The following is a 53,929-nucleotide window of genomic DNA, read 5'->3' as shown; positions in this document are numbered from 1 at the left end:
CCGTGGCCGGCAAAGACAGCAAGATCACCGGTGCGGTGAGCGGCACCGGCCGCTCCATCACCAAGCAGGGTCTGAAGATCGGCCTGGTGGTGGCCGATAAAACCTCCGGCGCCGTGAAGGGGATCAGCCGTGGCCTGGCCGAAGTGGGCGAAAGCTTCACCGACGTTCTGGCCGAAGCCAAGGCCGACCTGGCTCAATCCCGCACCAGCACGAAGTGAGCTCAATCCGGACCGATGGGGTGCTGACCATTCGCCATCAGCTGCCCCACCGGCTCCGGTTTGATTCTGCGGCTCCCCTGAGCGCCGAGCGGCTGCTGCTGATCCAAACCGCCCTGCAGGAGCTGGAACCCAGCGGGTTGGTCAGGGCTTCCGCCCATCGGCACGGCTTGGTGGTCACCTGCCACGAGGAGCAACGTCTCTGTCCGGCCTTGGTGGCCGGCCTGGTTCATGCGGCCGTAGTGGCACCGGATCTGCATGGACCGGCCCTCCCGCTCACAGCGATGGATCGCTGGTTGGGACAAACCCGCCAGGGGTCGATCAAGGTGTTGATGGCTCTGGCTGTAGCCGGTTGGGCCTTGCCCATCCTTCCCGGCACGCCGTTTTTTCTGTTGGCCTGGTGGCTGGGTTGGCGTCCTGCCCCCAAGCCTGAACAAGGCGACTCAGCCGAAGCGGAGCTCCAGCCATCCCTGCTCCAACCGAGCACCTGAGCACTGCTGCCCCTTGAAGCTCTCCGGAAGGCTGATCACACAACGTTGCCCAGCGCTCATCAGCACCATCTCGGTGCCGATTTGCTGAACGTCGAGCTGATCTTTCTCGACCCCTGGCATCGGCACCAGCCAACGGCCGCCCTCCGGATCGAGGTGTGCACGCGCTTCACAGGGACGCTGCTTGAGGAAACCCTCCAACGCCGACGCCTCTGGTGCTGCCGGCACAACCATGGCCTGCAGATCCTGAAGCCACCAGCTGGGGGGATGGTCCACGACGGCTGCAGCCGCCATGCCATGCAATCCGACCCGACTGGGCAGCAAACCTCGCAGGCTGATGCTGCAGAAGCGTTGGCGCAACATCCGAGCTTGGGGATCGCTGCACTCCAGCACCAGGCTGAGCTGCCAGGGCGCCTGGGGTGCCAGCAACTCCGCCATCCGCTCGAGGCGCTGACGCCAGCGCGGATCGAGCCGCAGGCTCTCTGAAGACGGCAACTTCAAACGCAACACCAGCTCGAGGCTGGCAAGGCTCTGGCGGGTTTGATCCCACCAGGTCAGCAGGGGTTCCAGCAACGACTCCACCAGAGCGGGACCGGTGCGGGCCAGCTCCAGCAACGCCAGAGCTTCTCCGGGGGCGGGGAGCAGCACGGTGAGCGGGCGCTCCTGGCTGAGGGCCTCATCCAGCGCCTCCGCCAAGGCCAAACAGCGCAAGAGCATGTCGACCCCAGGTAGGGGAGGAACCAGCAGCGGCTCCAGTTGCTGCAGCTGCAGCAACTGCAACCAAGCATCCAGGCGCGGCTGTAGGTCCTGCCAGAGATTCAGGGCGTAAGGAACCGCCGCATACGCCCGCAGTGAGCCAGCTGGGATAGCCGGATCCAACCACTGTTCGCCACTTAAATCCAGAACATGCAGCGGCCCCCGCAACTGCTGATCGGCCGCGATCAACCCACAGGCCAACGAGGGCAAATCAGCGCTGACGCAATGGAGATCGAACTGATGTAAAGCCATTGACAATTCTGGACGCCCTGATCATGGGCGCCGAGCAGCAGTTCCACTGCAAAACAGCTTTACAGTTGCCCGCAAACCGGAAACGCCATAGCGCGTTGTCCTGCCGAAGCCTCCCAGGAGCATGTTTGAGTTCGAGACCGTTCTGGCCTTCGGTGTTGGAGCCAGCCTCGTGGCCCTGGCGCCCATGGTGAAGCGCATGGGCAACCACCAGCTCAGCGACTCGATGAGCAGCGTGGGCAAGTCGATGGCCAAGGGCGGCATCAAGGTGGGCGTGACCGTGGCCGGTGTGGCTGGCACAGCAGCGCGCAATGTGGCGCGCAGCGCAGCCGAAGCCGCGGAATCGTTGGTGGACCTGGTGGCTGAAGCCAAGTCGGAAATGGAAGAGACAGCCTCCACCGACAACAGCACGGCCAGCGCCGATAAAGCGATTACCAAGGTGAAGGTCGACTGATCGCCGACCACCAGCTCCCCATCCACCACACCCTCATCGCTCGGCCCGTGCTCGCTGAACCCCCGCGTCTGCCCCAGCTCACCTTGGTGCCCGTGGCACGCCAAGCCAGTTCAGCCGGCTACAGCGTGGAAGAGGTGCTCCACCACAGCTCGAGACGAGTGCGCTTCCGAGTGGGCGGCGCCACCAGCAGCTGGCCCCAGCTCGAACAGGCCCTAAACCAGGCCGCCGAGGTGAAGCACGTGCGCCTCAACAGCCTGGCTGGCTGCTGCGTTGTGGAATTTGATCGCGACGCAGCTGTCGATCCTCTCCAGTGGCTTCAACAACTTCCTGGAGCGCTTCCGAGCCTGCAGCGCTCAGCTGAATCGCCAACGGCGACGAAGAACGCCACCAAAGCCCAAAACCCCGAGGGCGAAGACGACGAGAGCTTTGTGCCCAGCCGGATCATCCTGCCGGTGAGCTCCCTGGCGCTGGCTCTGCTGGCTGGTCCCCTGGCCCTACCGCCCATCGCGGTTGCAGGGTTCATTTTGGTGTCGGCCCATCTGAGCTTCAAGCGCGCCTGGCAGGGGCTGAAGGAAGAGCGCAAGATCAACGTCGACTTCCTCGACGCCCTGGCCGTGACCCTTCACAGCCTGGAGGGCTTCCTGGTGGGCCCGGCGATGATGATCACCATGATTGAGGGCGGCGAAGCGGTGCGCGACGCCACCCAACGCATCGCCCATTCCGCCAACACCGATCTGTTGGCCAGCCTGCAGACCGATGTGCGCCTACTCGTGGACGGCGCCGAAGTGATCGTGCCGAGCACCAGCCTGCAGGCCGGCGATCGCATCGCTCTCTTCCCTGGCGATCAAATCCCAGTGGATGGCCGCATTGAAAGCGGTGAAGGCTCCCTCGATGTGGTGAAGCTCACCGGCGAATCGGTGCCCCGCCATGCCGGCCCCGGCGATGAAGTGTTGGCTGGCTTCCTGCTGCTGGAGGGCAACCTCATCGTGGAAACCCAGGCCGTGGGTGAAGCCACCCGGGTGGGCCAGATCACCGCGATGATCGAATCGGCGCCGGTGTACGACACCCGCGTCGGCAACGTGGCCGGCAAGGTGGCCAACCGGTTTGTATTGCCCACCCTCGCCCTGGCCGGTCTCTCACTGCTGCTGAGCGGCGGCAACATCGCCCAGGCGGCGTCGCTGCTGATGTTCGACCTTGGCACCGGTCTGCGCGTGTCGGTGCCGACGGCGATCATGGCCGCTCTCACCCGCGCCGGCAGCCAGGGCCTGCTGATCCGCAGCGGCCGCTCACTGGAGCAGCTCGTGGATATCGATGTAGTGGTGTTCGACAAGACCGGCACCCTTACCCAGGGCCATCCCTCGTTGGTGCATGTGGAAGTGGTGGAGGGCGCCCACTCGATCAAGAAGTTGGTGCAGCTGGCCGCCTCAGCGGAGCAGGGCTTGAACCACCCCGTGGCCGAGGCGATCGTGAAGCACGCCGAGGAACTCGGTGTGAGCGCCCAAGAGTGCGAGGCATGGGATTACCGCATCGGCCGCGGCGTCGCCGCGACCATTGCCGGTCACCAGGTGCTGGTGGGCAACGCCAAGCTGCTGCGTGAGGAAAACCTGGAGCCGGCCACGCCCAGCGTCGATCCTGAGCTGGAAACCGCCACGCCTGTTTACCTGTCCGTGGACGGCAAGGTGGTGGCGGTGATCTACGCCGCCGATGCCCTACGCCCCGATAGCCAGGCGATGGTGGCGGAACTGCACCGCCGCGGCATCCAGGCCCACATGCTCACCGGTGATGTGAGCAGCGTGGCCCATGCCGTGGCCAAGCGCCTGGGGCTGCGCCCCGAAGAGGTGCACGCCGATGCCCTGCCCGATGAGAAGGCCCGGCTGGTGCAGCAGCTCAGCCAGGAGGGCCACAAAGTGGCCTTCGTGGGCGATGGCATCAACGACTCGGCGGCTCTGGCCTACGCCGATGTGTCGATTTCGTTTGCCTCCGGCAGCGACCTCGCCCGCGAAACCGCCGACATCGTGCTCACGAACGACAAGGTGTCGGATCTGATCGTGGCTCAGGACCTGGCCCGCGAAACCTTCGCTCTGGTGAAGCAAAACATCGGCATCGTGGGTGTGCCGAACCTGTCGGCCCTGCTGCTCGGCACTTTCCTGCCCGTGAGCCCGATCGCTGCCGTGGTGCTGAACAACGGCTCAGCGCTTGTGGCCGCCGCTAACGCCATGCGCGTGCTCGGCTTCAAAGGCAAGCAACTCGCCCCCGCAGCCCCCCCTGCACCGACAACAACGGCAACAGCCCCCCCGCCAAAACGGAAGAGCCCGCTGTTGTGGAGCAGCACCCCAAAGCGATGAGCTTGGCGGCCCTCTCGAAGCGGCTGGGCGTCGCCCACCAAAGCATCACGGCGCGGCGCAAGCGCGGCGATTTCGGCAGCTGGATCCAGTCGCTCGATCCGGCCGGCTATGTCTGGTCGTATTGCGATCGCTCCAACAGCTACCTCCGGGCAACGGCCTAAACCATGGTGTCGAGCTGCGCTGAGCTGGTGCATGCCTTGCCGAATCGGTGGCGGTACCGCCTGCGCAGCACAACACCGATCCAGTGGAGTCGCTTGGAGCAAGAACTGCAGGCCGCCTTGCCCTCCAGCCAATGGCATTGGCGCCTGAATCGCCACTGCAGCACCCTCCTCCTGGAAGCCAAATCTTCAGAGCCCAAGCAACAACAACAGGGTTGGCAGAGCCTTGTTGCCGCCCTCGAGCGCAGCGGTGCCACCCCACCCCAGCCCGACGTGGTTCAGGTGCGGGTGGAGGTGGTGCGCGATCGGCCTTCTCGCCTCTGGCGCTGTGTGTTGGCACCGGCAAACCTGGTCAGCTTTCTTGCCGCCAGTGGCCTGCTCGGCTTAGCGGCTTTGCTGCTGCTGGGCGGGATCGTGGGGTTGATCTTGCCGTTGGCGCCTGGGTTGCCACTGCTGTTGCTGGCCTTTGTGCTGGTGGAAACCGCCTTCAAGCTGCGGCGCCCCTTCACCGCAGCCCCTGCCTTCTGAAATGGTGGTAACGGAGGTTTCGGCAGCGGCGCCGCCGTGGCAGATCCGCAGCGAGCTGCCCGGCCGCGTGAGGCTGCACTGCCTTGGGCTCGCCGAATCAGAAGCGCTGCGGCGCCACTGCCGCACCGTGCTCACGGGCTGCCACTGGCTCGAGGGGTTCCGAATCAACCCCGTGGCTGGATGCCTGAGCCTTCGCTTCCCGATCCAGCGCCGTGAGGGGCTCGACGCCTTGATGGAGCTGGCCCTCACCCTGCCCCATGGCTTCACCGCGCTTCAAAACATCACGCGGCCGCGCGCACGCAGCCAGCGCAGCATCCGCCACGCTGCTCTCTGCGCCGGGCTGCTTGGCGTGGACTGGCTCGTCGGCGTGCCTGTGCTGGCGCTGCAGGGAGCCACAGCCCTATTGATGGTGCCTGTGGTGTTGGAGTTGATTCGGATCGTGCGCCATCGGCGCGTGTTGCCGGTGGAGGCGCTGGATCTGGGCTTCAGCGCTGTGTTGCTCCAGCAGGGGCTTCCCCGGGAAGCCTTGATGGATCTGGCCCTGGATGACGGCAGCACGATCCTCCAGGAGGTGAGCCACCACGAGCTGAGCCGAGGGGATTACCGGGATCTGATCACCCGCCTGGCCGAACAGGAGCGTGTGCGAACGGCCGGCCCCGATGCCGTCGACAAACCCATTGGCGAGCTGTGCCGAGCCGAACGCATTCAGCTGCAAGGGGGCGATCCCGTGTTTGTGCCCTGCCAGATCGTGAGCGGTGAGCTGGTGGCCATCAACCGCCAACTCACCGGCGACTGGCACCCGCGCCAATACCGGCCCGGCGATGCGCTGGAGCCGGGCTGCTTGGTGCTCACCGGCACTGCTGAGCTTGAGGTTCTCCAGGCATTTGCCGATTGCCCCCAGTTCAAACTGCCTCCACCATTGCAAGAGCGCAGCAACTCCCTGGTCAAGCAAGCCGGCCAGCGTTTCATCAATCCTCTGCTCTTTACCCTCGGCAGCGTGTTGGCCCTGCGCGGTGCCAGCGAGCAAGCGCTGGCCGCCTTTCAGTTCAACCCCATCAACGACTGGGAAACCAGCCGCAATGCCAACCGCCTGGCAGCCGCGGCGGAACTGCGCCTGCACGGGATCAACATCGCCAACCCGGATGTGTTCTCCAATTTGGGGAGGATCCAGCGTCTTTTAGTGAGCCACAGCTGTGAGCAGCGGCTGCATCAAGTTGAGCTCAAGGAAGAGGGCGCACCGAAGAGCGGCCTCCGCTCCGGCGAACTGATTCGCATCCTGGCTGGGGTGCAGCAATGGCTGGCAACCAACAGCACCTTGCCGCTCTGGAACATGCAGCTGGAGAACGTCAGCAATCCGATCCCGGTTCAACATCTCGAGCTGCACGACCTCAGCCAGAAGGGCTGGACCGTGGATCTGCAGGACGGGCGCAGGCTGCTGGTGTCACGAAGCAGCAGGCCGGAAGCCTCACCCCTGAGCCGAGGGGTGATGGTTGAACCGCTGGAATTCCGGGAAGGGGAACGCTGCCTGGGTTGGGTCACGCTGCAACGCAAACCCAACGAAAACTGGAAGCATGTGCGTCAGCAACTGGAGGAGCTGGGCATTGCCGTGGAAGTCGTTGGCCAGTCGGTGGATGATCCAGCCGAGGCCAGCGCACGCTTGCAGCGCGTGGAGGCCTGCCAGGCCAGAGGAGAGCAGGTGGGCTACCTGGGCGATGTCATCCAAGACATCCCCGCGCTCGCCCGAGCCGATGTAGCCATTGGCCTGGATTTTGATGAGGCTGGGATGCTCACCAGCAAGTTGTGCGATCTGGCACTCAGCCGCGATCCTCAATGGCTGCCAAGGCTGGTGGTGCTGAGCCGCAGCCTGAAACACACCGCTGATGGCAATGCTGTGATGATCGGCCTCACCCACGTGTTGTCGTCTGTGGCGACAGCCGGCCTGGCGATCAGCCCGCTGCAGACGGTGCTTCTGGCTGATATTCCCCTGCTACTGGCCGAACTGCGCAACATCAACAGCTTCCGCAGCCACACACGCGGCGCCGTTAGCTCACCATCAAATTGGTGACCATGCTGAAGATCGTGGAATAAAACAGAAAACTCACGATGGCCTGAAGCAGCACAATGCGGCGAGCAAGGCCATCCTCGAGATCCACATCACTCATCGCAAATGTAAGCGCCACCGAATAGGCCACATACAGAAAGTCCGTAAACAAAGGCTCATCGGTACCAGGGAAGATAAAAACCTGCGCCTGATCACCATCGGCTGCGGGCTCCGGGTTCCTCGAGAAATACACCTTCGCGTAGTAAACAGCGAAACTCAGGTGCAGCTCCAGCCAAGTGGTAAAGAGTGCCGCAAAAAATAAACTGATCCGCAGAGGCGCGGGCAAAATCCCCTGCACTGCTTTCACATCATGCACACAGAAGCTGAGCACCAACACACTCAAAAAGGCCAGCAAAACCGTGCGGCCCAGCAAACGCTTGCCATTCGGTTGCCAGGTGGAGAAAATCTGACGCGTGCGCACAGCATCCAAGCGCAGTGATGCTTGCACCATGCGCAACAGATCCAACAACATGGTGACCAGGATGGCCAGGGTGAGGGCCTCTGCCGGATGGAACCGGGCCAGCAACCCTGCCACCATCACCGTGGTTCCAACCACAAAAGCCCTGAAACCACGGGCTAGATCTTCAAAAGCAACCGGGTGTTGATACCCCACAGCCTTCAGGCCCTACCGATTCGCCAGCTGCTGCGCTGCCCAGGGCGCTGATGCCGTGAAAACTTCAGACCCATGCGAATGAAGCCCATGGCGTCATCGTCCAAAGGCTGAACAGCCGGAAGGCGACGCAAGTCCAACAGATCACAGAGCTGGCGGCTGTCGAGCTCGATGCCGCTGCGCATCAGGGCCTCCAGGATCTCAAGCCGTTCGCGCAGCAGGCGCAGCTGGGCATAGCGCGCCGCCTCCCCCCAGCTCTCACCCATCGGCACGGGGAGGTTGTCTTGGCCTGGCTCATCCAACACCAGCTCAGCGGTGATGGTTTCCAGCGATGCGCCACTGCCCACATGGTTCGCGAGCTGTTCGGCCTGCTCGGTCGTGAGCAGTGTGCGCATGCCGCGCCGCAGGGGCTGGATACCGAGGCGGCGCAGCAGCAGCAGCAGATCAACACGGCCGATCCCGAGCTCCTGCTCAAGCTGGGAGAGCGGCACCAGATCAGGTTGAGCCACTGCAGATCACAAGATGCGCGGCCATTGTGACCGGATCAGCCCGATTGCGCCGCAACAGAGATCACCTCTGACGGCTTCAACCTGCGGGGATCAGGTCTTGGGAACAAACAATTGCGAGAGGAAGATCAGAATCCCGGCACCAGCAAGCGCGGGGAGGATCACCGGCAGGCCTTTGGGGGCCACGGCTGAGGCAAACAGCAGGGCATTCATGACCTGTGCATCAGAGGCGACCCGTTGTTAGCACCGCTTCAGGGGCATGGCTGCAGGTGCGCAACCTCTCGCAAACTGGGCCCGACTGGCTTGGCGCACCGAGCGACGCAGACGCACCCGGTAGGCCACATGGCTAGGGCCGTAGTGACCCATCAACGCTTCGCGGGCTTCGTGCTGGAGCTCCTCGAGGTTGGTGGCCTGGATCTGCAGGTGCTGGGCGCGCGCAGTGGCCACCAGTCGACCCGGTTGGTCGCTGATCAGTTCAAACACCACATCCTGCATGTCGCCTTCCTCGTCCTGGCTTGAGTCTGGATGGGATTCACAGCAGCGGTAGGTGCTGCAGACGACGGAAAACCGTTCATCGAGGCCTTGTAACAATCGCCCCTAAACCGACGCGCAACCAACCAATCGAGCCCGCTCGACGGTGAAACTGCCCACAGAAGCGGTGTGGGACATGACTCAAACCAGTGAGACAAGCCGTCCTGAGGGCCTGAAGATCCTGGTGGCAGACGATGAGGCCAACATCCGCCGCATCCTCGAGACTCGCCTGACCATGCAGGGCCACGAGGTGCTGATGGCCAGCAATGGCGCCGAAGCCCTCGAACTCTTTCGCGGCTCTGAGCCCGACCTGGTGGTGCTCGACGTGATGATGCCGGAGCTTGACGGCTTCGCCGTGGTGGAGCGGATTCGGGCCCAATCGGAAGTGCCGATCATCCTGCTCACCGCCTTAGGCGATGTGGCCGATCGAATCACCGGGCTGCAGCTGGGCGCCGACGATTACATGGTGAAGCCCTTCAGCCCGAAGGAACTCGAGGCGCGCATTCGCTGTGTGATGCGCCGCGCCAACACCAGCCAAGCCGGCGGTGGCAGCGGCGGTGGTGCTGCCGCCAACGTGGTGGTGGTGGGTGATCTGAGCGTGGATTTCAACCGCCGCCAGGCCTTCCGCGCCGAGGAGCGGATTCGCCTCACCGGCATGGAATTCAACCTGCTGGAGCTGTTGATCAGCCGCTCGGGTGAACCGATCAGCCGTCTCGACATGCTCGAGAAGGTGTGGGGCTACAAGCCAGAGCGCTCCTCCGACAGCCGCGTGGTGGATGTGCACATCTCAAGGCTGCGGGCCAAGCTCGAGCACGACCCGGAAAACCCTGAGCTGATCCTCACCGCACGGGGCATGGGCTACATGTTCCAGCGCATTGCCCAGGCGGTGAAGGTGGCGTAGGGGGGAAATCCCCCTCAGAACCACTCAGCAACAGCGTCTTCGCGGGTATTAACCCGCGCTTCGGGGGTGCGGCGCTCGAACTCGAGGCGAATCGAACGCTCCTGCTCCCCATCTGCGGCGACGGCCCGGATCGGGTAGAGCTGTTGGCCATCCCGGAACGGCACATGCACGCGGAAGGTGCCATCGGCCGAAAGCGCCACCTGCTGATCACCGATAAACAGGCTCGCGCTGGGATCGGTGGCGCCATACACAATCAGTTCCGCGTCGGCCACCAACCAAAACGAACGCTGACGCACCAGGCCGCTGCCGGATTCGCTGCGACCGCTGGCCCACACACCAGCACCGGAATCATTGAGGAGGCCCTGCTGGCCAGCCTCCAATTCATGGAGCACCTCTGAACCAACCCGGCGACTGCGCAGACCCGCCGCCGTAGCGATCTGATACACCTGCTCGTGCTGCACACCGCCACCACTGCCCGCCTCCGGCATGGAGAACTGCTGAGGTTGATCCAGGCTGAAGGGCACGAAGGCATCGGCCACGCGCTGGCTGGGCTCGAGAGCCGGCACCTGGGCCACGGCCGAAAACGCCAGGGAGTACCAACCACCATTGCGCAGGCGATAGCCCAGCTCGACGCGGTAGTCGCGCCCATCCACGGGCACCGGGAGGAACCACTCGCTGGCGTGGTTGTCCACCACCAACTCCTGAAGGGCATGCGGGTGTGACTGATCACCGGCCAGACCCGTCACGTCGGCAACCCGTAAGCACAAGCTGGTGGCACCGGCTTGACGCGCCTTCTCGCGGTCGGTGTCACTGATCGCCCAGAAGCAATAGGCCCATTGGGGATCCCGGGGCAGAAACACCACATGGGTGGTGACTGGAGCAGCCATGGACGAGGCTGCTGCGGGAGAAGACGGTGAGCGGGGTACCGAGCCAGCGGCGCCACTCTTGGCCGCACTGGAACGCAGGGCGGAGGGGACCAACTTCTTCAGCCAGCTGAGCGGTCGCTTCGCCTCGGTCATCCGTTGCTCCGTTTACATCCCTCAATATTCGCCGGATCCATGGGCGGGGAGCGCACGTGTCAGCACATGCCTACGAGCGGTACGGTTTCCCCGAGATGCGTTCATCACCATGCAGCTGAAGCGATCTTGGCTGGCAGGCCTGATCAGCTTCCTTGCGGTGGGAATCTTCAGCCTCACCACGCTGGGGGTGAACGACGAGCCGGGACCCAACATCAAACCGGCGCCCAACGTGAGCCCGGCTCGCCAGATCGAGACGGGCATGCACATCAAGAATATCTACAACCTGTCGCTGAAAGATAAAACATTCAATGCAGAAGGATGGTTTTGGCTGAAATGGCCTGAATCAATCCAAACGATCATCGAAGCCAACCAGATCCCCGTTACCGACCTGGTAGAGCTGGTGAACCAGGTGGAAGGCTTTGATTCGCAAATCGAGCCCGACAGCAGCGAACCGGAAAAACTACCAGGGAATCGCTACCTTCAATCTTTCAAATTCTCCAGCAAGTTTTACGACGACCTGCAGAACCTCCGCGGCTTTCCCTTCGAATCACTGGAGCTCCCCATCTCATTGGAAACACGCCCATCCATGTTTTCGATGGGATCCGAGGGAATCGTGCTGGTTCCCAATCCCGATCTTGAGGAAATCAAAGGCGATTCGATCAATCTCAACGGTTACAGCACGGAGGCCAGCCGGATTTCGAGCGGCATTCACACCTACACCACCAGCTTCGGCGAGGAGGGGGTTGCCAATGCTGGCGACTACAGCATCGCAACGTTTGAAATCACGTACCGCACCAACGGCTGGGCTGCTTTTTACCGGTTCGTGCTCCCGTGGATGGCCGTGATGGTGATCCTGCTGCTGGCTCCCAACCTGGAGGGTGATCTCAACGATCTGCGCCTCGCCATCCCCTCAACGGCTCTACTCACCCTGGTGTTTCTTCAGGAGGGCGCCCATGCCGAGCTGCCCGCGCTCGACTACCTCACCTTTCTCGACAAGCTCTATCTATTTGGGTACTTGATGGCAACGGCTGAATTCTGGCTGTTCGTCTGGAGCACAAACCTGATCAGCCGGGCACCGGCAAGTGATCATCCCGCCGTGATGCAACGGATCAACCGGGTTGATTTCACCTACCAACTCACCACCATTGCCGGCGCCATCTGCCTGCTGATTCTGGGCAGGCTTGGCAGTGGGGGCTAACTCAGCTCGCCAGCTGCAGGGGGATATGTTCAAGGATCGTGATGCATCCTGTCACGATGAACTGAATCCCAATCGCCAGGGTGAAAAGGCCCATCACCTTGATCAACACCGTCATACCCACATGACCCAGCCATTGGGTCAACCGCGCCGCAAAGCTAAACATCAAGGCGATCAGCACAGTCATCACCAACATGGCCGCCAACAGCTCCATCCGGTGCGGAAAGCTGTCTGCCGAATCCGCATACACCGTGATGGTTGACATGGTTCCTGCACCCGTGGTGAGTGGCAGCGAAATGGGAACGATGGCCGTGGATGTCATTTGCCCGGCATTGATCCGAGAGGTATCCACTTGCTTCTCGCTAGCACCACCAGGATCATTCGAGTGGAGCATGCTCAGACCACTGGCGCCGAGCAAAAGACCACCGGCAATCTGGAAGGCGCTCACGCCAATGCCGAAAAAGCGCAGAACAGCTGTGCCGAAGAGAAACGAGCTGATCATGATCAGAAAGCTCGTGATCGTGGCCACGCGAATCACATGGCGTGCCTGAGTGCGGGGCAGACCTTCCTGGAGATTGAGAAACGGCCCCAGGGCTGGGATGTTGTTCGCAACCGCAAAAAGGCCCAGCAAATAATGCTGAAACGTCTGCGGCATCATGTGCTCCACAACCGAAGAATCCGCCATCACTCCTCCAGCAATTGCTGATGGGCCTCGGCGAGGGCACGCCGTGCTTCCTCACTCACCGTTGGGTAGGCAAGGTTGAGGGATTCAAGGGCATCGATCACAGCATCGGCCACCACTAAACGCGTGAACCACTTGTGATCGGCGGGTACTACATACCAAGGGGCGCGCTCGGTTGAGGTATGGCGGATCATCTGTTCATAGCTGTCCATGTAGGCCTCCCAGTGGGCACGCTCCCGGATATCGGCCGCCGAGAATTTCCAGTTTTTCTCTGGATTATCGAGCCGTTCGAGGAAGCGCCGTTTCTGCTCCTTCTTCGACACATGCAGGAAAAACTTCCGCACCACCACGCCATTGCGGCCTAGGTAATCTTCGTAATGGCGAATATCGCGGTAGCGCTGCTGCCAGATGTCTTCACCCACCAGCTCGGGTGGAATGGTTTGCCGGGCCAGCATCTCGGGGTGAACGCGCACCACGAGGGTTTCCTCGTAGTAGCTGCGGTTAAAAATGCCGATGCGGCCGCGCTCAGGAAGGCACTGATTGGCCCTCCAGAGGTAATCGTGATCGAGGTCGATGGCTGAAGGCGCTTTGAACGAACTCACCTGGCAGCCCTGGGGATTCACCCCACTCATCACATGCTTGATGGTGCCGTCCTTGCCGGCGGCATCCATGGCCTGAAAGATCAGCAGCAACGCCCAGCGGTCCTGGGCGTAGAGCTTGTCCTGCAGCTCAGCCATGCGCTCCACCCCCTGCGCCAAGGCCGCTGCAGCCACCTGCTTCCCCCCGGGCTCAGCGTGGTCGGTGCTGCCGGGATCGACGTGCTTGAGCTCAAAGCCGTCGCCGTTGCTGACGCGGAACTGACGGCTTAAGCGATGACGGGAATCGGCCATCGAGATCGATGTGCTGTCAACAAGCTGGCGAGAACCTGGAGTGTTGTCAGCAACGGCGCCACAATCAGTGGCGACCGGACTCGATCGATGCTCAACCGCCGCCCCTTACACCGCACCCTCACAGCTCTGATCGTGCTCAGCGCCGGCGCCGGCTCAGCCCTCGCGGGCCAAAGCCTCTGGAGCCTGGAGACGGGCGTGCAGTCGTGCATCGAGACCAGCAGTGCCCAAGCCTGCCGGCAAGCTGAAGCCCTGGTGAACTCGCTCAAAAGCAACCCGGCTTACGGCCGCAGTTCCCACCTCTGCAAGGAGGAGATCAGTGAACTGGAAGAGGTGATCAAGCTGCTGCCCATGCGCGATGCCGTGCCCACAGAGGTGATGGCGTCTGTGTCTGATGTGCAGCTGGCCTGCCTGCCCTACGGCTTCTAAGAGCGAGTGCCAGCCGGACAACCGGATTTAGGTTCACCGGCGAAAAACAATGCCGCCTAGTTGTCATCAGCTCTGCGCTGGTGACACCGGATGCCCCTGCCGATGCTGCTTGCAGCCACAACGCTGGAGTTGGGCATGGCCTCCCCGCCGGCAGCGCTGCAGCCGATGCCGCTGCTCACCCTGGAGCGCACCTCACGGCGGCTACCGCGCACCGGAGATCCGATCTGGGATCTCCGGCTCGACATTCCCGGTGAGCCCGTGCGCCATTTCGACGCCGTGAGCGGCCGAGCCGATCGTCAGGGCGCCAACCGCGATCAAATGGGTAGCGAAGCGCCCCTCCCGATAGGCCGCTATCGGCTGGGCGCGATCGAACCACTGGGGCACCGCGATCCCAAGGAGCTGGGCCCGATCTGGATTGGCATCGAACCCGAATTCAGCACCGGCCGGCGCGTGCTTGGGATCCATCTCGATCCCAGCGCCGGCCGCAACTGGAACAGCGGCACCGCCGGATGCATCGGCCTGATCCGCTCCAACGACATGCATGCCCTGGCCGATCTGGTGCGCCGCAGCGGAGCAAACACCCTGGTTGTGGCGCAGTAGCACCAACCTTGCTAGGGATGGAGTACCGCCGAGGTGACGGCGCGGCCACCAGCGCCCCACTGCTCCAAGCCGGCGGCAATGGGCACCTCACTGAGATGCACCATTCCTCACACCCCCTGCCCCGGCGCAAGCCGGGGCTTTTCGCTGGCGGTGAAGGCGGACACGGAGAATGCAAACCATCTGGCCCGATGGCATGCCCGCCGACACCACCACCCTGCTCGACGCCCTGCGCTGGCGCTACGCCACGAAAGCGTTTGATGCAAGCCGGCAGATCGATGCCAGCACCTGGAGCGCCCTCGAAAACGCGCTGGTGCTCACTGCCTCCAGCTACGGCCTGCAGCCATGGAAGTTTCTGGTGATCAGCGATGCCGCCATCCGGGCCGAGCTGCGCCCCCATTCCTGGAATCAGAGCCAGATCACCGATTGCTCCCATCTGGTGGTGCTGCTGAAGAAGCGGACCATCACCGCCGCCGATGCGGATCGGCTCATCGAAGCCACCGCCAGCACCCGTGGCATTGAGGCCAGCCTCCTGGATGGCTACCGCAAGATGATCCAGGTGGATCTGATCGATGGCCCCCGCAGCCAGATCATTGGGCAATGGGCCGGAAACCAGGTGTACATCGCCCTAGGCAACCTGCTCACCAGCGCCGCCCTGCTGGGCGTGGACACCTGCGCGATCGAGGGGTTCAGCCCGACTGATTACGACCGCATCCTTGGGCTGGACAACAGCGAGTACCAGAGCTGTGTGGTGTGCACCTGCGGCTATCGCAGTAGCGATGACAAATACGCCAGCTTGGCGAAGGTGCGCTACGCCGCAGGCGATCTAATTGAGCACCGCTGAGCCAACCGCTGCTTCCGTTCGTTCCCTTTGAAACACCCCATGCCGCGCAAATCTCAACCGAAACCCACGCCCCCTTCCAAAGCTCCTGCCTCCAAACCTGCGCTGAGCGAAGGCTTCAAGATCAAGCTCCAGATCGCTGCAACCGTGTTCGTGCCGATGCTGGCGTTGGGGCTCTGGCTGAACAGCCAGGGGTTCTTTGGTTAAGGGTGAATACGCCCTGATCGATCAACTGCATCACCATCCCGATTCCGCGCTTGCTGCCACCGAAAAGCCGGGATCAAATGACATGGCCGATAGAAGGAGAACAGCATCCAGCACGGGCAGAACGGCAATATCGAATAGAATGCATATGAGCTGGCACTCCCAGTAGCAAGCCTGCGGGATCCTTGAGAGGAGCTGACGCACTCCACAGGAGGCAGGCCTGCTGAAGTTGCAGCACTACCGATCTCTGGTGACCTTGCGAGCGCCGCAAACAAGGCGCGTTAGCAATTTCATTCACCCATAAGGACAAGACCATGAAAAACGTAAACAAAAAATAGCAGCGACTTGTGCTCGCTAGACTACAAACACAAGCGAAGGCAACATGCTTCATCAAATTCGCAACTCCAATCAGTTTGCCTCCTGGGTCCCCGGAGCCTACCTAACTCCCTCGGACTATCTTGAAGGAACACCTGGCAACAACCTGCCGGACAGCCAGAAGAGATCACTCACAGACGAAACCAAGATAAACGTACAGTTCATCCTCAGGAGAAACACATTTGAAACAACAGAAAAGCCCGAAGGCTTCATTAAATCCAATGAGCTGTTAAATCTTCCCTACAGGCAACAGGCGTCATTCATCAACAACTTAAACTCCGAAGACATTCGCAGCTGGTATGGAGCTTCAGAGGGAGATCTCACAGCAGTCGCCAACTACCTGCTAAAAAATAACGCCACAAATGTAGAAGCAAACCAAGAGCAGAGATCTGTCAAAGCAACACTAACTCTTGGTGATTTTAAGTCTGCTTTCCTTGCCGGAAGGAGAGATATTGTTTTCAGCGAAGGCTTGAGGATATGCTCTACTACTATAATCCAGGAAATTTTACTGATTCTTATTTGACGGCCCGAGGGAGCGATGGCGAATCTTTCGCACGCGCGGTTATTGGCAGTCGTATATCACGGACAGTAAGCAGCAATCCACCAGAAACTACTCCGAGCCCTCAGGAGAACAACACTCCAAACGGCATTTCCAGCTTTGCTTACTATCCGCTAGAAGTTGCAGCCCAGTATAATTACCCTGACCAAGCAGAAACAAACGGTGGGAAGGGCATTGGCCTTGGCATCGTTGGCACCGGCGGCGATCAATTCAACAAGTATTTGAGCATAAACAACACACTCATCAACTATCTAAGCGCACAAGGGGCAAACACTGAAGACCTTGGGAAATTCTGGAAAACCCAGCCCGTCTGCGCGAAAATGAACCTGTAATCGCAGACCAGGACTGGGTTGATGGGCGGCAAGCAGCTCGGTTTCACGGACTATGAGCTGACCACGGCCAAGAAGCGCACCAAGCGCGAGAAATTTCTCTCCGAGATGGAGGCTGTGGTGCCTTGGCAGGCACTCATCGATCTGATCGAGCCGCACTACCCCAAGGCGAGCAAGAAAGGCGGCAGGCCTCCCTATCCGCTGGCAACGATGCTGCGCATTCATCTGCTGCAGCAGTGGTACTCCCTCAGCGATCCGGCCATGGAAGAGGCCTTGATCGAGGTGCCCACCATGCGCCGCTTTGCCGGCATCGAGCTGATCAGCGATCGGATCCCGGACGAGACCACGATCCTCACGTTCCGCCATCTGCTTGAGAAGCATGGGCTGGGTGAGCAGATTTTTGACACCGTCAAAGCGCTCCTGGCCGCTCGGGGCGTAACCATGCGTCAGGGCACGATCGTCGATGCCACCTTGATCGCAGCGCCCAGCTCCACCAAGAACAAAGATGGGAAGCGGGATCCGGAGATGCACCAGACCAAAAAGGGCAACCAGTGGTACTTCGGCATGAAGGTCCACGCCGGCGTTGACAAGGACTCAGGCCTGATCCATTCGGTTGTCGTCACCGCCGCCAACGTGCACGACCTCACCCCGGCAGCTGAGCTACTGCATGGAGATGAGGAGGTGGTGTACGGCGATGCTGGCTACCAGGGCATCGCCAAGAGACCAGAAATGGCTGGCAAGACAGCGGAGTTCAGAGTGGCGATGCGGCCCGGCACGCGCAGGGCTCTTCCTGACACCCCGGATGGGAGGGTGCAGGATCTGATCGAGACGGCCAAAGCTCACATCCGCTCCAAGGTTGAGCATCCCTTCCGTGTGATCAAGCAGCAGTTCGGCTTTCAAAAGACCCGGCTGCGAGGCTTGGCCAAGAACCGCTGCAAAATCAACGTGCTTGCGGCACTGTCGAATCTGTACCAGGCCCGACGACAATTACTCGCGACAGTGTGAACAGGGACTTGGTGTGCCTGCACACCTCTATTTAGCCTCAAAACCAGCCGAAAGTGGCTGGATATGTGAGCCAAGGTCATCAAAAAATGGCCTCAGAGGCAATTTGCAGCCAAAACCACTCTTTCTGCTCGCTGCCGCCGCTCAAACACCGCTTGTCCAGAGTTTCCCTTGGTCAATTCTTCTCGGACAATACGCCTGTCGACCCAAAAAATGCTGACATCTATGGTGAACCCTCGCTTGACTTCAGCATAGCCCGCTCCATAGCGCCAAAATCAGATATCTACATGAGCTCAAATTCAGGCGACTCGAAGCTCTACGGCTCTTTCGCTGAATTGATTTACAACAAAAGCGTTGATATCATCTCGTCGTCATCTGAGTTCGGGCAAGATCCAGGGACCTTCAACCTAACTGAAGCTCTAAATGAATTATTTATCGACGCATTACTGAGGGGACAGACCATCGTTCAATCATCTGGAGACGTGGGAGCGTCCAGCAACCGTAAATTTTTGCCCACAGGATCCACAATTCCTTCCCCTAGCGAAAGCCCAGCAGTCCTGAGTGTAGGCGGCACAGCCTTGAACAAAAATGCAAAAGCCATAACATGGCCGCGCAGCGAAGTTACTCTACCAACAGCATTTCCACCATCATTCAGCCAGAGCACAATTGATAACCTAACAGGACTAATCAGCGACCAATACGCATGGAAAGCCAACTCGTTTGTACCACTAACCAAAGAAGATCGCCAAGATGCAATAGTTTATCCCACAATTTCAAATCGATTCACAAGCAAAGATTTTATTGGCTCGACGCTGCTCCCAGGAGCCTTCGATAATTTGATTGGCGGCAGCGGAGTGCAATATTCTTCTGTCCTACCAATGCCTGCATACCAGACAGAGAATCTCAGCACGCAATGGCATGGGACTGGTCGTCGCTATCCAGACATTTCAGCCCTAGCTGGCTCCAGCACAAAACAAGAGAGCACAAGCTATTATTACTTCTTAGACATAGTCCCAAATAATGCTAAAACAGATTTTGTACCTGAGGTGTCTATAGCCGGAGGCACATCTGCCGCCACACCACTTGTTGCAGGGCTCCTCTCCAACCTCTTATCATACATCAGAGAGCGGTTTGGTCAGAATCTAAAATTCGGCATGATCAACTCGCTTCTTTATGAAGCTTACAATTCAGACTACAGAGACAAATTATTTTTTGACGTCCCAGCAGGAACCAACAATGCCAATGTTTTCACCATCGCAAACAATCCCGACAATTGGTCTGGATACACCCTCATATACCAAGATGAAACTACCAAACAGAAATACCTCATACCGGTCAACGGCACAGGTCCTGGCGGAAATTTAGACACTAACCTCTCCAGCACCGGCATAGGATTTGATGCAGCCACTGGCCTTGGCAGCATCAATGGCGAGGGGCTGCTGAATCAGCTGGCGTCTGTGTTCTCTCAGCTGTAGGAAGGGACACTCATTCAGCAGCAACTTGAGCCAGCCCCGCCCGCGATGCCGACGGCAGTGCGATCAAACGGAATGGAACTGCCGCAGCCCTCAAACAAGCCGTAGTGGCGATCGAACGCACCGATGAACTCAAAGTGCGGGGCGAAGCGCGTTTGCTGCAGCATCCGATAGGTGTTGCCGCACACCGGAAACACCTTGCCGGCTTCAATGCTGTGGTGCTTATCGAAATCGAGGCGGGTGGGTGATTCACGGATTGACCCGCGGTAGACCACGGCCTGGCCATGGTCTTCGCAGGCATCCTCCAGCTCGGGGATGTTGAAGAGGCGATAGGTGGCGGAATAAAAGCGCGCTTCTCCCACCAGGGCAGCGAGGGTCGGCTCGGTGATCTCCAGCGGCCGGTCGCTCACCAAGCGCGGATCGGCAAAGCCGGCGCCGCGAGCCATACGCAAAAAGTCGTTCCAGTAGAGGGCGCCGCCGAGGCATTCGCCATAGAGCACCGGATGGCTCTGCACCGCCGCAGGCAGGCGCCGATCGGCGTACACGTCGGAGAAATAAAACTCTCCCCCGGGCTTCAGGAGGCGCTGGGCACCACGCAGCACCGCAGGCTTATCGGTGGAGAGGTTGAGCACGCAGTTGCTCACGATCACATCGAAGCTGCCCGGCTCCAGATCCAGCTGCTCAAGGGCCTCGATGCGCCCCTCAAGAAAACGCACGTTGCTGAATCCGAACTGTTCAGCGTGGAAAGCCTGATGGCGCCTGGCCACCTCCAATTGCTCCGGCGTCATGTCGACGCCCACCACCTCGCCACTGGCACCCACCAATTGGGCCAGCAAATACACATCGCGGCCACTGCCACTGCCGAGATCGAGGATCCGGCAACCCTCCAGCAGAGGCGGGCACACCAGCCCGCAGCCGTAGTAGCGGCTGCTCACCTCCGGATGCACCTTGGCCAGAAGCGGCTTCAACCAGGCCGGCACCGCATCGGCATCGCAGCAGGCACTGGTTTTGAGGTCGGCGCTGCTCTGCAACTCCTGGCCGTAATAGGCCTGCACCAACTCCTGCATGGATTCCCCAACTCGCACTGCGCTGGCCGAACCGTAGGGAAGCGCCAAGGCGGGGGGGCATGCGGGGGTAGCGGTGTCTGCCGATGGATATGCATGGATATCCATCGGCAGACACTCGCTCCAACACCTACGGAGTTGGCTCGACCACCGCTTCCAACGAGGGGCCAAAGGAGCGGCCACCCGCTGCGGGCTGAAAGCGGCCAGGCCCAGCTGGATCGGGGCTCAACCAGGCGGGCACGCGCTCGCCGGGCTCGAGAGGCGGCACCGGGGAGGGGCCAGCCCACCCCTGCGGACGCGCGGGGGGAAGGCCATAGCTCAGGCGGATCTGATCACCCGGCTTCAAGCGGGCGCCAGCGGGCTGGCGTTTCACCTCCAGCACCTGGGCCACCACTTGCAACTGTTGGCCAGCAGCCACGCTGCCCGTGCGGTGCACGCTGCGCACCAGCAGTTCAAGCGCATAGGGGGCCTGGCGGTGCTCCTGGGCGTAGACAGCCGGGGGCAGCTCCGCGCGCCCTTCGGGGGGGAGGGTGAGGGTCAGACAGCCCAGAGCCAACCAGGCCGCAGAGAAACGGTGTTTCATCGGATCACGCTCGCGGGGCCAGCACGCCGCTTCCTAGATTCCTGAGCCCGAGAACACAGTTCTTCATGTTCGACGCCTTCACCAAGGTCGTTGCTCAGGCTGATGCCCGCGGCGAATTCCTGAACGCTGGTCAGATTGATGCCCTCGCCGCCATGGTGGCTGAGAGCAACAAGCGGATGGATGCTGTGAACCGCATCACCTCCAACGCTTCCAAGATCGTCACCGGCGCGGCTCGCGACCTCTTTGATCAGCAGCCCGCCCTGATCGCCCCCGGTGGTAACGCCTACACCCACCGCCGGATGGCTGCTTGCCTGCGCGACATGGAGATCATCCTCCGCTACGTGACCTACGCGATCTTCACCGGCGACGCTTCCGTGCTGGAAGACCGCTGCCTGAACGGCCTGCGTGAGACCTACCTGGCTCTGGGCGTTCCTGGCGCTTCCGTGGCTGAGGGCGTGCGCAAGATGAAGGACGCCGCCATTGCGATCGCCAACGATCGCAACGGCATCACCCCCGGCGACTGCTCCGCTCTGATGAGCGAGATCGGCACCTACTTCGATCGCGCTGCTGCTGCTGTGGCCTGATCCCAGCCGCCGCTGATCCCTCAGGCCTGCCGGAGCCCCGTTTGATCGGGGTCTTCCGGCAGGCCTTTCCAGTGCAAGGCCATGCGCCGGGCCCAGAGCAGCAGTGGGTACAAGCGGCGTGCCTGGGGAGGTGCGGCGAACAACTGCCGCAGCAAAGCCAGCAGTGGATCGCTTGGTTGCAAGCGCGTGCAGAGCTCAGCAATCGCCTCAGCCCCAAACCAAACCTGATCCCCCTCCAGCAACACCGCGCCGCGGGCCAGATTGAACCCGCGAGCCTTGAGCTCCGTTCGCAGCGCGGCATCGGCGCGGCCATCGCGGATCTGGAGCCCGGGCACCCCACCCACCAGCTCACTCCGCAGGGCGAAATGACGGCAAAACGGGCAGCCGCCGTCGTACACGAGCACCAGGGTCATTGCGCCATCCTGATCAGGCCCGCTCCCTTGCCGTGACCCAGCTCCTGGCACTGCTCCTGGCACTGCTCCTGGCCTTGACGCTGCCGCTTTGGGATCTGATCGCAGCGCCGGCTGGCTTGGCCCTGGTGGATCCGGCTCCTGAGCACTTCCTCTGCGATGCCGATCCCCTGGTGGCGTCTGTGCATCTCGGCGCCGTGGATGCCGCCGAAATCCCCAACAGCTCCAGCGGCACCGTGCCTGGGGCCTTCATCGTGCTGCAGTGGCGCGGCGTGAGCCTGCAGCTGCCGCGCACCAACAACGCCGGCACCCCCAGCTACAGCGATGGGCGCTGGTGGTGGCAAGCGCTGGATCCCGATCATCCGGAGTTCGCCCAGCGACGTGGCGACTGGGAGAACTACAGCTGTGAACGGGTACCCACGGCTGCTTTGCCTTAACCAGGCTGCACCACGTTCACCGGTGCTCCCCCCAGAAACGCGGCAATGTTGGCGGCCGACTGGGCAATCAGCCGCTGGCGAGCGGCCCGGGTCGCCCAAGCGATATGGGGGGTGATCACACAGTTCGGGGCTCGGAGCAAGGGATGATCAGGCGCCGGAGGTTCCACGCTCAAGACATCGAGGCCCGCACCAGCCAGGCGCCCCGCATGGAGGGCATCCAGCAGAGGGGATTCCTGCACCAGCGGACCACGCGCTGTGTTGATCAGATAGGCCGTGGGCTTCATCTGAGCCAGCCGCGCCGCATCCACCAGCCCTGCCGTTTGCGGGGTGAGCGGGCAGTGCAGCGTCACCACATCGCTCTCCTGGAAGAGGCGATCCAGCGTGACGAACTCACCACCCTCAGGGATCGGCCCCTGGGCCGATCGCCGGTTGCCAAGGATCTGCATGCCGAAGGCACGACCCACCGCGGCCACCGCCGCGCCAATGGCGCCGTAGCCCACCACGCCCAGGGTGAGACCGGCTAGTTCCACCAAGGTGCCGTCCCAATAACTGAAGTCAGGCCCGGCGCTCCAGCGCCCGGCGTGCACGCTGTCGGAGTGATGGCCGGTGCGGTTGGTGAGCTCCAGCAGCAGGGCGAATACGGCTTGCGCCACGCCTGGAGTGCTGTAGGCGGGGACATTGCACACGGTGATCCCCTGCGCCTTGGCCGCTGCTACGTCGACCACGTTGACGCCCGTGGCCAACACACTGATCAACCTGAGCTTCGGCAGGGCCGCCAATGTCTCCGCCGCTAGAGGCGTTTTGTTCGTGAGCACGATCTCGGCATCGGCGAGGCGAGCGTTCACCTCGGCAGGGGCCGTGCGATCCCACACCGTGCACGGAGCAAGAACAGACAACGGCTCCCAGCTCAGATCACCTGGGTTGGTGGTGTAGCCATCCAGAACAACGATGCTCATCCCTGAGGTTGCTCAACCACTTGGCTGCCCTGCTGATGACCAATCACCAACAGCAGCAGGCTGATGGCGCCGAGCAACCCCACCAGCAACCCAACCACGATCATCGTGCCCGCCAAGCCACTGGCGTAGGCCTGGCCGATCACCTCAAGGGCCTTCGAGGTTGTCTCTTTGTGCTGCGTGAGGGCGCCGCTGCTCAACAGAGCCCGCACCTTGGCTTCGAGCTCCGGGATCTCAGCGGGGGAGGCTCCCAGCTTGAGCAAGCGATCGCGCAGGCTGGCAAAACCGAATCCATTCACCATGGCGCCACTGGCGGCAAAGCCCAGGGCAAAGCCCAGCTGACCGGTGGTGGTGCGGAAGGCGGTCACCGAGCCGAAATAGCGGGGCGGTGCTTCCTGCACAAACAACGCTGACTGGGGCACAGAAATGAACGCCAGCCCGATCCCCACCAACACCAACGGCACCACAAGCGAGGCATAGCTGGTGGTGGTGCGCAGACCGGCGAGCAGGAACAACCCGAGCACCAAGGTGATCGTTCCGCCCGCCATCAGCTGCGTGGTGCGGCGGCCTGGGCTCATCAGGCGACCTGCCACCACGCCGCCAACGGCAAAGCAGATCAGCAGCGGCACCTGAGCGAGGGCGACCTGGCTGGTGCTGTAACGCTGCACCACTTGCCAGAAATTGCTGGTCTGCAGTTGAACCACCGCCTGAGCAAAGTTCCAGGCGATGCCACTCACGATCGCCGCGGCAAAGCAGCCACGGCCGTAGAGGGAAACCGGAAAGATCGGTGCCTGGCGGCCGCGTTCGATCAACACATGCACGCCGAAGAGCACCACGCCGGCCAGGGTGGGAATCAGGAACTGGGGTGAGGTGAACCCGCTCACCGCATGGCTGACGCCGCTGAGGAACAGCACCATCGCCGCGGCGATACTGATCAGACCCGGCCAGTCCGCCCGCAACTCTCGGTTGGCGGGCATGGCGGGCAGCAGCACCGGAACAAGCGGCAGGCAGAGCAGCGCGATCAGCGGCACCAAGCCGAGCGCCAGACGCCAGCTGCTGTCGGCCAACACGCCACCCACCAGGGAACCACCGATGAAGCCGGCAATGATCAGCAGGTTCCACACACCCAGGGCCTTACCCAGCTCCTCGGGCTTGCTCACAAACCGCACCGACGCAAAGGTGAGCGCCAACACCGCACCCACGCCGATCCCCACCAGGGCACGGCCGACGAGAAACAGGCCTGCACTCGGAGCCGCCAAGGCGATGCCATCGCCAGCGATCGACAGCACCAGGCTCGCCATCAACACCTTCCGGCGGCCCAAACGATCGCCGAGAAAACCCATGAGCAGCACCGTGGCGGCCTGAGCCAGGGTGGAGATGCTGGCGGCAAGAGCCAAGGTGGCTCCATGCATGTTCAGAGCCTCGCCAGCTTTCACCAAGGCGGTGTTAGCCACGGTGGGATCGATCAATTGCAAGCTGGCCAGCACCCCGAGAAAGGGCACCGCCAACGCTTGCGTTGATGACTTGTTCATGCAGGGATGAGGCGGGGGGACGAAACGGTGGCTGGCCAACGGGGCGCAGCCGCATTGGCGCGGCTGATCACCACGAGCTGGCCGCGCCGTTGCAAAGGGCTGGGCCAGGGGCGACTGGGAGCCGCGGCCAACGAGAGCCGAGGGCCTGTGACATCCAGGCTCACGGGACCATGGGGGGCATCCGCCAGCCACAGATCCCCCTTGGCGCGCAGCACCTCCGGACCGAGTTGCTCGGCCCAGGCCAGCACCTGACTGCGCTCGAGCGCTTCGAGTTGCAGCCAGACATCGCTCCGCACCAGTTGCCGTTCGCTGTGGGAGGGGGGAGCAGGCTGCTGTTGGAGGGCCTCCAGCTGCTGAAGCAACCACTGCTGACGCCGCTTGGCCTCCACCGGTTCCAGCAGATCGGCTTTGCTGAACTGCAACACGTCGACCCCCTCGAACTGTTGTTGCACCACCTCACCAACCCAGGGGTCGTGCCAGAGGGTTTCAATCCGCTCCAAATCCACCACCTGCAACACCCGCGCGATGGTCAAACCCAACAGCTGCAGCTGACTGGCCACCCGCCGGGGCACCGCCATGCCGCTGGTTTCAATCAGCACATGAACCGGAGGCTGCTCGCGCTTGGCCAGCTCCAGGAGCGCCACTCCCAAGCCATCGCGCAGTGTGCAGCAGACGCATCCACCGCCGAGCTCCAGCACACGACCATCGCCCTGGCGGAGGCGTTCGGCATCCACATTGATCTGGCCGAGATCATTCACCAGCAGGGCCCACCCCTCACAGGCGCCCTGTTGCAGCCAACCATTGATCAGGGTGGTTTTGCCTGAACCCAGGTAGCCCCCCACCACCGTGACGGGGACACCGCGCAGGCGTGCCACAGCTGAGGCGTTGCTCATGCCTGACCTCCATCCAGGGAGCCGTACACACAAACGCCGTCTTTGAGGGTGGCCACCACGGCGATGCCATTGAGCTGATCGGGGGCCAGAGCAGTGGGATCTGCATCGAGGATCACCAGGTCGGCCCGCTTGCCAGGAGCCAGGCTGCCTTTGCTGGTCTCCTCACGGATTTGCCAGGCGGCTTCGATGGTGAGGGCCCGCAGGGCCGCTTCAGCGCTCACGCACTCCGAGGCGCCCAGCACCACACCGGTGCGGGTGCGGCGGGTCATCGCCGTTTCCACCATGCGCATCGGCTCAATCGGCGTGACCGAAAAATCGTTGTGGTTCGAGCAGTGCAGCCCCAGAGCCATGGCACTGGCCATCGGGCTCATGCGCCCAGCCCGCTCAGGCCCCAGGTTGGCCAGGTGCACATCGCCATAGAAAAAGGCATGCACCGTGAAAAAGCTGGGGTGCAGGCCCAGCTCCACGTACTGCTCAAGCTGGCCGGGCGCCATGAACTGGGAGTGGATGATCACCGTGCGGTGGTCCTGCTCGGGCCGGAGCCCGGCCCGGCGGCAGGCCTCGATCATCAAGTCGATCGCAGCATCACCGTTGCAATGGGAAAACAGCTGAATGCCCTGAGCGCTCAGCTGAGCCACCGCCTCCATCAGTTGCTCAGGCGCACACACCGGCTGACCGCGCCAGTTGGCCTCCCCATTAGGGCCCGGTGTGAGCAGCGGCTCGCCCCAGAAGGCCGTTTTGCCCTGGGGTGAGCCATCCACCAGCAGCTTGATGCCCTGAAGCTTGAGGCGATCGCGGTAGCTGCCGAAGGCCTCGCGCGCGGGCTGGGGGAGCTCCAGTGGTTGGCCGTGAAAGTCGGGGAAGCGCTCGCGCAGCATCGATGGCACATCGAGCACCAGCGGCAGCAACACCAGGTCGACCCAGAGGCGACCTTCGCGCGCCGCCCGCTGAAACAGGCCCAGATCGGCGGCCACCGTGGCGCCGTCCTGCACGGTGGTGATGCCTTTCGCGGTGTAGAGCCGCTGTGCCATCTCAAACTGCTCCAGCCGCTGCTCCTCGGAGGGCTGTGGCATGTGCAGGAACAAGGGGATGAAGGCCGTCTCCATCACCAGACCTGCGGGCTCAGTGCTGCCGGGGCGGCGCACGATCACACCACCAGCGGGATCGGGGGTGCTGGCGTCGTAACCCGCCAGTGCCAGAGCGCAGCTGTTGAGCACCGCGCCGTGGTTGGAGTTGTGGATCACCATGACCGGGTTCTCCGGAAACAGCGCATCCAGATCGGCCTTATCGAGCGGGCGGCCGTCGCTGAAGCCATCCGGGTCGTAGCCATAGGCGATCACCCACTCGCCATTGGCAACGGGGTGGCGCACCACGTGCTCGCGCAGCACCTGCAGCAGGTCGGCGATGCTGGTCACGGGCCCTGCCGGGGGCCTCTGAATGTTGGCCCAGCCCACCACCTGCAGGGCATTGGCGAAGTGACCGTGAGCGTCAATGAAGCCAGGCAGCAAGGAGCGGCCCGCCAGATCCAGCCGCTGGGTGTTGGGCCCAGCGTGAGCCATCACATCCGCCTTAGCTCCCACCGCCAAGATCTCACCGCCGGCGATGGCGATCGCCTCGGCTCGGGGCTGGGACTCCTCCATCGTGAGGATGGAGCCCCCATGAATGATGAGATCAGCAATCGCGACAGTCATCAGAACAAAGCAAGCTGTGAATGGCTCTTGAGAGGGAGGTTTTGATCAGCAACACCGTCTGACCACAGCCGTGGCTAAATGGCGATGGGGCTCAGGATCACTCACCCCAGCCGCGCGCTCAAAGGCAGCAATGTCAAGGCGTTCACCGCCCAGCCAGGTCGCTTGCACACTGATCCCGTCTTCGAGATGCATCGGATCCACATCGTGGGGGTCAACATCAAGCTGAACAAAATCGGCGAGCTTGCCAACTTCAATCGAGCCAATCTCGTGCTCACGGCCCAGGATGAAGGCCGCATCAATCGTTTGCGCGCGCAGAGCTTGATCCAGACTGACCCGCTGTTCAGGACCATGCAGGGCGCCGGACTGTGTGGTGCGCGTGACAACCGTTTTCAGATTGCCAAGCGGTGAGGGTGGGCTCACCGAACCATCGTTGTGATATGAGGGCCTAAGGCCAGCCTCCGTGGCATCTTTAACGCGGCACCACTGGGATCCTTGCTCCGGTTCAAACATCTCTCCATCCAATAAATCTCCCCAGTACTGGAATTGGAATGGCCCCATGGAGGCGTACACCCCAAGACCAGCCGCCCGACGAAGCTGATCCGGCCTGGCTGCACCGAGATGCTCCAAGCGCCAGCGGTGATCCGTGCCCAGCAGATTGTGGCGTTTAAGGGCCGCCTCAAAGGCATCCAGCACCACATCCAAGGCCGCATCACCATTCACATGAATGGCCATCTGCCAGTTCTGCGTGCAAATTGAGCTTTGATCCTGGAAATCAAACTGAAGGCGATCGCCAGCCAGTTGATCCAGAATCTGATCCAATTGTTCACGGGAATAATTCATCTCCTGCGGCACCCCAGGCTTGATACCAGCGGCTCGCACAGCCGGCGTATCGAGGTAAGGGAATGTGAGCGCGATGTTGCCCACCCAGGGGGACCCATCGGCCCACAGCTTGATCCCTTGCTTGCACAGCATCTCAGGCGCAACATCCGACTCCCACGGCCCAGCACAATCGGCAGCCGTCGACACGTGATAGAGGGAGACGCGCAAGGGACAGTGAGGCAATTGCGCCAGGGCCTCAAACGACTGTTTTTGCGAACTGTTGTAGGTCATCTCCGAGACCGTGGTGATGCCATTTCCTGCCATTAAGGCGTACCACTGAGCCGCCGAGGCGAGAGGATGCGGAACCAGATCTGGCATCAAGGCCTCCATCAGCAACATCAACGGAGGCGCTTCAAAAGCCTGACCATTCGACGTGCCATCAGGATGCCGACCAAAGGAGCCCCCCACAGGGTCAGGGGGCGGTGCCTGGGTCCACCCCATGCGATCGATCACAGCCGAATTGAAATACGCTCCATGCCCCGAGTTATCCACCACCAGCGCTTCACGATCCGGGAAATAGCGATCGAGAACCTCACGGGTTGGCGGTGGAGCGCCATGCAGCAATTTGTCAAAACCATTAAAGAGCAAGGCCTGACCAGCTGGAGCCTCAGCTTGCAGTTTCTCGAATAAATCAGTCACTGACTTCCAGGTGGGATAGCCCACATAAGGCGCAATCCAGTAAGCCGGAGGCTGCGTTCCCACCCCAGAGAGAACAGGGTGAGAGTGGGATTCCACAAAGCCCGGCAACAGCACATCAGAACCCAGATCAATCACCTCCGCATCCGGCAATTGCCTCTGGCAGCTGGCTAGATCGCCCACCGCCGCAATGCGACCCTCCGGGCTCACCCCCACCGCCGTTGCGATGGGGCAGGCAGGATCCATGGTGAGGATGCGCGAAGCCACCAGAATCCGCGGACGACCGATCGACAACGCCCGACTCCCAAGCAATCACTCACCGAGATCTAGATCAACCAGTCACACCTGTCAGCAAAGCCATCGATTCACAACAGAACAGGCCCCGCCAAAAGAGTAAATAGGCTTTCAATCCAAGGCCTGATTGAGCGCTAGCCGGATTGCCTGATTCTCTTCAGAGTCGACCGCAACCAGACCCGCTAAGCCATGTAAGAACCCTCACCATCACTTCAGGGCCATGGCTGCTCCAAGCGTTGCCCAGTACACCCTCAGCCGTCTGTCTCAGCTCGGCCTCGATCGGATCTTCGGAGTACCGGGCGACTACGCCATTCGCCATCGACGATGCAGCCGAGCAGGTGCCCGGCCTCTCCTGGGTGGCCTGCGCCAATGAGCTGAATGCCGCCTACGCCGCCGATGGCTACGCCCGCATCCGCGGTGCGGCGATCCTCTCCACCACCTACGGCGTGGGTGAGCTCTCGGCGATCAATGGCGTGATGGGCAGCAAAGCCCATCGCCTGCCGGTGTTCCATCTGGTGGGCATGCCCAGTGAACGCATCCAGAAGCAGGGGCTGATCACCCACCACAACCTGGGCGATGCGGTCTACGACCGCTTCCAGGCCCTCTCCGCAGAAGCCGCCTGTGTGAACGCCGTGCTCACGCCCGACAACTGCGTGGATGAGCTGGAGCGAGTAATCCGCGATGCCCTGCGCCAAAGCATGCCGGCCTACCTGGTGATCTCGGAGGTGAACGGCGGCCAGCCGGTTCTGGGCGCACCTGTGACCGGCCAACCACTGTCGACGATCAAACGGCAGCACAGCGTGCCCGCTGAACTGGAAGCGGCAGTGGCCACAATCCTGGCCCGACTGGCCGCTGCGCAGCGGCCTGTGGCCGTGCTCACCCACCTGGTGAGCCGTTACGGCGTGCGCGAGCAGGCCCTGGAACTGATCCGCAAAACCAACCTGCCCACCGCCCTCACCCCGAACGACAAGGGCACCATCGACGAAGCGATGCCGCAATATGCGGGGCTCTATGCCGGCGACTGGTCATCGTCGAACGAGGTGCGCGATCTGATCGGCCATGCCGACTTCGTGCTCGACGTCGGCGGGATCGTCACCACCGAACTCAACACCGGCCTGTGGACCGGCAACTATGACCCCGCCAAGGTGGTGTCGATTCAGGACAACTTCGTGCGCGCCGGCGGCAAGGTGTTCGTGAATGTGGCGATCGATGATGTGCTCAACGCCCTGTGCGAACGCGTCACCACCCGCTGCAACGATCACGGCCTAAAGCTCGAGGCGATGCCGCTGGTGGGTGAGCCCGGCGATGCCACCAGCTCCGCCAGCTTCTACCCACGTCTGCAGCGGCGGCTGCGCTCCGGCGACACGCTGGTGATCGAAACCGGCACCTGCATGACCTACCTCAACAAGGTGCTGCTGCCGGCAGGTGTGAGCGCCGAAGGCCAGGGCCTGTGGGGCTCGATCGGCTGGGCCACTCCGGCCTGCTTCGGGGTGGCGATGGCCAAAACCTCCGGCCAAACCTGGATGGTGACCGGCGATGGGGCGCACCAGCTCACCCTCAATGAACTGGCCGTGATGGGCCGCTACGGCGTGAAGCCGCGGATCTTCGTGCTCAACAACGGCCTCTACGGCGTGGAGGATATGCTCAGCGAGCGCGGCCATGGCTATGACGACCTGGCCCCGGTGAACTATCACCTGTTGCCGGAGGCCTTCGGCTGCAAGAACTGGATCAGCGCCCGGGTGAGCACAGTGGCCGAACTCGACTTGGTGCTCGATCAGATCGACGCATACGACAGCGCGGCCTATGTGGAGGTGATGATTCCGAACGAGGAAAGCCAGCCGCTACCAGAGAGCACAGTCGACAGTGGCTATCTACTGAAGACCCCTCCGGTCGGCTGACGATCCATGTCCCTCCCCCCCTGGCGACCGTTGCTGCGCGGCGCTCGCCAGCGGGAGGGGCGATCCCCGCAGGCCCGCTGGCTGCAGCTGGCCACCCTTGGAGCCGATGGCGCCCCGAGGGTTCGCACCCTGGTGTTTCGGGGCTGGGCTGGCCCCGCTGAATTGGATCTGCTCACCGATCGCCGCAGCAGCAAAAGCGCGGAGCTCACGGCCGAACCACGGGTGGAACTGTGCTGGCTCCTGCCCAAAGCCCGCTCGCAGTTCCGCCTGCGGGGCCAGCGCCTGGTGATGCCACCGCAGGTGATCGAGGAAGCCAGCCAGCAGCACTGGCAACAGCTCCATCCAGGAGCCCGATCCCTTTGGGGCTGGCCCGAACCCGGCGCATCCTTTGAGGCCGATGCCGCCTTTCCAGCCGAGTTGGCCGATGGCAGCCCGATGCCGGCCTGCTTTGAGCTGGTGCGCATTGCAATCGAGCAGGTGGAGCTGCTGGAACTCACCGGCCATCCCCACCAGCGCCGCCGCTGGCGGTCGGATCAGGCATGGGCGGAAGAGCGGCTCAATCCCTGATCGGATGTCTCAGGGGTGATCCCCCTCTGCCTTCGCCAGGGCTGCCGCCGGATCCCCGCTCAGATCGGCCTTGAGAAAAGCCGGCGTTTCTGGCAGCACCAACTGCAGATGGCTTTCGCGATGCAGCTCAAGCTGCAGCTCACGGCTCTGCAGTTCGAGCACGTGGCCGGCGTGGCGGTGATCGTCGCTGAGCAGATGCAGGTGATAGCCCGGCACGTTGATCGTGCGGGCGTAGGTGGGAGTCCAGAAGCCCACCAATGTGCCAGTCACATTCTCCAGATCAAACATCGCCTGGGCGTTGGTGGCACTCACCAGATCCACACCGGCTTCCGCTTTGCAGGCCACCCGATAGCGGATCCGCTCGAACACCCCGCGCAGGCGTATCGCCACAAACAAGTTGGCGTTGTCGCGGAGTTGATCGAGCCGGCTGGTGAGATCAGCCCAACTGGTGAGATCCGTGAGGCGATCGCTGTGATCAGCCTGAAACTGCGTGACCGCCCAGAACGGAGCTAGAGCTTCATGGGGCGCTTGCTGCACCGTGCCATCGGAGCGGGCCTGCCAGCAGACCCCATCCAGCAGGATCCCCTCACCATCGAGCCCATCGAAAGTGCCGAGGCCGAAGTTGCCGTGCTTGAGCAGCTCCCCCACGGTGACGCAGCCTTGATACACCCCCTGCACCAGGGCGCCGGAGGTGGACACCTGATAAATGGTGTGATGCTCAAGATCCAGGCATTCAGCCAGGGCCTCGCGCATCACATGGCTCGCACTTTCACCGGTGCGCCGACAGCGCTCCTGGAGAGCTTGATACAAGCCATCACCCAAGCGCACATGGAGCTCGTGGTGGGAATCCGGGCGACATGTCATCACAAAGGCTCCCTCAGTGAATGAAGTCTTGATGCACGTTTTGCATCAGTTTGAGGTTCTGGGAGTAATCGATCGGAATATCAATCAACACAGGCACGGTTTGCTGCAGCGCTTCCCGCAGCACTGGCCCGAGCTGATCGGCTGCTGTGATGCGATAGCCCTTGCAGCCGAACGCTTCGGCGAAGGCTTCCACGTTGTAGGTGCCAAGCTCCACGCCCGCTGTGCGGCCGTAATGAGCTTGCTCCTGGAACGCCACCATGTCGTAGCTGCCGCTGTTCCAGATCAGGTGCACGAAACGGCTGCCGATCCGCGTAGCCGTTTGCAATTCCGTGGCGGTGAAGAGGAACCCGCCATCGCCCGACACCGAGATCACCGGCTGCCCTGGGCGGCAGAGATTGGTGGCCATCGCCCAGGGCAAGGCCACACCCAGGGTCTGCTGACCATTGCTCACCAACACCTGCCGGGCATGGCCGGCAGGGAAGTAGCGATTCATCCAGATGTAGTGGGAGCCCACATCCAGCGCCAGGGTGGTGTCTGGCGTCACCACCTGGCGCAACTCATGGATCACCCGCAGCGGATGAAGGGGCGTGCCTCCAAGCTGGGCGCCCTCAGCCGCCGTGGCATGAAGCTCGGCAGCAGCAGTGTCTCCACTGCTTCGGAAGGCTTCCTCCACCGTCGCCTTGATCAGCGGTGCCAGGGCGGAGAGGCTGGCATCGATGCCACCGATCAGTTCGGCGCTCGGCAGGAAGGCTTGATCCTGATCGGGCGGCAACACATCCACCACCACCAGCGGCCGGCTGTTGCCGGTGTTCCAGAGGCTCGGATCAAACTCGATCGCATCGAAGCCCACCGTGATCACGCAATCGGCGGCATCGAGCAGGTGATCGGCGGGCTGATTGCGGAACAGGCCCACGCGACCGGCGAACTGATCCGGGGCCACCCAGGCCCCGGGCCCTTGAAACGTGGCGCAGTAGGGAAGGCCGCTGCCGCGCACAAACGCCTGCAGCGACTCCGCCAACCTGCCCTGCGACGCCTGCATGCCCAGCAGCAGCAGCGGGCGGCGGCTGGCATTGATCAAGTCAGCAGCCCGGCTGAGTTCCGATGCAGCAGCGGCGCCCTGATGAACCGGCCGTGCCCAGCCCGCTGAGAGCTCGCCAGGGAACTCCGCCAGGCCCACATCCTTGGGCAGCCCCAGGAAAGCTGCACCGGGGCGACCGCTCTCAGCGGCCCGCACCGCATTGCCGAACACCTCCGGCAAGCTGTGTATGGAGAGCGCCGTCTGGGCGTATTTCGTCACCGGCCGCATCACATCCACCCCATCGAGGGCCTGATGGGTGTGCTTGAAGCGATCGTCGATCGGCACCTCACCGCCGATGGCCAGCACTGGATCTCCCTCGGAGTTAGCCGTGGCCAGACCGGTGACCAGGTTCGTCACCCCCGGCCCGGACGTGACCAGACACACGCCGACCGTGCCGGTCATCCGGCCCACGGCCTGGGCCATAAACGCCGCGTTCTGTTCATGGCGGCAGAGCACCAGCTCAATGGAGGACTCGCTGAGAGCCTCAAACACGCTGTCGACTTTCGCGCCCGGAATCCCGAACACATGGGTCACACCGTGCTGCTCCAGCAGCTTCACCAGAACTTGAGCGCCGTTCATGGCGTTGAACCAAACCACCTCAACCCTGAGGGGATGCGCTGGGTTCAGCAACCAGAACGCGACGATCCGGTTACAAACCTCAAGACAATTCCTGCTGCAAATCAGTTAACCGTTGACGATTAACTCCCAGATCGGAATCACCAAGCCGCGACACTGAACGGGCCTGCAGCACACCCGTCGCCGAGTCGGCATACAACTCCAAATCATCGACAAAGCCAAAGAACACACTCGTAGCAGTGGCATGGAGATAGCCATCAGATTGCTCCACGATTTCGGTGCGGGGCATGGCTTCAATCACCGGCACCAACGCGTTGAGAGCCGCCTGCGGATCAGCCACAGCCCAATCGGCACGGGCGCAATGCGCTGGGCTCGCGCAGGGGGAGAGCGCACCGCTGTGCACACCCAAATCAGCGGGAACCGGCCCCACCCAGTGGAACAGCGCCAGGGTGAGCGTGAGCAGCAAGGCAGTCATGACTGGGGGGCAGCGGCAGGCGCTGGGGCCGGGGTGATTGAGTCTTCCATGCCCAGATCGATCTCACCGATCCAGAGCAGCAGGCCGGCGATACAGGCAATGGCGGCCAATAGCAGCAGCCAGTGACGGCGATCCATGGGGTTCATCACACCTGGTTAGTTTGAGTCGCCGACCGGCCTCCGCGGCATGCAAGCCCCAGCCCCTCTGCTGCAACGCCTGCAAGCAACAGCCGACATGCAAGGCGTGCGCCGGCTGGTGCTGCTGCTCACCCAGCTTGGCGACTTCGACTCGATGGAGTACGCCCAGGCCCTGGCACCAGAGCTGCCGAAGCTGGAAGCCGCTGGCATCCGCACCCTGGCGATTGCCATTGGCGACGCCGCCGGAGCCGAGCGGTTCTGCCGCCACACCGGGTTTCCCCGCACCGCCTTGGAGGTGGATGCCGACCCCACACTCCATCGAGAGCTGGGGCTCTACGAAGGCCTGAAAACCCCAGGCGGCCCCTGGCCCGGGTTGTTGTTGATGTGTGCCGGCATCGGATCGCCAGGCACCTTGGCTGAGGTGCTGCGGGGCTACACCGGTGATCGCAACGCCCCGCAGCGCATCGACAGCCCGCTGTTCCGCTTCGCTGGTGGGGAGGGGTTCCAACGGCCGTTTGAACTCGCCACCGTGCGGCTGCGCAACATGACGGAGGTGCTGGGCAACTGGGGCACCTACGTACCCCGCAACGACTTCATCACCCAACGCGGCGGCACCTTCCTGATCGATGCCGACGACAGCCTCCTCTACAGCCACCGGGATCCAGGCATCCTCGGTTTCTCCGCCACGATGAACCGGCCCCTCAGCTTCCTCGACCCCTTCCTGTGAAACTGGAGCCCCAGCAGCGGCCGGCGCCATGTCTCTCGATCAACTGAAGGCGTTCCTGGCGCGGCTGCAAAGCGACGCTGCACTCAAGCAAGACGTGTTGGCGGCCGCCACCGCCGACGACGTGGCCCAAATCGCCATGAAACACGGCTTTGAGTTTTCCGGTGATGAGTTACTACGAGTTTCCGGCAAAAAATTTGATCGGGTCACGGTTCACAAGAACGACATCCCCGGCGAATACAACTGATCAGCACCAAGCGTAAGTTTGTTTTCGCAACAACAACGCCCCTAGTGTGTTGCAAACAAACCACAGCCTGTGGATGAGTTTCAACAAGCACTGCTGATCTTTAGCGTCGGCGCCGTCGTCACAGCCGCCACGGCCGGAATGATCCTCCGGGGCCATTGGTCCTGGCGTGGGCGCAATCCCTGGGGGGAGGACTGAGCCGTGACACTCCTCGCTGCCACACCGCTGCTCTCGCCTGGTATCGCCTGGGCCTTGGTGGTGATCTTCGCCGTGCTCTGGATCGCCCTGGGTGTGTCCTGGGGTCGCCGGGGTCAGGGCGATGCTGACGACTACATGCTGGCGGGCCGCAATATCGGCCTGGCCCTGAGTACCGCCACCTTGATGGCCTCCTGGGTGACGGGCAACACCACCTTGTTGGCACCGGAATTCGGCTACCGCAATGGGCTCTGGGGCATGTTCAGCTATGCCCTGGCCGGGTTGGGCTTAATCCTGTTTGCGCCATTGGCGATTCGCATCAAACAGTTGATGCCCCGGGGCCGTACCAGCGGCGACTTCATCCGGCTGCGCTACGGGCGCGCTGCCTGGTGGGTGTTCATGGTGATCACAGCGATCTACACCCTGGGGTTCTTGATCACACAAGCCATGGGTGCAGGCATCCTGCTGGAAGCCCTATCGGGTTTTGATTACCGACTCGGCATGGTGGTTGTGATTGGCGTCTCGACCATCTACACGCTGTACGGCGGCATGCGCGCGGTGGTGGGCACCGATTTCATTCAGTCGCTGCTGATCATGGGCTTGCTGGTGGTGGTGGCGGTGCTGGCCTTCCAGCGCTTTCCACTGGAGCAAGTGCACAGCAACCTGGCAGCAAGCCACCCAGATCGGCTGAATCTGCTCCTCCCAGCGGGCCTGCTGATCGCCTGGAACTCTGCACTCTTCTCCATGGGAGAGGTGTTTCACAACAACATCTGGTGGTCGCGAGTGTTCTCCAGCCGCACCTCTGTGGTGTTCAACTCCTTCATCCTGGGCGGGCTGGCCTGGATGACCGTGCCCGTGGTGACGGGTTCCATCGGCCTGGTGGCCCTGGCGGACAACCTCGAGCTGCCCCAGGTGAACATGGTGTTCCCGGTGATGGCCTCGCAACTGCTCGGCGCCGGGGGATCAGCGCTGGTGTTTGTGGTGGTGTTCGCCTCACTCACCTCCACCCTCGACTCTCTGCTGGCTTCCACAGCCGATCTGGTGGCTGAGGATGTGATCTTCAAGCTGCTCAATCCCCAGTTGAGCGATGCGCAGCTGCGCCAGGCCACCAAGCTCGTGGTGGTCCTGCTGGGCCTGATCACCCTGGCCCTGTCCTGGCCCAGGCTGGATTCACTGGCATCGGTGCTGTTCTTCACCGGCGCACTCGTGGCCTCCACGATCTGGCCGGTGGCCTATGGCCTCTATTGGCCGCAAGCCAACCGCCAGGCCGCCATCGCAGCCATGGTGGCTGGAAGCGCTGCTGGGCTCACGGCCTATGTGCAGATCGCGCCCTATTGCGCGGCCCTGATCTCCGCTGCGGTCTCAGCCGTGGTGATGGCCGTTGGCACGAGCCTTCGGCCGGAACAATTCCAATGGCACATCCTGCGCGGGGAGTAATCGAATGCACCCAACCCTGGCCTCAGCGCTCCTCGCGAACAGCACCTGGATAGCCAGCCTCAACCTGCTTCGCCTAGTGGTTTTCGGCAGCCTGGCGGGCCTGGCCTTTGCCGTTCTGGCGCTCCTGGTGATCTGGTGGCGCGAATGGCGATCGAACAACGTGTGGTGAAAAAGCTGTAAAGCAATTCACACCCTGAAGGGTCTGATCGTAAAGCGATTCACCGCTTTTATGCATCAACCGCTACCAATTGGCGCGTAGTTTGAAGATTCACCGGCGATCCGCGAAAAGCGGACTCTCGGTCGTGCAGGGTGTGGATATTGCACGTTCACGGCACGCAAGGTTTCAGCGGCCTCGTTATTGCCTCAAGTTGACATGGCTTTACTTTCGCCCGAAAAGCGCTCTGACACCGCTGCATCACTACGGTTTCAACCGCTTGGGCCCGACATCTACGGCGCCACCCAACCCCAGGCACTGCTGAGCAACATCCAGGAAGACGGCGAAGCCTTGCTCGACCTCCGGGATCAACACGTGGTGTCGATCCGTCCGTTCCGCGCCGAAACCCTGCTTCAGCTGTTCCGGCTGGCGGCCAAATTCGAGAGCAATCCCAATCGCTACATCACACATAATTCGCCGCTCAAGGGAAAAATCCTGATCAACGCCTTCTACGAACCCAGCACCCGCACACGCCTCTCCTTCGATAGCGCCTGGCACCGCCTCGGCGGTGACTCGATCAACATCACCGACCGCAGCAGCACCGGCATCGCCAAGGGTGAATCCCTCACCGACGTCGCCCATATGTTCAACAACTACGGCGACTGCGTTGTCCTGCGCGACAACCACGCAGAAGCGGTCTACCAGATGACCGAATCTCTGCGCATCCCGATCATCAATGCCGGCAACGGGATCGATCAACATCCCACGCAGGCCATGGCCGACCTGTTCACCTTGTTCAAGTGGAGACCCAGCCTGGCCAACACCAGCGTTGCCCCTTCAGAACGGGTTCGAATCGGCATTGTTGGCATCCCGAATCGCATGCGCACCGTGCGATCGCTGCTGCACATCCTGGCGAAATTCCCGCAAATCGTGGAAGAAATCGTCATCATTCACGACCCCAACACCCACGCATCGGATCAACTCTTCGATCCAGGGCAGCTCGAGGAGCTCCAAGACGCGGGACTGAACATTCGACTCAGCACCAATCTGCACCGCGAGATCCCGGAGCTGGATGTGATTTACATCAATGCCATTGCCTGGGTTGGCGATAGCTACGAGGTGCATGGCAGCAACTTCCGCCTCACCCGCGATCTCCCCTACAAGAGCGACGCCATCGTGCTCCACCCCCTGGCTCGCGGCCCCGAATTGAGCACCTGCATGGACGACACACCGCACAACTGGTATTTCAGCCAGGCCCGCGGCGCGGTGTTTCTGCGCATGGCCCTGCTCACCTGCCTGGTCGACCGCACCGACCGTGTGATGGATGTGATCTGAACCATGTGCGGCATCGGCGGAATCTTTCACAACACACCCCAGCAAGCGGTGGATCCCCAGCTGCTGGTGAACATGGCGGCGATCCAAGTGCATCGCGGCCCAGACGGATTCGGAATCCGGCAGTTCGAGGACGCCGGCGTGGGCTTCTGCCATGCCCGCCTCTCGATCATCGACCTGAACGAAACCCGCGCCCGCCAACCCTTCAGCAGCAGCGATGGCCAGCTGCTGATGGCCCATAACGGCGAGTTCTACGACTTCCAACGCATCCGCGCCGATCTCACCGCCCGGGGTGTGCGCTTCAGCAGCAAGAGCGATTCCGAGATCCTGCTGCGCCTTTACCAACAGCAGGGGCTGGAGCGCACGCTGCCGCAGCTGCGCGGTGAATTCGCCTTCGCCCTCTACGACCGCGGCGACGACTGCCTCTATCTGGTGCGCGATCGCTTCGGGATCAAGCCCCAGTACTGGTGCCTCACCCCCGAAGGGTTGGTGTTCGGCTCAGAGCTCAAGGTGCTGTTCGCCCATCCGTCCGTGGAGCGGCGCTTCACCTCCGAAGGGTTGTTCCATCAGCTGATGCAAACGATGGTGCCCGGCAGCACCGCCTTCGCCGGAATCCACCAGGTGAAGCCCGGCCACGTGCTGAAGGTGCAGCGGCGCGATGGAGCCCTGCAAGTGTCGGAACAGTGTTACTGGGACCTCAACTTCCCGCGTGACGGTGAACGCGACCGCAGCCTGGGTGAACAGCACCACATCGAGGCGATCCGCGCCGCCTTGCTGGAGGCTGTGGAGTTGCGCATGGTGGCTGATGTGCCGGTGGGCTGTTATCTCTCCGGCGGGATCGACAGCTGTTCCATCCTGGGCCTAGCTGCGGCGGTGAGCCAGAGCCCGGTGAAGGCTTTCACCATCGGCTTCGATGATGCGCGCTACGACGAAACACCGATCGCCCGCGAGATGGCCGACGCCACGGGGGCTGAGCAGGATGTGCTGCGCCTGTCGGGCGAGCAGCTCTATGGCTGGATGGAACGCACCATCTGGCATACCGAGCGCACGATCTACAACACCCTGGCGGTGGCGAAGTTTCTGATGAGCCGCCACGTCAACGACGTGGATTACAAGGTTGTGATGACCGGTGAAGGCTCCGATGAGCTCTTCGGCGGCTACCCCGCCTTCCGGCGCGATATGTATCTGCATGGCCTCAACGATCTCCCCGAGGAGGAGCGCCGCGCCTGCCAGCAGCTGCTGGATCAATCCAATGCCCTGGTGCAGGGCGCGATGCTGGCGGCCGAACAGATCGAGGATCCCCACCTCACGGCCGTGGTGGGTTTCACCCCCAGCTGCCTCCAACCCTGGCTGGCCTGTGCCCCTCTTGTACCGGCACTGCTGGCGGAAGCCCATCGCACGGCCCTGGAGGGCTATTCCCCCGGCCAAGCCATCGCCGAGCAACTCAACCCCGAGCAACTGGAGGGGCGTCACGCCCTTGATCGCGCCCAATACGTGTGGATCAAAACCATGCTCGAAGGGCAGATCCTGACCTGGGGTGGCGATCGGGTCGACATGGCCCATTCGATGGAAGCGCGGCCGGCTTTCCTCGATCACCATCTCGCGGAAGTGGCCGTGCAAGTACCGCCAGAGCTGCGCATCAAAGGCAAAACCGAGAAATACGTGCTGCGCGAAGCGATGGCCGGCCTGCTGCCGGAGGTGCTCTACAAACGCGAGAAATTCGCCTTCATGGCACCACCCGCTCATACCGAGCCCAAGAAGTGGCAGCAGATGAAAGAGCTGGCCAAGACCTATCTCAATGACCAGGCCATCGCTGACGCCGGCCTCCTGAGCGCTGATGGCGTCAACGCCTTGTTCGCCCGCCACGAGGACCCAGCCACCAGCGATGCCGAACGGGTGCAGATGGATGCCGTGATCAACCACCTGCTGGGGGTGCAGATGCTGCATCGGCTCTTCATCGCCAGCGACATCCCCGCCAAGGCGCGGGCGATGGCCGACGAGCTGGGCTGGCATCCCGAAGTGTCGCCGTCACTACAAGGCCATCGACAGCAACAGGAGATTCTCTGCTGAGACTGTTCTCTTCAGCACAGATTGTCCATCGCTCCTCCGGTTGCTCCGCGGCTGCAAGCCAATGGGTTAAGGCTGCTGGCCGCCATCGAAGCGATGGCGGAGGTGGGCGCGCAGCCCGATGGCAGTGTGTGCCGGCGTGGGTTCAGCCCCGACGATCGCCGGGGGCGTGAACTGCTGGGCCACTGGCTCCAGGAGGCTGGTCTCAGCTTGCGGGTGGATGCAGCGGGGAATCTGATCGCGCGCCGCGAAGGACTGGACGCGACCTTGCCGGCCCTTGTGACTGGATCCCATCTCGACACAGTGCCCACGGGTGGGCGCTACGACGGAGCCCTCGGCGTGATCGCCGGGCTCGAGGTGATGCGCTGCCTGAACGACGCTGAGCACCAACTGCGCCACCCCCTGGAGCTTGTGGTGTTCGCCGACGAGGAATCCACGATGGTGGGCTGCAAAGGCATGTGTGGTGTGGCCAGTGCCGATCCGGCTGACTACACCACCAGCAACGGCGAATCGATCGAGCGGAACCTGGCCCACCTTGGCGGCGACTGGGCCCACCTGAGCCAGGCCCGCCGCAGCGATCAGGCCATCGCCGCGTTCGTGGAGCTGCACGTGGAACAGGGCGGCGTGCTCGAGCAACGCCAACACACCATCGGGGTGGTGGAAGGAGTGGTGGGCCAACGGCGCTTCACCATTCGCGTGCATGGACAGGCCAATCACGCCGGCACCACGCCGATGGGCGAACGCCAGGATGCACTGGTTGCCGCCGCCCAAGTGGTGCTGCTGGTTCAGCAGCTCGCTGCCGAACACCCGGGCGATCCAGTGGCCACGGTGGGGCGCCTGGATGTTTGGCCCAACGCCGCCAATGTTGTGCCGGGAGAGGTGGTGATGAGCGTCGACCTGCGCGACCTCAGCGGGGAGGTTCTCGCGGAGCTCGAGCAGAACCTGCGCCAGCAGCTCGCTCGCATCGAAGCCAGCAGCGGCTGCAGTGTAGTGATCGAGCCCCAATTTGAGGTGAAGCCCACCCCGGCCGACCCCACCGTGATGCAGACGATTGCCCGTTGTGCTGCCGAGCTGGGCTACAGCGCCAGCCCCTTACCGAGCAGGGCCAGCCACGATGCCCAGGAGATGGGACGGCGCTGGCCGATGGGCATGATTTTTGTGCCCAGCCACCGCGGCCTCAGCCACTCAGCGGCTGAATTCACCAGCCTTGAGCAATGCGTAGCCGGCACCAACGTGCTGCTCAAAAGCCTGCTGCAGCTTGATCAGGAGCTCCATTTGGGCCAAACGCCATGACCTTTTCGATCCTGGCGCGGGATCCCAACAACGGGCGTTTCGGCGTAGCCGTCGCCACCTGCCATTTAGCGGTGGGCTCCACCGTGCCGCACATCCGCTCCGGGGTTGGAGCCGTGGCCACCCAGGCCCATACCAATCCCTATCTGGGCATCTGTGGCCTGGAGCGGCTCGAACAAAACCTGAGCGCCGACGACGTGAAAGCCAGCCTTTTGCGCGACGACCCCCAGCGGGAGCGGCGCCAGTTTCACCTGATCGACGCCCGCGGCCAAACCGCCGCCTGGACCGGCGCCGACTGCGGCGCGTGGGCAGGCCATCGCAGCCGGGATGGCATGGCCGTGGCGGGCAATCTGCTGGCGGGCGAAGCCGTGCTGATCGCCATGGAAGACGCGTTTCTCTCCAGTGACCCGAGCTGGAAGCTCGGCCGACGTCTCATGCACGCGCTCCAGGCCGGCGAAGCCGCCGGTGGCGACCGGCGCTCCAGCCATGCCACCTCGGCAGCGCTGCAGGTGAGCGGTGAAGCGGCCTTCCCTTTGCTGGATCTGCGCATCGACTACCACGACAGCGCCGTGCTGGAGCTGGCCGAGCTCTACGAGCGCAGCCAACTGCTCTGGGCTCAGGCCTGGCGCGACGAGCTGGCGGAGCGACCGATGCTCAACCGAGAAGTGGCTTGAACGCCAGGGGCTGGCGCGGCTCTTGCTGCAGGCTCCAAAGGCCACTGCCCAGGCTCCGCAACTCCTGCAACAGCGCCGCTGTATCCCCGCTGTTGAGCCAGCGTGCTTTGAGGGCCGGGAGGGCCTCCTGCAGCGCTTCGATCGGCACCGCCACCAGCAGCAGGCTGTGTTCACCACCGGCGCGAGCCAGCGCCCCTTGATCGCTGCATTGCCACACCCGCGTTAACAGCTCCAGCGCCTGCATTCGCCCCACATCACCCGGATCACCATCCGCCGCAATCGGTTCCCGCAGCGATTTGCCCTGCAGCGGCATCGCCCGCTCGCCGTTCTGCTCCAGCAGGGCCAGCGCGATCAGATAAGGAGCGTCAGCCATCGGACTCAAGCAACGGATGCCAATGACACAGTGGACCCTGGCCAGCCCCAATGGCTAGCCCAAAGCGCAGGCCACACTCCACAAACCGCTTGGCTTGCTCGACGGCCTCCAGCAGCGGCAAGCCCTTGGCCCGAAACGCCGTGATCGCTGCCCCCAGGGTGCAACCACTGCCGTGGCTGTGGGTGGTGGCCACCGGCTGGTGCCGCAACCACTGGCCGGATGCCTGGCGCTGCAGCAAGTAATCGCTACCACGTAATGCCGGGATGCCGCCGCCTTTGATCAGCACCGCTTGAGGCCCAAGCTCCAACAGGGCTGCAGCCGCCCGCTCCACATCGCTCGCGCTTTCCACCGGCAACCCGCTTAGCAGCTGCGCTTCGTGGATGTTGGGAGTGATCAGCTCCGCCAACGGCAGGAGCTGCTGCTGGTAAGCCTCAATCGCATCGGCTTCCAGCAGCACCGAACCCGCCCGCGACACCATCACCGGATCAATCAGCCGCGGAATGGCCAGTGGGCGCAATGCGGCAGCCGTGGCCTCGATGAGTGCTCGATTGAGCAACATCCCGGTTTTCAGCGCCGCCACCGGCAGATCGCTCAACACGGCCTCGATCTGGGCGGTCAGGCCCTCGGGGGGCAGGGGATCCACGCGGTTCACACCGCAGGTGTTCTGCGCCGTGACGCAGGTGATGGCGCTGCAGCCATGCACCTGCAGGGCCAGAAAGGTTTTCAGATCGGCCTGGATGCCGGCACCACCGCCGGAATCACTGCCACCGATCGAGAGGGCGATCGCTGGAACCATGGGGTCTGAAGGGCAACCGTGATCCTGGATCCAGGGCCGCCATCGCCGCCGCGGCCATCACCAGGCCCAGGAGCCACCAACGCCAAGACCTCCGCCCAGACCTGAGCGGCAGGATGCCTTTTCCGCCCTGCTTCACACCCTGCAGAGGGGTACCGCAACGGCCGCACACCATGCGCCCCCCCAGGCTGCGATCGGCCCGGACGGACCAGCTGCCGCAACGCGGACAGGCCATGGCGAGCTCAGGGTGCGGTTGCGGTCATGTTGGCAACGGCGGCCGCGTGATCGGCGAGTCGCCATAGGGCAAGGCCACCGCCACGCCCCCGCGCCGCCAACCAACCCGATGGATCCCGGTGGATCAAGGCGAAGAAGGGCATGCGCTGCGGAGCAGGGGCGGGCAAGGTGCGCTCCACGATGCGCCATCCCCCCAGGCTGAGCTGCAGCTGCTCAAAGCTGAACAGCAGCAGGGGCCGTTTGCCCTCCAGCCGGCCGCGACCGCGGAAGCGCAGCTCCACCGCCCCCAGATTCACGGCATTGCTCAGCAGCAGCCCCTCTGGATCGAGGCCGATCTCCAGCCGAGCGGACAGCCCGCGCAACAGCCAACCACTGAAGGCTGAAGCGCGCTGCTGCCCCTTCGGCCACACCAGCTGCAGCTGCCAGCAACCCTGCAGCGCATCAGCCTCCACGCCACTGCCTGAACGGCGCGCCTGTTGCTCCAGTTGCAGCAGCTCTCGGGCGCTGATCTCTGGCGATGCGGATGCGCTCATTGCGGCTTGGTGGCGATCACGGAAAAGAACGGATCCCCCTTGCCGCCCACAAGCCCTTTCAAGCCCACGGCGCGGGTTTCTTCCGCCACGATCTCGGGCTTGAGCCAGCCCTGGGCCATCAACACCTCGGCCACATAGGTGAGGTGATCACGGTCGCTGCCATCAGCCCAGATCTGCGGGGCTTTGGTGAAAAACATCCGATTGGAAAACGACACCATCACCTGCCCGCCGGGACGGGTGATGCGCAGCAGTTCGGCCGCCACCGCCTCGGGGTACTGCAGGTATTGCCAACCGGCCACGATCAGCACGGCGTCGACGCTGTTGGCCTTGAGCGGAATCTCCTGATTGAGGTTGAGGTTCTGCAGCCAATAGCTATCGAGCCGCTTGTTCGCCGCCAGCTCCTTCTCATTGAGGCCGTGACCGATCACGCGCTCGTAGATCCCGTCGTCCGGCAGGTGCGACACCCAGCTCGACATCAGATCGAGCACCACAGCCCGGGCCGGGATGCGGTCGCGATAGAGCTGGGTGAGGCGGGCGCGAAAGGCATCGTCGAGATGCTGCACGAACCGGGGTTCGGCATAGAACAGCTGGTCATCGCTGCTGTCCCATTTGCGGCGCTGCGCCTCCGTGAGCACCTGAACCGCCACAAGCACCGGACATCTGGGCCGCGACGCTAACGGTGCCAGGGCTGGTATGAGGGATCACACTGCAGGCAGACGCTCGATCGCCATGGGCCGCTTCGCGCCTCCTCTCCCCGTTGCCGTCGCAGCCACAGGCGCCCTCGCGCTGGCGCCACTGCTGCCAGCCCAGGCCAACCCGATCGATTGCAGCCAGGCCTTCAGCACGGTGGAGCTTTCGGTTTGCACCCGCGCCAATCTGGAGCGCAAAGATGCGGAGCTGAAACAGGCGATGCAGGCCGTTGCCAAGGATGCTGCTGAGATGCCCGGCGGCACCTTCCTCCCGATCTGGACCGACAGCCTCACGGGCTTCTTCAACACCACAACCGACCCCCTGAAGCAATTCGAGGCGTTCAAGGCCGCCCGCGCGACCGCCTGCGTGTACATGAACTCCCTGGCGCTGCAGGGCACCGGCTTCGGCATCTTTGTGGCCAACTGCGAGATCAAGCTCACTGACGTGTTGCTGGAAAAACTTGGCAACTGAGTCGCCCAACGTTGATCTGGCTGTGATTGGGGCCGGTGCCGGTGGCTGCGCCCTGGCGGCGGCCCTACGTCAGCAGGGCTGGCTGGGATCCATGGCGCTGCTGGAGATCGGCCGCGGACCCGGCGGGCGCACCGCCACCCGGCGCTCCCGCTCCGATTGGCAACTGGCGCTCAACCATGGCGCCCCCCTGTTCAACATCACCGCATCCCCAGAGCCACAGCTACTGGAACCGTTGCGGCGCGGTGGCTGGATCACCCGCTTCCAAGGTGCCATCGGCAGCCTGGATGAACACGGACAGCTCGGCGCTGCCATCGCCAACGATCCGCTCTGCAGCGGAACGCTCTGGCAGGGCTCGCCGCAGATGGACCACGTTTGCCGCGGCCTGCTAGCCCTGGCCCAAGAGGCCGCACCCACCCCACTGATCAGCGGCACCTTGGTGCGCCACCTCGAGGCGACGTCGAACGGCTGGACGCTCCGGGGCCAACAGGGCGAAACCCTCCTGCACTGCAGCTGGCTAGTGCTCAGCGGAACCCTGCTGGCTCACCCCCGCTGCCAAACGGTGTTCGGCTGGGATGACGTGCCGCTGCAGGTGGCGGCCAAACAGAGCGGCGACCGACAGCTGCAGCAGGCCTGCGCCGCCTTGGCCGCGATGCCCTCCCAGGCCAGCAGCAACCTGCTGCTCAGCCTGCCGGCCGATCAGGCTGGAGCCTGGCGGCAGCAACCATGGCGGCTGCTGCAGTTCAACGGTGCAGCCCAGGAGCGCTGGGGGATCCGGCGGGTGTCGCTGCAGGCCATGGCGGCGGAGCGCTGGGGTGTGGTGGTCGAATCCAGCGCAGCCTTTGCGGCGGATCATCTGAGCGTGTATGGATCGCGGTCTTCGGCAGCTCAACTGCTGGGGGCCACACCGAAGGCTCAAGCCGAAGCCGATGTGATGGATGCCCTCGATCGAGCTCTGCAACAAGCCCTCGGCCTCAGCACGGCTGGAGCCGATCGGCAACTCATGCGCTGGGGTGCCGCCTTTCCCCACGGGCCAGGGCTTGCGCCGGAACTCAGCCTCTGCCCTGCCAGCCGCATTGGCTTCTGCGGTGATGCGATCGCCGGTCTTGGCTTCGGCCGGGTGGAGGGGGCACTGCGCAGCGCAGAAACGCTGGCGGATCGTCTGGAACCGTTCCTGGGAGCGGCTTAGAGCCCCAGCTCCTGGATCAGCGCCTTCTGCTTCGCCAGGGGCACAAAACTGTGGGCCGCCATCGCCCCGCTCACGGCCACCGGCGGTACGCCAATCCCGGGGAACACGCCGGCCCCGCAGAGCTGTAGGCCCTCGATCGGCGTGCTGCCACCCGGGAATGGCGAGCGATCGGCACCGATGGCAGGGCCATAGCTGCCTTGATGCACCCGCAAATAACGCCGATGCGTGTGAGGCGTGCCCTGCAGTTCCAGCACGATCCGATCCGCCAGATCGGGCACCAGCTGGCTGAACACCTCCTTGAACAGGCCACAACGCTCCGCCTTGAGCGCCTCATAGGCGCTGCTGCCGGGCTCGAGATCCTTCCACAGCTCCCAGGGTTCATTGGCCGGGCTGTAGGCATGCAGCAGATGATGCCCCTCCGGCGCCAGCGCAGGATCCAGGAGCGATGGCATCGAGAACACCAGCATATTGCGCTCTGCTCCGATGCCCCGCTGCCAGTCGCCCACCCACACGTGATGGATCGGTAGTTCGTTGAGCCCATCGCCGCGCAGGCCCACATGCCAGTGCAGGAAGCTGGCGCAGGCCGGGGTGGCTGCGGTCTGGCGGCTCCAGCGGCGCAGCACCCCCTCCTCGGGCAGCAGGCCCAGGGTGTCCCAGGGGCTGGCATTGCTCACCACCCCCAGGCGGGCATCGAGCTGCTCGCCGTTCTCCAGCTCCACGCCAACGGCGCGGTTGCCATCGAGGCGGATCTGTTTCACCGCGGCGCGGCAGCGAAGCTCACCGCCATGGCGCTGCAAGCCACGCACCAACGCCTCCGCCACCGCAGCGCTGCCACCGATGGGGTAGTCGAGGCTGGCGTTCGGCTCAAACCACTCGCCGAACAGGGTGGCCATGGCGGCGGCACTGGTCTGATCCATCGGCAGACCCGAGATCAGGAAGCAGAGCATCTCCACCCAATGGAGCAGGAACGGATCCTTGAGCTGCCGCCGCGCCATCGGACCGAATGCCCCCCCCAGGGCCGCCAACCGCGGTGCCTGCCGCAGCAGGGTGGCCGATCCGCGCGCGCCTAGGACACCCGCCATGCCCAGCCCCGGCCGCATGGCCAGCAGAGGCAGCGACGCGGCCGCCCGGCAATAGGGCTCCAGCCAACGCATGAAGGCCCGCCACTCGGCCACAGCCCCTGGACCACGCAACTGCTGCAGTGCCTCGAGGAACGGCTCAGCCCCTACGCCGATGCGCAGGTTCCCCTCCGGCAGCAGCAGCCCCCACTCCTGATAAGGCACCACCGGCACCGATTCCCCCACGGCCCGCAGCACCTGGGCCAGGGGGTTGGCGGAAGGCCAACGGCCCAGGCCGCTCCACAACGACGGGCCGGATTCGAACTGAAAGCCGCGCCGCTCAAAGCAGTGGGCGGCGCCGCCTGGCCGGTCGTGGGCCTCGAGCACCAGCACCTCCAAGCCATGGCGAGCGGCTAGGGCTCCGCAGCACAGCCCTCCCAGGCCGCTGCCCACAACGATCAGATCTGGGGTCTGCTGGGAAGCCAGAGCAGCTTGTTGACGCTGCCCTTCAGTGTGCAACCCGGCGCCAGAGGCCAACCCATTCGTGATCGCGGGGTTGGTTGTCGGGACCCGGGGCGGAATTGGTGGCGGGGAACCACAACTCCTGGCTGAAACCAGCCGCCGTGAAGTCAGCCACCAGTTGGTCGGCATCGCTGCCGTAGGGCGGTCCGCCTGGGCGTCCATGGCACCAGAAGAGGCCCAGCAGCCAGCCCTGGGGCTTGATCAACCGCGCCACGCTTTGGCGGTAGGCCGGCCGCAGGTGGGGATCAATGGCGCAGTAACAGGTGTGCTCCAGCACCCCATCGCAGCTGGCTGGGCCCAACCCTGCCGCTTCCAAGGCGCCCCCATCCAACAGATCCGCCTGGAGCCAGCGCAGGCGAGCGGGCTGCTCCCCATGCAGACGACGTGCTTCCGCAATCGCCTCGGCACTGAAATCCAACCCCACCACGGCAAAGCCCAAGGCAGCCAGGAACACGGCTTCATGGCCGCGGCCGCAGCCCGGCACCAGCACCTGGGCGGGGGGCTTCGGCGCCTGCGCATGCTCCGAGAAGAACAGTTGCAGGGGAGGCGCCGGTGAGCCCAGCTCCCAGCGATCACTGCCCTCGCGGTAGCGCTGATCCCACCAGGAACCGGTGTCGGGGGCGGGGGAGTGGGTCATGACAACAACTCAATCGACAGGGCAAAGGCGGGTGCGATCAAACAGCGACCAATCGATGCGGGTTTCGCCCTGGTGTTGCTCCAGCATGTCGACAAAGCAGCGGCCGAATGCGATCTGCTCCACAGGCCAGCTTGCTCGGGCATGCACCGGCCTCTCCAATGTTTCATCGATGCCGGAGAAGGCCACCACCAGCTCGGCATTGAGCTCCCGCAACTGATCTGGGCCCATTCCATGCAGCGGACTGCTGGCATCGATGCGGTGCATGGCCGTCCAGATCAACAAAAACGCAATGCCCTGATCGCGCTCCAGAGCCAACGGCTTGAGGCGGCGCATGCGATGCCCCTCAACGCTCACCTCATCCACCGAGAGGAACACCCGCAGGCGAGCCTCCAGCAAGCCGTTGCGGCGCTCATTAGCTAAGCGAAACGCCAACGTTGGCGAGCCGTTGTAGCTGTGAATCACGGCCAGGTGGGAGAAGCGAATCCGCGCCGTACTGCGGGAAAACCGCGCGAAGGCCAACCCGGTGGTGAGGGCAATGAACAGCAATCCACTCAGGGATTCCGCTGTCACCACGAGATGGGCATACAGGCTCACCGGGTGCAGAACGCCGTAGCCGATGGAGCCGAGGGTTTGCACACTGAAGAAGAAGGCCTCCGCGAAGCTGACGACCTCTCCTGTTGCACCACCAATCCCGCCAGGATCCAGCGAGTACAGCCCCGCAAACAGCAGGTTGATCGCGAGGTAAACCAGCGCTACCGAGGCCAGAAAGGCCGGCCACGACATCGCCAGCGCCAAGAGGTACGGCTCACGCCAATGCCGCAGCCAGCCACCGCGACGATCCATCGAAACCAAGAGGCCGGATCGTCGTCGCAACCTCTGGACCGATCGATCGAGCGGGGGTGGTTTCATGCGAGCCAACACCCAGGAGCACACGGCATGGGGCCTTTCTGCATCGTATGAAGAGCGGCGCAAGCCACAGAGGCGCTATGCGCTGATGGAGCAGCCGAACCAGACTGAATTCAGCCGCTCTGCAGGCGCTTGCCCAACGTTTCCCCGGAGTTGCTGAAGCTGGCTCCCCTGTTGGTAGGGCGGGTGCGACGCGGCGTTGTGGGCAGCAGCCGTTATGCCCGTTCGTTGCGCGACGCCGTGCGCCAGGTCGCGCACGAAAACGATGGGCGCCCCGTGCTGATCACGGGTGAACCCGGCCTCGAAAAAGACAACCTGGCCGCCCTGATTCACTTCGGCTCATCGGCGCGGAAACAGCTGATGGTTCGCCTCGATGGGGCACTGCTCAAACCAGATGGCAGTGATCTGTTCGGCACTGGTGGGGTCTTGGAACTGCTGGGGGCGGGCTCCCTGCTCATCGACCAGCTGGAGCACGTGCCCGAGGCTCTCATGCCTCGCCTAGTGCAGTTAGCCAAGGACAAAACTTGGGGTGAAGGCAGGAAGCACCGTTGCGAGGCGCGGTTGTTTTTCACCACCGAAACCGCGCAGCCAGAGTTTGATTCGTTTTGCACCACGATCCGCGTTCCGCCTCTGCGCGTCCGCCGTGGTGATCTGGGGGAATGGTTGCGCTACGGGATCCGGCAACAGAGCCGCAAGATGGGCTGGAGCACACCGCCGGATGTACAGGATTCGGTGATCAAACGACTCCAGAACTACGACTTTCCGAACAATCTGCGCGAACTGGAAGAGCTGATCCATCGCGCGCTGCAACAGGCACGGTGTCAAAACCAAGAGTCGTTTCCAGATCTGCTTCCTGAAGACGTGTTCTGGACGCCGGCTCGGCAACAGCGCTATCGCTTTGACATCTGGCGCTGGAAGCCTTATCTGCGGGGCCTGATGCGGGCGCCATGGCTCTGGAACAGCTTGCTGTTTGGCCTGGTGAGCTGGGTGTTTGTGCTGGTGAATGTGTGGCTGTGGATGGGACCTCAAGACCGCAGCCATAACGGCGCCCTCAACTTGTTTTGGGCCTGGTGGTGGCCCTTGATCCTGCTGAGCTTTCCCTTGGTGGGGCGACTGTGGTGCTCCATCTGCCCCTTCATGGTTTGGGGGGAGATGGCGCAGCGTCTCTCACGCGCCCTGGGGCATCAGCCCGGCCGGTGGCCCAGAGGTGAGTCCGACACCTGGGCATCGCCTGTGCTGGCGGGCGGATTTGCCCTGATCCTGCTGTGGGAGGAAGTGTGGAATCTGGGCAATACAGCCTGGCTGAGCAGTTGCCTGCTGCTGCTGATTACAGCTGGTGCCGTCCTGGGATCGCTTCGCTACGAGAAGCGGTTCTGGTGCCGCTATCTATGCCCAGTTGGGGGAATGAATGGTCTGTTCGCCAAACTATCGATTCTCGAATTGCGCGCTCAGGTGGGTACCTGCAGCGGCAGTTGCAGTAGCTATGCCTGCTTCAAAGGCGGCCCCGCCGATGGAGAAGGCCTGCGCACCAACGGCTGCCCACTTGGGACGCACCCCGCCCATTTGAATGACAACCGCAATTGCGTGCTTTGCCTCACCTGCGCTCAGGCCTGCCCGCACCGCTCCGTTCAGCTCTCCTTGCGGCCTCCCGCAGCGGATATCCAACGCACGATGGACCTTCCACCGGGTGAACCCGCCTTGCTCCTGATCCTGGCCGGTGATCTCAGCTTGCATCACTGGCAGCGCCTTCTTGGCTGGCTCCCGGCTGCCCCGGCCAGCCTCAGCGATGGCCATCTTCTGCCACGGTTGGCGGTGGCCAGCTTGGCGCTGGCACTCCCGGCGGGACTGTTTGGGTTAGCCGGGTTGGTTGTGCCCAAACAACGCTTGCTGCAGGGGCTTTATGGCTTGCTACCGCTGGTGTGGGCCTTGCTCCTGGCGCGCCATCTGCCCCTGGGCATGGGCGAAGCCGGGATGCTGTTGCCAGTGTCGGCATCAGCCTGGGGGCCGGAATGGAGCACGGCGCTGCCCGCCTGGAGCGCCGACCCTCACGTGATCGCTTTCTGCCAAAGCGCTGTGCTGCTCGTGGGCTGGCTTGGCGCCGTGGTTCTATTGCGGCGTCAGTTTGCAACCCAGCGCGCGAGCTGGCTCGGATCCTCAGGCCTGGCACTCGCCCTGGCCATGGTTGGTCGATGGCTGGTGGCGATCTAGGCGCTCAGTCGATCAGCGCACCGTCCATCTGGGCATCCTGCAATTGGGTATCGCGTAGATCGCAATCGCGCAGGTCGGCTCCCCGAAGATCACAACCGCGCAGATTCGCCCCGTAGAGGCAGCTGCCTTTCAAGATGGCTGCGTGCAGGTTGGCCCCCTGAAGCAACGCAAAACTGAGATCGGCTCCCGAAAAATCCGCATACCCGAGATCGGTGAGTTGATCCTGGCCTGAACGGAAATCAGCTTCCACGAGCCGGGCACTGCGCCAGACACTCCTCGCCGCCACAACGCCACGCAGACAGCAGCGATGCATCAGCGCATGGCTGAAATTGGCTCCCTGAAGCCGCGATCCCGATAGATCGGCTTCATGCCAACACGACGATGGGGCATCCAGCTCCGAGAGATCGGCACCCCAGATCAAGGCCTGCTGAAAGCAACAGCGATGGGCCTGCGCTCCTCGCAACGTGGCGTGGCCGAAGCGGGCTTCTTTGAAGCAGCTGCCATCCAGGTTGCATCCAGATAAGTCGAGGTCGAGACCATCGATCTCGCCAAGCCTCAGCGAGCGGAGATCCTTCTGCCCAGCCGCCAACGCCGCTCGCAACTGGGCAAGGTCACTGGGTTGGGGCTCCATCAGAGGATCGCGGCCAGGGCATCCAATTGCTGACGGCGGGAGGCGAGCAGGAGCTTCTCTGCCTGGGCGATCAGCTTGAACACGGCCTTGTCGTTCACCTCGTAAAACACCAGCGACCCCTCCGGCCGGCGCTGCACCACACCAGCGATGGTGAGCAGCTTGAGGTGCTTCGACACCAGGGCCTGACTGAGCGCGGTTTTCTCCACCACAGCGGTGACGTTGAGTGGGCCACCTCGGAGAGCCTCCAGCACCGCCAGTCGATTGGGCTCCGAAAACACCTTGAAGTATTCAGCCAGGTGCTCCATAGCCCCACCGGTCACGCAGGAGAAAGATAACGCGCTCTAGCGCTCAAGGGATCTCACTGTTGCGTGATCTGCAGAATCACGATGCCGTTATATGCTGAATCCGCTTTGCTTCGGAGGCCTGCTCCATGGCTGTGCTGCTCGCTGAACCCGTCCGCGCCAAGCCCTGGCTATGGCCGCGGCGCTGGGTCGACCAAGAGCCTTTGCTGGAACGTCAACACGACGGGCTTGAGGCCAACCTGGCTGAACTGCTCTGGCTCCATGGCCCCATGCAGCCTGCCTGG

The 53,929-nt window shown here is 63.0% G+C and carries 62 protein-coding genes (2 of these 62 running past the window's edge); 33 read left to right on the top strand and 29 right to left on the bottom strand.

The window, feature by feature from the left end:
• A protein-coding gene (locus tag CB0101_RS00615) for a hypothetical protein (RefSeq protein ID WP_010309907.1) crosses the window boundary here: on the top strand, positions 1-218 show its 3' portion. It extends 73 nt beyond the left edge of the window; 218 of the gene's 291 nt are visible here — the last part of the coding sequence; its start codon lies beyond the left edge, outside the window; it ends in the stop codon at positions 216-218.
• A complete protein-coding gene (locus CB0101_RS00610) occupies positions 215-706 on the top strand; it encodes a hypothetical protein (RefSeq protein ID WP_010309910.1) in 492 nt (163 codons plus the stop codon). Before CB0101_RS00615 ends, CB0101_RS00610 begins: the two co-directional genes overlap by 4 nt.
• On the opposite strand, the gene CB0101_RS00605 is transcribed toward CB0101_RS00610, so the two are convergent.
• Positions 659-1,711 carry a hypothetical protein gene (locus CB0101_RS00605; RefSeq protein WP_010309913.1) on the bottom strand — a complete coding sequence of 351 codons (1,053 nt, stop codon included), beginning with the start codon at positions 1,709-1,711 and terminating at the stop codon, positions 659-661. The genes CB0101_RS00610 and CB0101_RS00605 overlap by 48 nt on opposite strands.
• Before the next feature lie 121 nt (positions 1,712-1,832).
• Here CB0101_RS00605 and CB0101_RS00600 point away from each other — a divergent pair, with 121 nt between their 5' ends.
• From CB0101_RS00600 to CB0101_RS00585, 5 genes are read left to right on the top strand one after another with little or no spacing between them, the layout of a single operon-like run.
• Positions 1,833-2,162 carry a hypothetical protein gene (locus CB0101_RS00600; protein WP_010309915.1) on the top strand — a complete coding sequence of 110 codons (330 nt, stop codon included), beginning with the start codon at positions 1,833-1,835 and terminating at the stop codon, positions 2,160-2,162.
• Positions 2,163-2,209: 47 nt separating this feature from the next.
• Positions 2,210-4,507: a heavy metal translocating P-type ATPase gene (locus CB0101_RS00595; protein ID WP_010309917.1), complete on the top strand. Its 2,298-nt coding sequence runs from the start codon at positions 2,210-2,212 to the stop codon at positions 4,505-4,507.
• Positions 4,504-4,668, top strand: coding sequence for a hypothetical protein (locus CB0101_RS15570; protein ID WP_010309919.1), 165 nt, complete (start codon positions 4,504-4,506; stop codon positions 4,666-4,668). Before CB0101_RS00595 ends, CB0101_RS15570 begins: the two co-directional genes overlap by 4 nt.
• Before the next feature lie 3 nt (positions 4,669-4,671).
• Positions 4,672-5,193, top strand: coding sequence for a hypothetical protein (locus CB0101_RS00590; protein WP_010309921.1), 522 nt, complete (start codon positions 4,672-4,674; stop codon positions 5,191-5,193).
• Between the two features lie 4 nt (positions 5,194-5,197).
• Positions 5,198-7,258: a hypothetical protein gene (locus CB0101_RS00585; protein WP_136643907.1), complete on the top strand. Its 2,061-nt coding sequence runs from the start codon at positions 5,198-5,200 to the stop codon at positions 7,256-7,258.
• Here CB0101_RS00585 and CB0101_RS00580 read toward each other — a convergent pair.
• The 3 genes from CB0101_RS00580 to CB0101_RS00570 all read right to left on the bottom strand — a co-directional run bounded on the left by CB0101_RS00580 (position 7,236) and on the right by CB0101_RS00570 (position 8,905).
• Entirely contained in the window at positions 7,236-7,829 is a 594-nt protein-coding gene (locus tag CB0101_RS00580; protein WP_168187922.1) for a DUF1345 domain-containing protein, read from the bottom strand. The genes CB0101_RS00585 and CB0101_RS00580 overlap by 23 nt on opposite strands.
• An 83-nt stretch (positions 7,830-7,912) precedes the next feature.
• On the bottom strand, positions 7,913-8,395 hold the full coding sequence (locus tag CB0101_RS00575; protein WP_168187921.1) for a hypothetical protein: 483 nt from the start codon (positions 8,393-8,395) through the stop codon (positions 7,913-7,915).
• A gap of 255 nt (positions 8,396-8,650) precedes the next feature.
• Positions 8,651-8,905, bottom strand: coding sequence for a hypothetical protein (locus CB0101_RS00570; RefSeq protein WP_010309934.1), 255 nt, complete (start codon positions 8,903-8,905; stop codon positions 8,651-8,653).
• A gap of 172 nt (positions 8,906-9,077) precedes the next feature.
• On the opposite strand from CB0101_RS00570, the gene rpaB reads away from it, so the two are divergent.
• The gene (gene rpaB, locus CB0101_RS00565) at positions 9,078-9,842 is read left to right on the top strand and encodes a response regulator transcription factor RpaB (RefSeq protein WP_010309936.1); all 765 of its coding nucleotides are present in this window, start codon (positions 9,078-9,080) and stop codon (positions 9,840-9,842) included.
• Positions 9,843-9,856: 14 nt separating this feature from the next.
• Here rpaB and CB0101_RS00560 read toward each other — a convergent pair whose 3' ends face one another.
• Complete coding sequence (locus CB0101_RS00560) at positions 9,857-10,831, bottom strand: DUF4912 domain-containing protein (RefSeq protein ID WP_371413633.1); 975 nt, start codon at positions 10,829-10,831, stop codon at positions 9,857-9,859.
• On the opposite strand from CB0101_RS00560, the gene CB0101_RS00555 reads away from it, so the two are divergent.
• A complete protein-coding gene (locus CB0101_RS00555; RefSeq protein ID WP_246833795.1) occupies positions 10,728-12,059 on the top strand; it encodes a hypothetical protein in 1,332 nt (443 codons plus the stop codon). The genes CB0101_RS00560 and CB0101_RS00555 overlap by 104 nt on opposite strands.
• Position 12,060: 1 nt before the next feature.
• Here CB0101_RS00555 and CB0101_RS00550 read toward each other — a convergent pair whose 3' ends face one another.
• Entirely contained in the window at positions 12,061-12,711 is a 651-nt protein-coding gene (locus tag CB0101_RS00550) for a MarC family protein (protein ID WP_071778142.1), read from the bottom strand.
• A gap of 29 nt (positions 12,712-12,740) precedes the next feature.
• Positions 12,741-13,628: a polyphosphate kinase 2 family protein gene (locus CB0101_RS00545; protein ID WP_010309945.1), complete on the bottom strand. Its 888-nt coding sequence runs from the start codon at positions 13,626-13,628 to the stop codon at positions 12,741-12,743.
• Positions 13,629-13,715: 87 nt separating this feature from the next.
• Between CB0101_RS00545 and CB0101_RS00540 the strand changes: the two genes are divergently transcribed.
• The 8 genes from CB0101_RS00540 (at position 13,716) to CB0101_RS00510 (ending at position 19,436) form a co-directional block, all read left to right on the top strand.
• Complete coding sequence (locus CB0101_RS00540) at positions 13,716-14,054, top strand: hypothetical protein (RefSeq protein WP_010309948.1); 339 nt, start codon at positions 13,716-13,718, stop codon at positions 14,052-14,054.
• 102 nt (positions 14,055-14,156) lie between these two features.
• Positions 14,157-14,654, top strand: a complete 498-nt coding sequence (locus CB0101_RS00535) for a L,D-transpeptidase (RefSeq protein WP_246833794.1) — start codon at positions 14,157-14,159, stop codon at positions 14,652-14,654.
• 169 nt (positions 14,655-14,823) lie between these two features.
• Positions 14,824-15,495 carry an NAD(P)H-dependent oxidoreductase gene (locus tag CB0101_RS00530; RefSeq protein WP_010309953.1) on the top strand — a complete coding sequence of 224 codons (672 nt, stop codon included), beginning with the start codon at positions 14,824-14,826 and terminating at the stop codon, positions 15,493-15,495.
• A gap of 39 nt (positions 15,496-15,534) precedes the next feature.
• Positions 15,535-15,699, top strand: coding sequence for a hypothetical protein (locus tag CB0101_RS15160; RefSeq protein ID WP_010309955.1), 165 nt, complete (start codon positions 15,535-15,537; stop codon positions 15,697-15,699).
• Between the two features lie 379 nt (positions 15,700-16,078).
• Complete coding sequence (locus CB0101_RS00525; protein WP_136643903.1) at positions 16,079-16,594, top strand: protease pro-enzyme activation domain-containing protein; 516 nt, start codon at positions 16,079-16,081, stop codon at positions 16,592-16,594.
• Positions 16,549-16,962, top strand: coding sequence for a hypothetical protein (locus CB0101_RS00520; RefSeq protein WP_136643902.1), 414 nt, complete (start codon positions 16,549-16,551; stop codon positions 16,960-16,962). Before CB0101_RS00525 ends, CB0101_RS00520 begins: the two co-directional genes overlap by 46 nt.
• A 21-nt stretch (positions 16,963-16,983) precedes the next feature.
• On the top strand, positions 16,984-17,964 hold the full coding sequence (locus tag CB0101_RS00515; protein ID WP_136643901.1) for an IS5 family transposase: 981 nt from the start codon (positions 16,984-16,986) through the stop codon (positions 17,962-17,964).
• 65 nt (positions 17,965-18,029) lie between these two features.
• Entirely contained in the window at positions 18,030-19,436 is a 1,407-nt protein-coding gene (locus tag CB0101_RS00510; RefSeq protein ID WP_136643900.1) for a S8 family serine peptidase, read from the top strand.
• A 14-nt stretch (positions 19,437-19,450) separates the two neighbouring features.
• Here CB0101_RS00510 and CB0101_RS00505 read toward each other — a convergent pair whose 3' ends face one another.
• Together CB0101_RS00505 and CB0101_RS00500 are read right to left on the bottom strand one after the other, a co-directional pair.
• On the bottom strand, positions 19,451-20,500 hold the full coding sequence (locus CB0101_RS00505) for a methyltransferase domain-containing protein (protein ID WP_010309965.1): 1,050 nt from the start codon (positions 20,498-20,500) through the stop codon (positions 19,451-19,453).
• Positions 20,501-20,627: 127 nt separating this feature from the next.
• On the bottom strand, positions 20,628-21,080 hold the full coding sequence (locus CB0101_RS00500) for a hypothetical protein (RefSeq protein WP_010309966.1): 453 nt from the start codon (positions 21,078-21,080) through the stop codon (positions 20,628-20,630).
• Positions 21,081-21,145: 65 nt separating this feature from the next.
• Here CB0101_RS00500 and CB0101_RS00495 point away from each other — a divergent pair, with 65 nt between their 5' ends.
• Positions 21,146-21,664 carry a phycocyanin subunit beta gene (locus tag CB0101_RS00495; RefSeq protein ID WP_010309969.1) on the top strand — a complete coding sequence of 173 codons (519 nt, stop codon included), beginning with the start codon at positions 21,146-21,148 and terminating at the stop codon, positions 21,662-21,664.
• Between the two features lie 20 nt (positions 21,665-21,684).
• Here the strand turns inward: CB0101_RS00495 and CB0101_RS00490 are convergent, their stop codons facing one another.
• Positions 21,685-22,077 carry a DCC1-like thiol-disulfide oxidoreductase family protein gene (locus CB0101_RS00490; protein WP_010309971.1) on the bottom strand — a complete coding sequence of 131 codons (393 nt, stop codon included), beginning with the start codon at positions 22,075-22,077 and terminating at the stop codon, positions 21,685-21,687.
• A gap of 32 nt (positions 22,078-22,109) precedes the next feature.
• On the opposite strand from CB0101_RS00490, the gene CB0101_RS00485 reads away from it, so the two are divergent.
• Complete coding sequence (locus tag CB0101_RS00485) at positions 22,110-22,511, top strand: hypothetical protein (RefSeq protein WP_029553039.1); 402 nt, start codon at positions 22,110-22,112, stop codon at positions 22,509-22,511.
• Here the strand turns inward: CB0101_RS00485 and CB0101_RS00480 are convergent.
• Genes CB0101_RS00480 through CB0101_RS00460 form a run of 5 tightly spaced genes read right to left on the bottom strand, consistent with a single transcriptional unit; the run spans position 22,508 to position 29,362 of the window.
• The gene (locus CB0101_RS00480) at positions 22,508-23,467 is read right to left on the bottom strand and encodes a D-2-hydroxyacid dehydrogenase (RefSeq protein ID WP_010309976.1); all 960 of its coding nucleotides are present in this window, start codon (positions 23,465-23,467) and stop codon (positions 22,508-22,510) included. The genes CB0101_RS00485 and CB0101_RS00480 overlap by 4 nt on opposite strands.
• Complete coding sequence (locus tag CB0101_RS00475) at positions 23,464-24,996, bottom strand: MFS transporter (protein ID WP_010309978.1); 1,533 nt, start codon at positions 24,994-24,996, stop codon at positions 23,464-23,466. Before CB0101_RS00475 ends, CB0101_RS00480 begins: the two co-directional genes overlap by 4 nt.
• The gene (locus tag CB0101_RS00470; RefSeq protein ID WP_010309981.1) at positions 24,993-25,889 is read right to left on the bottom strand and encodes a GTP-binding protein; all 897 of its coding nucleotides are present in this window, start codon (positions 25,887-25,889) and stop codon (positions 24,993-24,995) included. Before CB0101_RS00470 ends, CB0101_RS00475 begins: the two co-directional genes overlap by 4 nt.
• On the bottom strand, positions 25,886-27,580 hold the full coding sequence (locus CB0101_RS00465; RefSeq protein WP_010309984.1) for an amidohydrolase: 1,695 nt from the start codon (positions 27,578-27,580) through the stop codon (positions 25,886-25,888). Before CB0101_RS00465 ends, CB0101_RS00470 begins: the two co-directional genes overlap by 4 nt.
• 45 nt (positions 27,581-27,625) lie before the next feature.
• Complete coding sequence (locus CB0101_RS00460) at positions 27,626-29,362, bottom strand: amidohydrolase (protein WP_136643899.1); 1,737 nt, start codon at positions 29,360-29,362, stop codon at positions 27,626-27,628.
• Positions 29,363-29,625: 263 nt separating this feature from the next.
• Here CB0101_RS00460 and CB0101_RS00455 point away from each other — a divergent pair, with 263 nt between their 5' ends.
• Together CB0101_RS00455 and CB0101_RS00450 are read left to right on the top strand one after the other, a co-directional pair.
• Positions 29,626-31,287 carry an alpha-keto acid decarboxylase family protein gene (locus CB0101_RS00455; RefSeq protein ID WP_246833793.1) on the top strand — a complete coding sequence of 554 codons (1,662 nt, stop codon included), beginning with the start codon at positions 29,626-29,628 and terminating at the stop codon, positions 31,285-31,287.
• Between the two features lie 6 nt (positions 31,288-31,293).
• A complete protein-coding gene (locus tag CB0101_RS00450; protein WP_029553040.1) occupies positions 31,294-31,854 on the top strand; it encodes a pyridoxamine 5'-phosphate oxidase family protein in 561 nt (186 codons plus the stop codon).
• Between the two features lie 9 nt (positions 31,855-31,863).
• Here CB0101_RS00450 and budA read toward each other — a convergent pair whose 3' ends face one another.
• The 4 genes from budA to CB0101_RS15155 all read right to left on the bottom strand — a co-directional run bounded on the left by budA (position 31,864) and on the right by CB0101_RS15155 (position 34,984).
• A complete protein-coding gene (gene budA, locus CB0101_RS00445; RefSeq protein ID WP_043717833.1) occupies positions 31,864-32,718 on the bottom strand; it encodes an acetolactate decarboxylase in 855 nt (284 codons plus the stop codon).
• A gap of 13 nt (positions 32,719-32,731) precedes the next feature.
• Positions 32,732-34,375 (bottom strand): acetolactate synthase AlsS, encoded by a 1,644-nt coding sequence (alsS, locus tag CB0101_RS00440; RefSeq protein WP_010309995.1) that lies wholly within the window; start codon positions 34,373-34,375, stop codon positions 32,732-32,734.
• A gap of 79 nt (positions 34,376-34,454) precedes the next feature.
• Complete coding sequence (locus tag CB0101_RS00435) at positions 34,455-34,847, bottom strand: DUF1499 domain-containing protein (RefSeq protein WP_010309997.1); 393 nt, start codon at positions 34,845-34,847, stop codon at positions 34,455-34,457.
• A complete protein-coding gene (locus CB0101_RS15155) occupies positions 34,844-34,984 on the bottom strand; it encodes a hypothetical protein (RefSeq protein ID WP_010309998.1) in 141 nt (46 codons plus the stop codon). The genes CB0101_RS00435 and CB0101_RS15155 overlap by 4 nt, the downstream gene beginning before the upstream one ends.
• Positions 34,985-35,033: 49 nt before the next feature.
• Between CB0101_RS15155 and CB0101_RS00430 the strand changes: the two genes are divergently transcribed.
• The 8 genes from CB0101_RS00430 to CB0101_RS00400 all read left to right on the top strand — a co-directional run bounded on the left by CB0101_RS00430 (position 35,034) and on the right by CB0101_RS00400 (position 43,101).
• Positions 35,034-35,711, top strand: coding sequence for an AhpC/TSA family protein (locus CB0101_RS00430; RefSeq protein WP_010310001.1), 678 nt, complete (start codon positions 35,034-35,036; stop codon positions 35,709-35,711).
• A gap of 28 nt (positions 35,712-35,739) precedes the next feature.
• Positions 35,740-35,955 carry a Nif11-like leader peptide family natural product precursor gene (locus CB0101_RS00425; protein ID WP_010310003.1) on the top strand — a complete coding sequence of 72 codons (216 nt, stop codon included), beginning with the start codon at positions 35,740-35,742 and terminating at the stop codon, positions 35,953-35,955.
• A gap of 198 nt (positions 35,956-36,153) precedes the next feature.
• A complete protein-coding gene (locus CB0101_RS00420; protein WP_010310005.1) occupies positions 36,154-37,584 on the top strand; it encodes a sodium:solute symporter family protein in 1,431 nt (476 codons plus the stop codon).
• Between the two features lie 4 nt (positions 37,585-37,588).
• Positions 37,589-37,753: a hypothetical protein gene (locus CB0101_RS15150; protein WP_010310008.1), complete on the top strand. Its 165-nt coding sequence runs from the start codon at positions 37,589-37,591 to the stop codon at positions 37,751-37,753.
• A gap of 204 nt (positions 37,754-37,957) precedes the next feature.
• Positions 37,958-39,073 carry an aspartate carbamoyltransferase gene (locus CB0101_RS00415; RefSeq protein ID WP_010310013.1) on the top strand — a complete coding sequence of 372 codons (1,116 nt, stop codon included), beginning with the start codon at positions 37,958-37,960 and terminating at the stop codon, positions 39,071-39,073.
• Between the two features lie 3 nt (positions 39,074-39,076).
• Positions 39,077-41,140, top strand: a complete 2,064-nt coding sequence (gene asnB, locus CB0101_RS00410; RefSeq protein ID WP_010310016.1) for an asparagine synthase (glutamine-hydrolyzing) — start codon at positions 39,077-39,079, stop codon at positions 41,138-41,140.
• Positions 41,141-41,161: 21 nt separating this feature from the next.
• Entirely contained in the window at positions 41,162-42,430 is a 1,269-nt protein-coding gene (locus CB0101_RS00405) for a Zn-dependent hydrolase (RefSeq protein WP_010310017.1), read from the top strand.
• A complete protein-coding gene (locus CB0101_RS00400; RefSeq protein ID WP_010310019.1) occupies positions 42,427-43,101 on the top strand; it encodes a DUF1028 domain-containing protein in 675 nt (224 codons plus the stop codon). Before CB0101_RS00405 ends, CB0101_RS00400 begins: the two co-directional genes overlap by 4 nt.
• Here CB0101_RS00400 and CB0101_RS00395 read toward each other — a convergent pair.
• Genes CB0101_RS00395 through CB0101_RS00375 form a run of 5 tightly spaced genes read right to left on the bottom strand, consistent with a single transcriptional unit; the run spans position 43,082 to position 45,681 of the window.
• Complete coding sequence (locus CB0101_RS00395) at positions 43,082-43,474, bottom strand: hypothetical protein (protein ID WP_010310022.1); 393 nt, start codon at positions 43,472-43,474, stop codon at positions 43,082-43,084. The two genes, CB0101_RS00400 and CB0101_RS00395, sit on opposite strands and share 20 nt — an antisense overlap.
• Complete coding sequence (thiD, locus tag CB0101_RS00390) at positions 43,467-44,270, bottom strand: bifunctional hydroxymethylpyrimidine kinase/phosphomethylpyrimidine kinase (protein ID WP_010310025.1); 804 nt, start codon at positions 44,268-44,270, stop codon at positions 43,467-43,469. Before thiD ends, CB0101_RS00395 begins: the two co-directional genes overlap by 8 nt.
• Complete coding sequence (locus tag CB0101_RS15525; protein ID WP_083798629.1) at positions 44,233-44,502, bottom strand: hypothetical protein; 270 nt, start codon at positions 44,500-44,502, stop codon at positions 44,233-44,235. The genes thiD and CB0101_RS15525 overlap by 38 nt, the downstream gene beginning before the upstream one ends.
• Positions 44,503-44,509: 7 nt before the next feature.
• A complete protein-coding gene (locus CB0101_RS00380; RefSeq protein ID WP_010310028.1) occupies positions 44,510-45,034 on the bottom strand; it encodes a hypothetical protein in 525 nt (174 codons plus the stop codon).
• Positions 45,031-45,681: a class I SAM-dependent methyltransferase gene (locus tag CB0101_RS00375; RefSeq protein WP_029553042.1), complete on the bottom strand. Its 651-nt coding sequence runs from the start codon at positions 45,679-45,681 to the stop codon at positions 45,031-45,033. Before CB0101_RS00375 ends, CB0101_RS00380 begins: the two co-directional genes overlap by 4 nt.
• A gap of 82 nt (positions 45,682-45,763) precedes the next feature.
• Between CB0101_RS00375 and CB0101_RS00370 the strand changes: the two genes are divergently transcribed.
• Together CB0101_RS00370 and CB0101_RS00365 are read left to right on the top strand one after the other, a co-directional pair.
• Complete coding sequence (locus CB0101_RS00370) at positions 45,764-46,195, top strand: lysozyme inhibitor LprI family protein (RefSeq protein ID WP_010310034.1); 432 nt, start codon at positions 45,764-45,766, stop codon at positions 46,193-46,195.
• Positions 46,185-47,381 carry an NAD(P)-binding protein gene (locus CB0101_RS00365; protein ID WP_010310035.1) on the top strand — a complete coding sequence of 399 codons (1,197 nt, stop codon included), beginning with the start codon at positions 46,185-46,187 and terminating at the stop codon, positions 47,379-47,381. Before CB0101_RS00370 ends, CB0101_RS00365 begins: the two co-directional genes overlap by 11 nt.
• On the opposite strand, the gene CB0101_RS00360 is transcribed toward CB0101_RS00365, so the two are convergent.
• Genes CB0101_RS00360 through CB0101_RS00350 form a run of 3 tightly spaced genes read right to left on the bottom strand, consistent with a single transcriptional unit; the run spans position 47,378 to position 50,441 of the window.
• On the bottom strand, positions 47,378-48,892 hold the full coding sequence (locus CB0101_RS00360) for an NAD(P)/FAD-dependent oxidoreductase (RefSeq protein ID WP_246833792.1): 1,515 nt from the start codon (positions 48,890-48,892) through the stop codon (positions 47,378-47,380). The genes CB0101_RS00365 and CB0101_RS00360 overlap by 4 nt on opposite strands.
• Before the next feature lie 55 nt (positions 48,893-48,947).
• The gene (locus CB0101_RS00355) at positions 48,948-49,598 is read right to left on the bottom strand and encodes a methyltransferase domain-containing protein (RefSeq protein ID WP_010310040.1); all 651 of its coding nucleotides are present in this window, start codon (positions 49,596-49,598) and stop codon (positions 48,948-48,950) included.
• Between the two features lie 9 nt (positions 49,599-49,607).
• Entirely contained in the window at positions 49,608-50,441 is an 834-nt protein-coding gene (locus CB0101_RS00350; RefSeq protein ID WP_010310042.1) for an ion channel, read from the bottom strand.
• 195 nt (positions 50,442-50,636) lie between these two features.
• Between CB0101_RS00350 and CB0101_RS00345 the strand changes: the two genes are divergently transcribed.
• Entirely contained in the window at positions 50,637-52,712 is a 2,076-nt protein-coding gene (locus CB0101_RS00345; protein WP_010310045.1) for a 4Fe-4S binding protein, read from the top strand.
• A 4-nt stretch (positions 52,713-52,716) separates the two neighbouring features.
• On the opposite strand, the gene CB0101_RS00340 is transcribed toward CB0101_RS00345, so the two are convergent.
• On the bottom strand, positions 52,717-53,343 hold the full coding sequence (locus tag CB0101_RS00340) for a pentapeptide repeat-containing protein (RefSeq protein WP_010310047.1): 627 nt from the start codon (positions 53,341-53,343) through the stop codon (positions 52,717-52,719).
• Entirely contained in the window at positions 53,343-53,648 is a 306-nt protein-coding gene (locus CB0101_RS00335) for a helix-turn-helix transcriptional regulator (RefSeq protein WP_010310050.1), read from the bottom strand. Before CB0101_RS00335 ends, CB0101_RS00340 begins: the two co-directional genes overlap by 1 nt.
• Before the next feature lie 125 nt (positions 53,649-53,773).
• Between CB0101_RS00335 and CB0101_RS00330 the strand changes: the two genes are divergently transcribed.
• A protein-coding gene (locus CB0101_RS00330) for a hypothetical protein (RefSeq protein ID WP_010310052.1) crosses the window boundary here: on the top strand, positions 53,774-53,929 show its start. Its footprint extends 297 nt past the window's final position; 156 of the gene's 453 nt are visible here — the first part of the coding sequence; its start codon is at positions 53,774-53,776; its stop codon lies off the right edge, out of view.

Origin of the sequence: Synechococcus sp. CB0101, from assembly GCF_000179235.2 — a bacterium.
Classification (GTDB): Bacteria; Cyanobacteriota; Cyanobacteriia; order PCC-6307; family Cyanobiaceae; genus Vulcanococcus.
The sequence above is the reverse complement of the archived record's forward strand: the minus strand, read 5'-3'. Positions and strand labels throughout refer to the sequence as shown.

What these genes read in the sequence shown, in the direction of transcription:
- CB0101_RS00605 (WP_010309913.1), bottom strand. Translation starts at nt 1,711, where the DNA reads ATGGCTTTACATCAGTTCGATCTCCATTGCGTCAGCGCTGATTTGCCC.
- CB0101_RS00600 (WP_010309915.1), top strand. Translation starts at nt 1,833, where the DNA reads ATGTTTGAGTTCGAGACCGTTCTGGCCTTCGGTGTTGGAGCCAGCCTC.
- CB0101_RS15570 (WP_010309919.1), top strand. Translation starts at nt 4,504, where the DNA reads ATGAGCTTGGCGGCCCTCTCGAAGCGGCTGGGCGTCGCCCACCAAAGC.
- CB0101_RS00590 (WP_010309921.1), top strand. Translation starts at nt 4,672, where the DNA reads ATGGTGTCGAGCTGCGCTGAGCTGGTGCATGCCTTGCCGAATCGGTGG.
- CB0101_RS00570 (WP_010309934.1), bottom strand. Translation starts at nt 8,905, where the DNA reads ATGCAGGATGTGGTGTTTGAACTGATCAGCGACCAACCGGGTCGACTG.
- rpaB (WP_010309936.1), top strand. Translation starts at nt 9,078, where the DNA reads ATGACTCAAACCAGTGAGACAAGCCGTCCTGAGGGCCTGAAGATCCTG.
- CB0101_RS00555 (WP_246833795.1), top strand. Translation starts at nt 10,728, where the DNA reads ATGGACGAGGCTGCTGCGGGAGAAGACGGTGAGCGGGGTACCGAGCCA.
- CB0101_RS00550 (WP_071778142.1), bottom strand. Translation starts at nt 12,711, where the DNA reads ATGCCGCAGACGTTTCAGCATTATTTGCTGGGCCTTTTTGCGGTTGCG.
- CB0101_RS00545 (WP_010309945.1), bottom strand. Translation starts at nt 13,628, where the DNA reads ATGGCCGATTCCCGTCATCGCTTAAGCCGTCAGTTCCGCGTCAGCAAC.
- CB0101_RS00540 (WP_010309948.1), top strand. Translation starts at nt 13,716, where the DNA reads ATGCTCAACCGCCGCCCCTTACACCGCACCCTCACAGCTCTGATCGTG.
- CB0101_RS00535 (WP_246833794.1), top strand. Translation starts at nt 14,157, where the DNA reads ATGCTGCTTGCAGCCACAACGCTGGAGTTGGGCATGGCCTCCCCGCCG.
- CB0101_RS00530 (WP_010309953.1), top strand. Translation starts at nt 14,824, where the DNA reads ATGCAAACCATCTGGCCCGATGGCATGCCCGCCGACACCACCACCCTG.
- CB0101_RS15160 (WP_010309955.1), top strand. Translation starts at nt 15,535, where the DNA reads ATGCCGCGCAAATCTCAACCGAAACCCACGCCCCCTTCCAAAGCTCCT.
- CB0101_RS00525 (WP_136643903.1), top strand. Translation starts at nt 16,079, where the DNA reads ATGCTTCATCAAATTCGCAACTCCAATCAGTTTGCCTCCTGGGTCCCC.
- CB0101_RS00520 (WP_136643902.1), top strand. Translation starts at nt 16,549, where the DNA reads ATGCTCTACTACTATAATCCAGGAAATTTTACTGATTCTTATTTGACG.
- CB0101_RS00515 (WP_136643901.1), top strand. Translation starts at nt 16,984, where the DNA reads ATGGGCGGCAAGCAGCTCGGTTTCACGGACTATGAGCTGACCACGGCC.
- CB0101_RS00505 (WP_010309965.1), bottom strand. Translation starts at nt 20,500, where the DNA reads ATGCAGGAGTTGGTGCAGGCCTATTACGGCCAGGAGTTGCAGAGCAGC.
- CB0101_RS00500 (WP_010309966.1), bottom strand. Translation starts at nt 21,080, where the DNA reads ATGAAACACCGTTTCTCTGCGGCCTGGTTGGCTCTGGGCTGTCTGACC.
- CB0101_RS00495 (WP_010309969.1), top strand. Translation starts at nt 21,146, where the DNA reads ATGTTCGACGCCTTCACCAAGGTCGTTGCTCAGGCTGATGCCCGCGGC.
- CB0101_RS00490 (WP_010309971.1), bottom strand. Translation starts at nt 22,077, where the DNA reads ATGACCCTGGTGCTCGTGTACGACGGCGGCTGCCCGTTTTGCCGTCAT.
- CB0101_RS00480 (WP_010309976.1), bottom strand. Translation starts at nt 23,467, where the DNA reads ATGAGCATCGTTGTTCTGGATGGCTACACCACCAACCCAGGTGATCTG.
- CB0101_RS00475 (WP_010309978.1), bottom strand. Translation starts at nt 24,996, where the DNA reads ATGAACAAGTCATCAACGCAAGCGTTGGCGGTGCCCTTTCTCGGGGTG.
- CB0101_RS00470 (WP_010309981.1), bottom strand. Translation starts at nt 25,889, where the DNA reads ATGAGCAACGCCTCAGCTGTGGCACGCCTGCGCGGTGTCCCCGTCACG.
- CB0101_RS00465 (WP_010309984.1), bottom strand. Translation starts at nt 27,580, where the DNA reads ATGACTGTCGCGATTGCTGATCTCATCATTCATGGGGGCTCCATCCTC.
- CB0101_RS00450 (WP_029553040.1), top strand. Translation starts at nt 31,294, where the DNA reads ATGTCCCTCCCCCCCTGGCGACCGTTGCTGCGCGGCGCTCGCCAGCGG.
- budA (WP_043717833.1), bottom strand. Translation starts at nt 32,718, where the DNA reads ATGACATGTCGCCCGGATTCCCACCACGAGCTCCATGTGCGCTTGGGT.
- alsS (WP_010309995.1), bottom strand. Translation starts at nt 34,375, where the DNA reads ATGAACGGCGCTCAAGTTCTGGTGAAGCTGCTGGAGCAGCACGGTGTG.
- CB0101_RS00435 (WP_010309997.1), bottom strand. Translation starts at nt 34,847, where the DNA reads ATGACTGCCTTGCTGCTCACGCTCACCCTGGCGCTGTTCCACTGGGTG.
- CB0101_RS15155 (WP_010309998.1), bottom strand. Translation starts at nt 34,984, where the DNA reads ATGGATCGCCGTCACTGGCTGCTGCTATTGGCCGCCATTGCCTGTATC.
- CB0101_RS00430 (WP_010310001.1), top strand. Translation starts at nt 35,034, where the DNA reads ATGCAAGCCCCAGCCCCTCTGCTGCAACGCCTGCAAGCAACAGCCGAC.
- CB0101_RS00425 (WP_010310003.1), top strand. Translation starts at nt 35,740, where the DNA reads ATGTCTCTCGATCAACTGAAGGCGTTCCTGGCGCGGCTGCAAAGCGAC.
- CB0101_RS15150 (WP_010310008.1), top strand. Translation starts at nt 37,589, where the DNA reads ATGCACCCAACCCTGGCCTCAGCGCTCCTCGCGAACAGCACCTGGATA.
- CB0101_RS00415 (WP_010310013.1), top strand. Translation starts at nt 37,958, where the DNA reads ATGGCTTTACTTTCGCCCGAAAAGCGCTCTGACACCGCTGCATCACTA.
- asnB (WP_010310016.1), top strand. Translation starts at nt 39,077, where the DNA reads ATGTGCGGCATCGGCGGAATCTTTCACAACACACCCCAGCAAGCGGTG.
- CB0101_RS00400 (WP_010310019.1), top strand. Translation starts at nt 42,427, where the DNA reads ATGACCTTTTCGATCCTGGCGCGGGATCCCAACAACGGGCGTTTCGGC.
- CB0101_RS00395 (WP_010310022.1), bottom strand. Translation starts at nt 43,474, where the DNA reads ATGGCTGACGCTCCTTATCTGATCGCGCTGGCCCTGCTGGAGCAGAAC.
- thiD (WP_010310025.1), bottom strand. Translation starts at nt 44,270, where the DNA reads ATGGTTCCAGCGATCGCCCTCTCGATCGGTGGCAGTGATTCCGGCGGT.
- CB0101_RS15525 (WP_083798629.1), bottom strand. Translation starts at nt 44,502, where the DNA reads ATGGCCTGTCCGCGTTGCGGCAGCTGGTCCGTCCGGGCCGATCGCAGC.
- CB0101_RS00380 (WP_010310028.1), bottom strand. Translation starts at nt 45,034, where the DNA reads ATGAGCGCATCCGCATCGCCAGAGATCAGCGCCCGAGAGCTGCTGCAA.
- CB0101_RS00370 (WP_010310034.1), top strand. Translation starts at nt 45,764, where the DNA reads ATGGGCCGCTTCGCGCCTCCTCTCCCCGTTGCCGTCGCAGCCACAGGC.
- CB0101_RS00355 (WP_010310040.1), bottom strand. Translation starts at nt 49,598, where the DNA reads ATGACCCACTCCCCCGCCCCCGACACCGGTTCCTGGTGGGATCAGCGC.
- CB0101_RS00350 (WP_010310042.1), bottom strand. Translation starts at nt 50,441, where the DNA reads ATGGATCGTCGCGGTGGCTGGCTGCGGCATTGGCGTGAGCCGTACCTC.
- CB0101_RS00340 (WP_010310047.1), bottom strand. Translation starts at nt 53,343, where the DNA reads ATGGAGCCCCAACCCAGTGACCTTGCCCAGTTGCGAGCGGCGTTGGCG.
- CB0101_RS00335 (WP_010310050.1), bottom strand. Translation starts at nt 53,648, where the DNA reads ATGGAGCACCTGGCTGAATACTTCAAGGTGTTTTCGGAGCCCAATCGA.